34 protein-coding genes and 4 pseudogenes are annotated in these 42,221 nt (G+C 56.5%); 16 read left to right on the forward strand and 22 right to left on the reverse strand.

The genetic code is table 11. The features are described 5' to 3' along the window. The 4 genes and pseudogenes from XI06_RS14855 to XI06_RS14870 all read right to left on the reverse strand — a co-directional run. Nucleotides 1–360: pseudogene (locus tag XI06_RS14855) on the reverse strand (IS66 family transposase); the annotation flags it as partial. Nucleotides 361–385: 25 nt separating this feature from the next. Continuing rightward, nucleotides 386–916, reverse strand: coding sequence for a DUF4118 domain-containing protein (locus XI06_RS14860; RefSeq protein WP_271605707.1), 531 nt, complete (start codon nt 914–916; stop codon nt 386–388). Between the two features lie 89 nt (nt 917–1,005). Then, nucleotides 1,006–2,202: a glycosyltransferase family 2 protein gene (locus XI06_RS14865; RefSeq protein WP_271605708.1), complete on the reverse strand. Its 1,197-nt coding sequence runs from the start codon at nt 2,200–2,202 to the stop codon at nt 1,006–1,008. Between the two features lie 11 nt (nt 2,203–2,213). Further along, nucleotides 2,214–3,164 (reverse strand): polysaccharide deacetylase family protein, encoded by a 951-nt coding sequence (locus tag XI06_RS14870; protein WP_237874304.1) that lies wholly within the window; start codon nt 3,162–3,164, stop codon nt 2,214–2,216. A gap of 197 nt (nt 3,165–3,361) precedes the next feature. Between XI06_RS14870 and XI06_RS14875 the strand changes: the two genes are divergently transcribed. Further along, nucleotides 3,362–4,639: a glycosyltransferase gene (locus tag XI06_RS14875; protein WP_333909333.1), complete on the forward strand. Its 1,278-nt coding sequence runs from the start codon at nt 3,362–3,364 to the stop codon at nt 4,637–4,639. A 71-nt stretch (nt 4,640–4,710) separates the two neighbouring features. Here the strand turns inward: XI06_RS14875 and XI06_RS14880 are convergent, their stop codons facing one another. From XI06_RS14880 to XI06_RS14905, 6 genes are all read right to left on the reverse strand, one after another. Continuing rightward, entirely contained in the window at nt 4,711–5,016 is a 306-nt protein-coding gene (locus XI06_RS14880; protein WP_271605709.1) for an H-NS histone family protein, read from the reverse strand. 96 nt (nt 5,017–5,112) lie between these two features. Further along, entirely contained in the window at nt 5,113–5,862 is a 750-nt protein-coding gene (locus tag XI06_RS14885; protein ID WP_271605710.1) for a PEP-CTERM sorting domain-containing protein, read from the reverse strand. A 1,307-nt stretch (nt 5,863–7,169) separates the two neighbouring features. Then, complete coding sequence (locus XI06_RS14890) at nt 7,170–7,685, reverse strand: PEPxxWA-CTERM sorting domain-containing protein (protein ID WP_271605711.1); 516 nt, start codon at nt 7,683–7,685, stop codon at nt 7,170–7,172. Nucleotides 7,686–7,837: 152 nt separating this feature from the next. Further along, nucleotides 7,838–8,758: an exosortase V gene (gene xrtV, locus XI06_RS14895; RefSeq protein ID WP_271605712.1), complete on the reverse strand. Its 921-nt coding sequence runs from the start codon at nt 8,756–8,758 to the stop codon at nt 7,838–7,840. Nucleotides 8,759–8,820: 62 nt separating this feature from the next. Continuing rightward, a complete protein-coding gene (locus XI06_RS14900) occupies nt 8,821–9,042 on the reverse strand; it encodes an XrtV sorting system accessory protein (RefSeq protein ID WP_237874293.1) in 222 nt (73 codons plus the stop codon). Nucleotides 9,043–9,081: 39 nt separating this feature from the next. Beyond that, nucleotides 9,082–9,948 carry a SurA N-terminal domain-containing protein gene (locus tag XI06_RS14905; protein WP_271605713.1) on the reverse strand — a complete coding sequence of 289 codons (867 nt, stop codon included), beginning with the start codon at nt 9,946–9,948 and terminating at the stop codon, nt 9,082–9,084. A gap of 231 nt (nt 9,949–10,179) precedes the next feature. On the opposite strand from XI06_RS14905, the gene epsI reads away from it, so the two are divergent. The 4 genes and pseudogenes from epsI (at nt 10,180) to XI06_RS14925 (ending at nt 13,476) form a co-directional block, all read left to right on the forward strand. Continuing rightward, nucleotides 10,180–10,884, forward strand: coding sequence for an exosortase-associated protein EpsI, V-type (epsI, locus tag XI06_RS14910; protein WP_237874291.1), 705 nt, complete (start codon nt 10,180–10,182; stop codon nt 10,882–10,884). Nucleotides 10,885–10,952: 68 nt separating this feature from the next. Beyond that, nucleotides 10,953–11,663: a trypsin-like peptidase domain-containing protein gene (locus XI06_RS14915; RefSeq protein WP_271605714.1), complete on the forward strand. Its 711-nt coding sequence runs from the start codon at nt 10,953–10,955 to the stop codon at nt 11,661–11,663. Between the two features lie 1,425 nt (nt 11,664–13,088). Then, nucleotides 13,089–13,199 (forward strand): annotated as a pseudogene (locus XI06_RS43800) (PEPxxWA-CTERM sorting domain-containing protein); the annotation flags it as partial. Nucleotides 13,200–13,287: 88 nt separating this feature from the next. Next, the gene (locus XI06_RS14925) at nt 13,288–13,476 is read left to right on the forward strand and encodes a hypothetical protein (RefSeq protein WP_271605716.1); all 189 of its coding nucleotides are present in this window, start codon (nt 13,288–13,290) and stop codon (nt 13,474–13,476) included. 366 nt (nt 13,477–13,842) lie between these two features. On the opposite strand, the gene XI06_RS14930 is transcribed toward XI06_RS14925, so the two are convergent. The 3 genes from XI06_RS14930 to XI06_RS14940 all read right to left on the reverse strand — a co-directional run bounded on the left by XI06_RS14930 (nt 13,843) and on the right by XI06_RS14940 (nt 17,140). After that, complete coding sequence (locus XI06_RS14930) at nt 13,843–14,547, reverse strand: PEP-CTERM sorting domain-containing protein (protein ID WP_271605717.1); 705 nt, start codon at nt 14,545–14,547, stop codon at nt 13,843–13,845. Nucleotides 14,548–14,919: 372 nt separating this feature from the next. Beyond that, nucleotides 14,920–15,729, reverse strand: a complete 810-nt coding sequence (locus XI06_RS14935) for a CpsD/CapB family tyrosine-protein kinase (RefSeq protein WP_271605718.1) — start codon at nt 15,727–15,729, stop codon at nt 14,920–14,922. Nucleotides 15,730–15,739: 10 nt separating this feature from the next. Next, nucleotides 15,740–17,140, reverse strand: coding sequence for a GumC family protein (locus tag XI06_RS14940; RefSeq protein ID WP_271605719.1), 1,401 nt, complete (start codon nt 17,138–17,140; stop codon nt 15,740–15,742). A gap of 263 nt (nt 17,141–17,403) precedes the next feature. On the opposite strand from XI06_RS14940, the gene XI06_RS14945 reads away from it, so the two are divergent. From XI06_RS14945 to XI06_RS14955, 3 genes are all read left to right on the forward strand, one after another. After that, complete coding sequence (locus XI06_RS14945) at nt 17,404–18,240, forward strand: ExeA family protein (RefSeq protein WP_271605720.1); 837 nt, start codon at nt 17,404–17,406, stop codon at nt 18,238–18,240. 125 nt (nt 18,241–18,365) lie between these two features. After that, complete coding sequence (locus XI06_RS14950) at nt 18,366–18,953, forward strand: polysaccharide biosynthesis/export family protein (RefSeq protein ID WP_271605721.1); 588 nt, start codon at nt 18,366–18,368, stop codon at nt 18,951–18,953. Between the two features lie 38 nt (nt 18,954–18,991). Next, nucleotides 18,992–20,233 carry a hypothetical protein gene (locus XI06_RS14955; protein WP_271605722.1) on the forward strand — a complete coding sequence of 414 codons (1,242 nt, stop codon included), beginning with the start codon at nt 18,992–18,994 and terminating at the stop codon, nt 20,231–20,233. Here XI06_RS14955 and XI06_RS14960 read toward each other — a convergent pair. The 3 genes from XI06_RS14960 to XI06_RS14970 form a co-directional block, all read right to left on the reverse strand. Beyond that, nucleotides 20,230–22,629 carry a tetratricopeptide repeat protein gene (locus XI06_RS14960; RefSeq protein ID WP_271605723.1) on the reverse strand — a complete coding sequence of 800 codons (2,400 nt, stop codon included), beginning with the start codon at nt 22,627–22,629 and terminating at the stop codon, nt 20,230–20,232. The genes XI06_RS14955 and XI06_RS14960 overlap by 4 nt on opposite strands. A gap of 52 nt (nt 22,630–22,681) precedes the next feature. Beyond that, a complete protein-coding gene (locus XI06_RS14965; protein WP_271605724.1) occupies nt 22,682–23,848 on the reverse strand; it encodes a WecB/TagA/CpsF family glycosyltransferase in 1,167 nt (388 codons plus the stop codon). A 192-nt stretch (nt 23,849–24,040) separates the two neighbouring features. Beyond that, nucleotides 24,041–24,862: a class I SAM-dependent methyltransferase gene (locus XI06_RS14970; protein ID WP_271605725.1), complete on the reverse strand. Its 822-nt coding sequence runs from the start codon at nt 24,860–24,862 to the stop codon at nt 24,041–24,043. A 183-nt stretch (nt 24,863–25,045) separates the two neighbouring features. On the opposite strand from XI06_RS14970, the gene XI06_RS14975 reads away from it, so the two are divergent. The 6 genes from XI06_RS14975 to XI06_RS15000 all read left to right on the forward strand — a co-directional run bounded on the left by XI06_RS14975 (nt 25,046) and on the right by XI06_RS15000 (nt 33,345). Beyond that, the gene (locus tag XI06_RS14975; RefSeq protein WP_271605726.1) at nt 25,046–26,017 is read left to right on the forward strand and encodes a glycosyltransferase family 2 protein; all 972 of its coding nucleotides are present in this window, start codon (nt 25,046–25,048) and stop codon (nt 26,015–26,017) included. 12 nt (nt 26,018–26,029) lie between these two features. Next, nucleotides 26,030–27,055, forward strand: coding sequence for a glycosyltransferase (locus tag XI06_RS14980; protein WP_271605727.1), 1,026 nt, complete (start codon nt 26,030–26,032; stop codon nt 27,053–27,055). Beyond that, complete coding sequence (locus XI06_RS14985; RefSeq protein WP_271605728.1) at nt 27,056–29,314, forward strand: NAD-dependent epimerase/dehydratase family protein; 2,259 nt, start codon at nt 27,056–27,058, stop codon at nt 29,312–29,314. Beyond that, nucleotides 29,311–30,549: a glycosyltransferase gene (locus XI06_RS14990; RefSeq protein WP_271605729.1), complete on the forward strand. Its 1,239-nt coding sequence runs from the start codon at nt 29,311–29,313 to the stop codon at nt 30,547–30,549. Before XI06_RS14985 ends, XI06_RS14990 begins: the two co-directional genes overlap by 4 nt. A gap of 145 nt (nt 30,550–30,694) precedes the next feature. Beyond that, nucleotides 30,695–31,474 carry a class I SAM-dependent methyltransferase gene (locus tag XI06_RS14995; protein ID WP_271605730.1) on the forward strand — a complete coding sequence of 260 codons (780 nt, stop codon included), beginning with the start codon at nt 30,695–30,697 and terminating at the stop codon, nt 31,472–31,474. Then, entirely contained in the window at nt 31,471–33,345 is a 1,875-nt protein-coding gene (locus XI06_RS15000) for an acyltransferase family protein (RefSeq protein WP_271605731.1), read from the forward strand. The genes XI06_RS14995 and XI06_RS15000 overlap by 4 nt, the downstream gene beginning before the upstream one ends. Nucleotides 33,346–33,396: 51 nt before the next feature. Here the strand turns inward: XI06_RS15000 and XI06_RS15005 are convergent, their stop codons facing one another. Beyond that, nucleotides 33,397–34,212 (reverse strand): class I SAM-dependent methyltransferase, encoded by an 816-nt coding sequence (locus tag XI06_RS15005; RefSeq protein WP_271605732.1) that lies wholly within the window; start codon nt 34,210–34,212, stop codon nt 33,397–33,399. A 200-nt stretch (nt 34,213–34,412) separates the two neighbouring features. Then, complete coding sequence (locus tag XI06_RS15010) at nt 34,413–35,570, reverse strand: glycosyltransferase family 4 protein (RefSeq protein ID WP_333909334.1); 1,158 nt, start codon at nt 35,568–35,570, stop codon at nt 34,413–34,415. Nucleotides 35,571–35,677: 107 nt separating this feature from the next. Between XI06_RS15010 and XI06_RS15015 the strand changes: the two genes are divergently transcribed. Next, on the forward strand, nt 35,678–36,463 hold the full coding sequence (locus XI06_RS15015) for an FkbM family methyltransferase (protein WP_271605733.1): 786 nt from the start codon (nt 35,678–35,680) through the stop codon (nt 36,461–36,463). 20 nt (nt 36,464–36,483) lie between these two features. On the opposite strand, the gene XI06_RS15020 is transcribed toward XI06_RS15015, so the two are convergent. Next, nucleotides 36,484–37,854 carry an oligosaccharide flippase family protein gene (locus XI06_RS15020; protein WP_333909335.1) on the reverse strand — a complete coding sequence of 457 codons (1,371 nt, stop codon included), beginning with the start codon at nt 37,852–37,854 and terminating at the stop codon, nt 36,484–36,486. A 16-nt stretch (nt 37,855–37,870) separates the two neighbouring features. After that, nucleotides 37,871–39,310 carry a hypothetical protein gene (locus XI06_RS15025; protein WP_271605735.1) on the reverse strand — a complete coding sequence of 480 codons (1,440 nt, stop codon included), beginning with the start codon at nt 39,308–39,310 and terminating at the stop codon, nt 37,871–37,873. A 500-nt stretch (nt 39,311–39,810) separates the two neighbouring features. Here XI06_RS15025 and XI06_RS15030 point away from each other — a divergent pair, with 500 nt between their 5' ends. Further along, the gene (locus XI06_RS15030) at nt 39,811–40,248 is read left to right on the forward strand and encodes a hypothetical protein (RefSeq protein WP_271605736.1); all 438 of its coding nucleotides are present in this window, start codon (nt 39,811–39,813) and stop codon (nt 40,246–40,248) included. A 48-nt stretch (nt 40,249–40,296) separates the two neighbouring features. Here XI06_RS15030 and tnpC read toward each other — a convergent pair. Beyond that, nucleotides 40,297–41,802: pseudogene (tnpC, locus tag XI06_RS43805) on the reverse strand (IS66 family transposase); the annotation flags it as partial. Nucleotides 41,803–41,823: 21 nt separating this feature from the next. Continuing rightward, nucleotides 41,824–42,087 (reverse strand): annotated as a pseudogene (gene tnpB / locus XI06_RS43810) (IS66 family insertion sequence element accessory protein TnpB); the annotation flags it as partial. Nucleotides 42,088–42,221: the final 134 nt, after the last annotated feature.

Genomic DNA, 42,221 nt, shown 5'->3' on the forward strand with positions numbered 1-42,221 from the left:
GAATCCCTGGCCGGCTTCAATCGGTACAGGCGGCCGGCTTCGCTCGGAATCCACGGCCGACTTCGTCGGAATGCGCACCAGCAGACGCTTTTCGGCGCCTTGGCCGTTGAGGCCGCGCTCAACATCGAACAACGCATCGATGCGCTTGACCGCCTCCAGGGCAATCGGCGAGATCGTCGCGGCGTTCTTGTCGCGCCGTGTTGGCAGCAATGTCCGCCAGCTAGATGAACTGACGCCGGGCGTGGGCCCGACGAGTGCGGACGTGATTGGTCCCTGCGCGCGGGAGGCGTCATACAGCTCGTTGTAGCCGCCCTGGGCGTCGGCCTGCAGGATACCGGAGAAGCTTTGAAGATGCCGTGTGTTGTCTCGCTCAGGCCGACCACGGTCAGCGACGTTCGTCTAATCCATCGCCAAGAATCGAACTGATACGAAGAAGGTAAGCGCTGGCCAGCGACAGTATGCCGAGGTACATGAACACAAAAATATCTGCAAACCCTGCTATTGTTTCCAACTTGAACGAGAACTCTGGCGGTATTTCGGCGAAGTAGACCGTGACTGTCGCCAGAAGCCACATCAACAGTGAGCTGCGCAGCCCAAAAACTAGAGCGTGAGTGAAAACCGCAGCCATGTAAATATTGAATATTCGGCCAAGCTTGAAACCTCCCGCATAGCTGTCGAGCACTTCAATAGCCACGAATGCCGCGGCTGCGGCCGTCATTTGATAGCGCAGCGGCCACGAATAGAGCCGTCCGAGAACCGCCAACATCCGATTTCGCGCCGACGAGGTAGGGGCGTTCGACGGCAACATATAGGTTGCCAAGCAAGCGGTCACGAACACTCCCGCATAGGAGGTCCAAGCCGCTCCTCCGAGCCGCGTATTCGAGAATGCAACAATCAGGAGGAGAACATAGGCCAACACACGGCAGCCCCACCCGTTCGGCCGCGTCGCCAAAGTGGATACAAGCTTGTCTGACGTGTAACTCATGCTCCCCGGCGACCCGCACCTTATTGATCGACCTTCGTCCGATCGGTACGGATCCAGGAGGCTACTTTTCGCCCGAAGTAGACCCGACCGTAATACGGCACCTTGCTCAGCAAGGACCCCCCAAGCCGCATCATCTCGTCCAACGAGATAATTTGCTGACCATACCTCATCCACGCGAGAAGCACAGCAAAACCTACTGCAGCGCAATTGACCAGAGAAAGAATGAGCGGAGTGGCCATCCCTACGATCAAAAACCACGCCAGAGTTGCAAACAGCATCAATGCAATCAGCGGGACCAGCATCGAGAACGGCGGAATCATCATATCCAGGACCAGCACGAGCAGCCCCAGATTGCGGGTCACCAAAGCACGGAGCAAATATCGCGGCAATTGCTGCAGAATCATCCGGAGATGTCCCTGGATCCAACGCTGACGCTGCGTCTCGGTCCCGCGCTGAGTTATGGGAAACTCACTCGTCCCCACGACAGACGGGTAAAAGCAGGGAGGGAAGCCGATTGCGGCCGAATCCAAACCGAGCTTCAAATCCTCAACCAAATTTCCGTCCATTCGCAAATCTCGGATCAACCGCCAGGGAAACATCATCCCGGTTCCCATTAATTGCACGGGAAATCCGAGACCGGCGAGACCGAGCGGCCGAACCCAATTTCGCACGATCCAGAAGAATTCAGCGAGCCTGTGATCGACGGGCGAGTGCTCCGGGGCCGTCATCAAGAAGCAGGCCTGCACAGGCCGCGAGGCGTAAGCGCAGGCGTCCTTCAGACGCGGAAGCATGTCACCTTGCACGCGACAATCCGCGTCGACGAACAACACCATATCCGGGGGGTCTTGTTTGAGGTGGGCCATCGCGTGGGCAAGCGCGTATCCTTTGCCGATATGAGCCAAATCATTGCGCTCGATCACTTCGGCGCCGGCTGCTGCCGCTATCGCAGCCGTGTCGTCCGAACAATTGTCTGCCACTACGATCAGACGATCCTGAGGCGCTAGTTGTGGCTTCAGGTCTTGCACAGTCGGCACGACCCCCGAGCTCTCGTTGTGAGCAGGAACCACGACCGCAGCGCTCGCCGAACTTCCAACACCCTGATGTTCGGCCAGCTGATCGTGGAAAACCGCCAACGAGGCCAGAACCTCGATAAGCAGCACCATGACCGGAAACGCCATAAGGCCGGCGAGAACAGCAAGCAGATTACCTAGCAGCATGACGCTCCAGCCTAGCCTACCGACAGCAAGCTTTTCAGCTTGCGATATGGTATTCCTGCTCCCCCCGCTCGCAGACAAAATTCTGCATGCGACATCGCTCGATCTGGCATTGATATCCGCGGAAGTTTGAAACGGTCGGTCCCGGCTGAGATGAGATCTGAGTGGGTCAAGAAGGCGAGTTCGAAACCGGCCTCACGGATCACCCGATAGGTATTGACGTTATGTGTCCCATCCATCCCGTAAGGATAGGCAAATGATTGGCAGCGTCCGATTGCATCGGTCAATATCTTCTGCGTCGCGCCGACTTCGTAATCGAGCCGCTGCAAGCTCGCAGTCGCGAGCTTGATGTGCGTGACGGAATGACCGCCGATTGCAACCCTCTCCGAGGCCATATCGGACAGTTCGTCGATCGAGCAGCACACGCGAGGCCCTTTCCCTTGCCGCTTCCAGTCCAGCTCCTGCGGGACGTCGAGCTTAGTCCAATCGGCACAGTTCAGGATCAAATCGATCGCTCGAGCTCGCTGATCCCCATCACCGCCAATCCTCAAGAGCTGCCCCTCGATATCCAACGCGAGAGGCGGCCCCTGGTACCATTGGATATTCGTCACCAGCGTCGCAAGGGCGATCTCCGGGCTGACCGGACCGGAGCTCTCTCGGGCGGACCACCCCACACAGGCAAATATACTGATTGGTACGTCGAAGCTCTGAAAAATATCCAGCACGTTCAAGATCTCGATCTTGGCGTCGTCGATCGTAACCAGCAATCCGTTCGGCGGCAGAGTGCCTGTTGCGAGACCTCGCTGGACCTCGCCGAGCGTGACGAGATTGAAATTTCGGCACAACCAATCGCACTGGCGCTTCAGTCTCTCGCGCGCATCGGCCGAGTTATCTCCACCAAAAAAGAAGTGATGGAAAAGGATCGCCCTGAGCCCCGCGTTGAGAATGGTCGAATGACCGATCATCTATCAATCCATTCCGGCTTTGCTTTGATGGTTCACGGCGTCCTTCGGCTCCAGACGGGAGGGCGACAAGGGTCTCAATAAAATTCGCACGGCGTGGACCAGTCGTTCGATTAACCGTGCCCGCAAATAAGCAATTGAACTCTGCGGTCTTTCGTCGCTAAGTCGGCCATCTACAATACTTTAGAGCACTATTTGAAGTGCAAGGCGATGACAAGGTGAATGGGCCCCCCGTCAACGGCGAACGATTTTCACGCATGCGGATCGCATATTTAGTTAATCAATACCCGGCCGTGAGCCATAGTTTCATCCGTCGGGAAATCCTGGCTCTCGAGCGGCAGGGGCTTGAGGTGATGCGCATCGCGATCAGGGGATGGCGCGACCAGGCGCTCGGGGAGGAAGACCAGTTCGAGCAGAAGCGAACACGTTACGTCCTCAAGGGCAGAACGTTCGGGCTCGTTGCGGCACTCATGCAAATATTGGCGACGAGCCCGGCCCGCCTAGCCGCCGCCGCCGCGCTGGTCTGGAAGACTCGCCGTCCGGCCGACCGGCCTCTTGCGGTCCAAATCATCTACTTGCTCGAAGCCTGTCGCGTGCTTCTCTGGCTGCGCGCGGAAAAAATCGAACATCTTCACGCGCACTTCGGAACGAACTCCGCGCAGGTCGCCATGCTCGTCCGTGAACTTGGCGGACCGACCTGGAGCTTTACGGTTCACGGTCCCGAGGAATTCGACAAACCGGCAATGATCGCTCTGCCTGAAAAGATCGCACGCGCCGATTTCGTGGTGGCGATCAGCTCGTTCGGCCGAAGTCAGCTTTATAGGCAGGTCCCCCACAAGCAATGGAGCAAGATCGAAATCGTCCATTGTGGGCTTGAGCCCGGCTTTCACCAGAATGTGCCGGCAGGCGCCGGCGCTGATAGCCGGCGCCTGGTCTGCGTCGGACGCCTCTGCGAGCAAAAAGGTCAGCTTTTGCTGCTCGATGCCGCCCGTCGGCTGGTGGAGCGCGGCGTCGAGTTCGAGCTCGTGCTTGCCGGCGACGGCGAGATGCGTCCCGAGATCGAGGGGCTGATCGCTCTATACAAGCTCGAAGGGATCGTTCGGATCACTGGCTGGATTTCCAGCGATCAAGTCCGGCAGGAGATCCTCGCTTCGCGTGCGCTGGTGCTGCCGAGCTTCGCCGAGGGACTACCGGTCGTTCTCATGGAGGCTATGGCGCTTCGACGACCGGTGATCAGCACCTTTGTCGCAGGAATTCCCGAGTTGGTCGTACCCGGTCAGCATGGCTGGCTCGTGGCCGCCGGCGACGTCGAGGCTCTCACCTCAGCCATGCTGGAGTGCCTTGCGGCACGCTCCGAGGTCATCGACGAAATGGGGGCGAACGCCCGGGTCCAGGTTCTCGAGCGCCACGATATCGATCGAGAAGCGACAAAACTCATCAGCCTGTTCGCGCGGACGGCGACCAGGTTGAGCCGCTGATACGCGAGGATCTCGACCTGGCGTTTCCTGCACGGTCGTAGGGGACGCTGCTGCAGATCTTGAAGCCGTGATCAACCCGATTGGGCCTGCTGAGTTCGCAATTCGTCGAGTCCCACCCCGGTCTTGAGCAGGTCGGTAACCCAGCGAGGCCGTTTGCCCCGGCCACTCCAGGTCTGAGATGGATCGCCCGGATTTCTGAATCTAGGAGCCCGGTTCGCCTCGTCGGGGGCGGCCTGAAACCTGCCGCGCAGTGCGACAAGACGCTCATCCAGCTGACGCATCTCTCCTTCGAGGCGGCGCTGGAGAATAGCGACGATCGCCTCGTACAGCGTCCAAAGCTCATCCGTCGAGCATCCATCGAGCTCTGTAGGCGTCATGGCCGCCTCCATCCAGCTTCCGATCAGCCAACCCAACAGACGCGAAAAGCCGCCCCCGGGGGGCGGCTTTTGCTCTCTCGTTTGAGTCCGATTGCGTCAGACGAGACGAAGCGCCGCCCCATGGCTTTTCCGCCGATAAGCGAGGAAACCAACGCCGGCGAAACCTAGCACCAGCATTGACCAGGTCGACGGCTCCGGAACGGTTGCAACGAGTGTTGAACCGACGAGGCCGGTTCCCGCTGTACAAGCAGAGTCGCACGTTCCGGAGACCGAAAGATCGGCCACAAACGCGATGTTATCTGACGCAAACAGACCATGTCCCAACGGCGCTCCAAGATCGAAGGGATGAGCTGCTGTCGCTCCGCTCGCTGTAAAGTGAAACGGACCGCCGCAGATCTTGCCCGAAGTATTGTTGGTACAGGTCGCTTCGTAATTATAGGTTCCCGGAAAATTTCCCGGGTTCGGATCAAAAGAACCGGCAACCAATGGGTTGTAGCTGTAGGTCCCACTGCCAATGGTCCCGCTGTCACCGATGTTGGAGAATGCAATCGAAGGGCCGCCCGGATCGGTCAGTTGAAAGTAGAAGAACGCTCCCGTTCCGCTGTTTCCGCTATGATTTGCGTGAAAAGATACCCCGTGGGCCAAGTCAACAGTGAACGTCAGGCTGGAGGTCGTATTCCCGGTCAAATGGACCGTTCCGCAGATGCCCCCCGGACACGTGCCGCTGGTCATACCATTCAAATCGAGATCGAAAGTTTCGTTTACGACGGCTGCGCCCGCAACGTTGGCGCTGGCTATGCTAAAGCCGAGGACGGCGATCGCCTTAAGAACATTAAATCGGCTCATGTGATGCAACTCCTAAAAAACCGCGACGCTCGAATGCACGAAGATATTATTTAATAATGTTATCTCCTTTCGAGGCAGGCGTCAAAATAATCGGGAAATCTTGGCAAACTGCACCATCAACGGCTTGAATAGCGCAATAAAAACAACATTTTAGGCCTTGTAAGGCAGCAAGGATGAATACTGCCGCCTAAGTGGCAGTATTCCAGGCCTACAATCAAGTTACCGCGTTAATTCCCGCACTACGTGCATTTTACCGCCATGGTACAAGCGGCAATACGCCGACAGAGTCGTCAAATTACGCGCATTCGTCGCTTGCAAAGAGGTGAGCTGTCCGAAGGCCAATCGAGTTGACGTCAGCGTCGTCCACAATTCTGTTCGCGACAGACGAAAAAGTCGTCGTCGCACCTCTGAATGCACGCGCCCGCTCCGTTGCACTTGAGGACGCATGTGGTTCGCGTGTCTGCGCACATCCCGCAGTATGATTGCGCGACGACGAATTTTCCGTGCTCCACCCGCAATCGGGTTGCTTGAGCTTCAGCGGGTCCGACGTGCAAGAGCGCGGCCGAGACGAGGAGAGCGAATGCAATTTTCATGGCGAAGCTCGATTGAAACGGTCATGGGACGCAGCGGCTTGACGGATGATACCGGAAGTACTTCCCTAATTGACAGCCGGGTGTTCACGAGGCCTTGATCGCAGCTCAGGACAGAAGCGCAAGGAATTGCGAACGCGCAGCTTGGGGATGCACTGTTGGCGGCGCAGCTGCGCGCGAGCTCGCAGGCGCGAACTCCGTAGGATATGCCCACAGGCTTAGGTTATGGTCAGATCCGCGGCGCACCAAGCCTCCACTTGCACGCACCTTGCCCGTCACTGGAGCGAGCTCTGCCCCAGGCTCAGGCCATTTTGAAGGGCGTCTCGTTTGGGAGAGAAGGCAAAAGAGCTGGTTCTATTAACAAAGGTTGCCATGGCAGCTCTGATGAAAAAACAAAGCAAGTTCTCTTCAAAACTGCCCAAAAAAATATCGCAATCAAGATCGAACAAAGACTTTCAGAACTGGACGAAATGCTGCGGTACTTGACCGCAGAGGAAAGGGGCGAACGAAGACATCGTTGAACCGCCGATGCAGATAGTCGCCCCTATCGAAAGAGGGTTGAGCCCGGAAACCGCAGCGGTCAGTCCTGAGCTACGTCTAGCGCCTCCGACGGAATTTACTTTGCCTTTGGCTTGACGTTCGCCTCGCAAAGACGCGGGGCGCCCAACAGCGATGCAAGAAGACCGCCAGCGGCGGTCTTCTGTCACCAACTCACCGCTACAGCGCGATCCTTTGTGATTGGCGACGGCGCATGGCCAAGTAGCCAACGCAAATAAAACCCGAAATCATCATGGCCCAGGTTGAAGGCTCCGGAACGGCTGTGACGTTAAATGTAACCTCAGTACCGCAGCAGCCTCCCGAAGGATTCGAGTTGAAATCCACAATTCCGTAGTTCGAGCCGGTCCACCCAATTCCAAACTGGTTTGATGCGGTCGTGAAAGCGATACCCGAGAAATCGACAAATGGAGCAGGAATGAACAACAGGTTGTTCGCGCTCGCGTAGCTCGACAGCCCAAGGATCGTTTCAGTCAAACCGAGATATGTCTCTGTGCCGGATATTCCCGTGATGGTGAAGGGAGAGGCGACGTCGCTCGTCGTGAATGTCCCGTGACCAAAGATATCATTTGCGGAATCACCATACGTAAAGTCGAACACACTGGCATTGGCTGAAACGGCAGAAAGCAAGCTGCTGACGGATAACACCACAGCGAGAGTTAGCTTCTTAAGGAGCATTTTTGTCATTTCCCCATTTTGCGCCCAGCGGCAAAACCGCATTGATTCGCCCATTAAACGCAACCCGGAGATTAGAAGTCCGATTCACCAAGTCAATCGAATCTCGCAAGCCGACCGAGATGCGCTCTGAAGGAAACCGCTGCCGCTGACGCTCAGGCCGTATGGGGGTGAGTTTCCGGGACACTTCGCTTTCGAAGACGGCTGACCAGACCGAACGCCAAACCCAACACCGCGTCGAACATGAACATGAGAACGACGGCGACGATGAACAAGCCAATGCCGGTCATATCGTGCACGATGCCCTCAAGAAGGTCCGGCCCGCCATAATAGGCGATGAGAACAAGCGTGAAGACTCGCACGAAGTTGGCGAGAATCGTGATCGGAATAATCGCCAGCAAGAGCAGCACGCTCCGCAGCTTCTCCTCCCAGCGGAATGCATATGCGTAAAAAACTCCGATTGCCGAGAGAGCAAAGATTGAGTTCATTCCGGAGCAGGCATCTTTCACGAGGAGTTGGTATGAGCCGATCATGATCATCACACCGTTCTGCGCCACGGGAAAACCCGCTGCGTACAGCACCTTCGTGACCATGTTCGAGATGAAGACTTTAAGCGGCACGGTAGCGGCGTCGACCAGCCAGTCCGGCATCGGCACGGCAAAGATGAGGAAACCGATCGGAAAAGCCAGGATGCGCAGCGTCGGCCAGCCTGCCGTGAGCAGGATGCATCCGACGATCACCGGCAGCAGCGACGCCATTTCGATCGTCACCAGGCCCTGCTCAATTCTGGCAAGATACATCAGCATCAGGCCGCACAGCAGAATTGCCCAGCCGGCAATCGGTGCAGGAGATACTTCAACCGCCTTCAGACGAGCGCGAGACTGCCAGACCCACCACAACGACGCTGCCATGATGAGAGGACCATGCCCCTCCTGCTCGGTCTGCCAAGGACCATCAATCAACGTCAGGAGTGTGGGAAAATAGGCGGCCAGCACCGAGACGACGAGGAGCGCCGGCCAAACATATTTGGACAACGGCCGGGCTTCTGCTGATTGCACCACCTGGGAATATGTCATGCATTTATCCACTGTGCTGAATGCTCAATAGGCTAGCATCGGAAGAATCCAGCAACAATCATTTATCTGCGGGCCCCCAGCGCGGCATACCCAATGCCCGCCAAGACAAGGACGGCTGCCAGATAGAAGTGGCCTCCATTTCCGACCTGGTTGGCGACGGCGAAAACGACTCCAGCCAGAAGAAAATGCAAAAGCGTCGCGCGCTCTCGATCCGTAAACTGGAAGAAGGCGATCACTAATCCAATAAAGCATGTCACAGTGAGAATATCGAAAACGGTCGTCATGAAATACTGCGATCCTCGAGCCGAGCCTAGCCGCAGGACCTACTGGCTCTTCCCCTGCCCCTGCATGATTTGCTGATAGTCGCCCTCAAACTTGGCCTCCATGTTAGCCGAATAAGTTGCGATACCAATCTCTCCCTTGAGTGCGTCATTTCGCATCAATTGCCGCGCGACGTTTGCTGCAGCCGCTCCCTCCAGGGGGCGCGGCTCCTCACCTAGCACCTTGAAGAAAATTCCGTTTTGACCGGAACGAATGAAGAAGACATCGTCCGCTTTTTTGGCTTCGATCTTGTCAAACAGCTCCGGACCGACATCGCCGCTCGAGAGCACACCACCCTGGCGACCGTGCGGTACGGAGGCCGCCGTCAGTTGCTGGTCGATTTCATCAAGCGACTTTGCGTCGCGGCTGGATTCGACGACCGATTGAGATGCCGGACCAAACTGGAAGGCGATTTGATCGACCTGCAGCAGCTTGCGATTTGAGAACTTCGCGGGGTTATCAGCAATATAACGGTCGATATCGGCCTTGGTGGGCGGCTTGGACATGACCGTACGCACCAGATAGGCGTTTTCGAGCACCTGCTCGCGCGCCCGCAACAGGTCCAGAAGGACACCCGGCTCGCGATCGAGCTTGGCATTGAGAGCCTGCTCTAAAAGGTACTTGCGCGTGACCAGCTGCCCCAGCACCTGCTTGACGATTTCAGGGTCCTTTTGCTTGTCGGGCGGGATATTGGCCAGACGAAACTCGTTTTCGAGCTCCTGATTGGTAATCACCTCGTTGCCGACATGGGCAACTACCTGGCCGCGCTGGGCTGTGGCCTGCTCTTTCTTGCCGCACCCGGCCAGCAAAGCAGCGGAACAAACGACGACGGCAACGGAGCGATAAGGCCAGTTCGGCCAGTTCCTCATAAAACGAACTCCGAGCGATTTGAGCACAAAATCTGGGCGAGTAAGCGCCAAGAGCACTACTTCAAAAAAGACTACCGATCACTACCGGCTTGGCGGGCTCGCGTCGAGCCGAACGTCAGGTTTGGCGCCGGGTTTGGTTGGTTTATGTTAACATCGTAAAATCTCTCACTCGCATTAAATTGTTCCTGAGGCGACTTTTCTTCGGCAATCGAGACCGGTATATTTCGAAACATGCGATTGTCCCGTATTCATTTTGTGCTCGCTTCGGTCGCCATTGTGGGCGCCGCCGTCATGGCCAACGTCCTCGCCCCGCGCGAGCTTATGGCGCGAACCTCGGCTGCACCAAGCCTGGAGACCGTGATCCCGCGTCAGTTTGGAACCTGGAAAATCGTACCTGAAATTAGCCCGGTACAGCCGGTCGACCCCGAGGCCTATGTTCAGCCGGATCCGCAGTCTGCAAAGGTCTATAGCCAGGAAGTCGGCCGCGGCTATTCGGACGGTCAGGGCCACATCGTAATGTTGATGGTGGCCTACGGGCCGGTTCAAAACTACAGGCTCAAGGCCCATCGGCCCGAGATCTGCTACACCGCCAACGGCTTTAGGGTCTCGGACAAGGTTGACGCCCCCGTGAGCTTCCGCAACGGAGCCTCGCCGATCCTGGCGACTCGTCTCATCGCTGAGCGAGAGTCGCGATACGAGCCGGTGACCTACTGGATCCGGATCGGCAACGATGTGTCAAATGGCGTGGTCAGTTACCAGCTAAGCCGCCTCAAGTACGGGCTGCGCGGGCTGATCCCGGATGGGGCGCTCATCAGGGTCTCTACTATCGGCTTGCCACGAGAAGCATCGTTCCAGCTGCAAGACCAGTTTATCCACGACCTCTTGGCGGCCGTCCCCCCCCAGGAACTAAAATTCTTCACTGGGGCGTCCTCCTGACGCTCGGATATGTTAGCTGCGAGATTGGCTCGTTTTCGAATTTCGGAGCGATGCTGTAATGGTGGCACATGTCGGGACGCATTCGCGGGATTTACTTTAGCGGGGGGTTGTTTCTAGCTGCGCTTGGCCTGGGTTTTGCCCCGCCGCCCCCAGCCGTCCAGTTTGCCCAAGATAGTCTGCAGTTCGCGGAGGACACTCTGCTCCCCTATGCAGTCAATATTCACCGTACCCCGACACAGACGTGGACAGGCTATGGCATTTATCTCGGGAAAGGCACGTTCATTACAGCCGCCCATGTGGTAGGTCGGGGATGGTTGACCTGGCCAAAAGTGGTGATTGCGGGGGTCGAATACCCGACCCAAATCGTCAAGGAAGGAAGCTTCGAATCAACTGACCTCACCCTCTTGTCTGTAGACGACAAGCTGCTTCCGATGCGGCTGCGTCTTCGTCAAATGGAAGTGTGCCGCCACCAACCTGTCACGGGTGAGCCCGTCGTGACCGTTGTGCCCGAAGGCGTGGTCCCATCTCGTGTGATATCGCCCGAGCGCATCCCGATAGGCTTGCGGCGATTCAGCACGGCGATCGAGGATGTCGCGCGGACGGGAAATTCCGGGTCAGGCGTGTTCGATATGCAGCAGCGTTGCCTGCTGGGAATCATGAGCCGGAAGATCATGCAACCGCGATCGCCTCTCTCAATGGGCAAGAATTATAATCGCGACGTCGCCAAATACTTCGTGCCTGCGCGCGAGATCGCGGCCTTTCTGCCTTCCGGCCTTTGAAGTCAGGGCTTGGCACGAGACAAATAGCGCATCGCGCGACGAAGCTGGTCAATGCCCGAGTTGGACCAGCTTCCGGTGCCAGGCGATGCTGTGATGCTAACAGATTGTCGGAGTTCTGGCCGAAACAGGACCCGAAGGCAGTTTCGCGTGGTCGCTACGAGGCTGCGACCTTGCGGCAGCGAGTGTGATCTGGTCCGTGCGACGATACCCCAACAATCGGGGCTTGAAGCTTGAAGAAGCCCAGGATCATCATCGCACAGCCGATGGCTCACGAACTCGGTATCTGCGCTTGGGCGCCCTCGCATGCGTCCGGTGTTTCTGAAAAGCCCGGCCGCCTACGACGAGGAATGGGTATTTCTGAATCGGCCGAAGTCAGGGGGCTGCTTGCCATGGAATCAGCCATTCAAGGTGAGGTGGCGGCCCGTACGCGCCATTACTCGGTGTTGAACGACAAAGTCCGGAAAAGCCCTAAAGCCTCAGGAAGGTCGAGGATTGTGCTCAACAAGTCGCCAAGCGGGAGTGAGACCGCGATAGTCGCCAAACGGGCTAGAGAAGTGTGTGACCCTCATGTGATAGTGCCCGAACAAGGGCTGCGGCTTCCGCCACCCAAGAGGGTAATTCCGCCGGAATGGGCTGGAAAACCAAGACCTTAAGACAGCAATATTGCAGGTCGCCCACAGCGGGCGCCAAGAAACACTATTTAATATCCATTAAATTTCACTCGGAAAGGCGGGGCAATTTGGTCAGAAGCGGCGTCTTCCTCCTATCATAGCGGGCCTCCAAGTCCCGCACTTGTAGGCAATAAATCGCCAGTCTGATGCTTGGATTTTAGGCTTTTGGCTCCTCTAATAAAAAAATCGAGAGCCCTTGAATCCCCCACGGTTGAATGGTAGTAAATAATTGGTAAAACCCGCGCAGAGGAGTTTAGATCAAATGAATATACGTCAAACATTAATTGCGGTCGGCACAGCGGCAGTCATGTCGATTGGCCTCGGTACTTCCGCGAAGGCGGTTGAGCTGCTCCAAAATGGCGGCTTTGAAAGCGGCGCTCTCGCCCCCGGCTGGACCTTGACGGGGAATGGCGGTTTCACCGGTGTGGGCAGCAGCCCTGTCCATAGCGGTAGTTTCTCTTACTTCAGCGGCCCGATCGGCAGCGATGGCGTCCTGACGCAGACCTTCAATGATATCGTTGGTGCGCTGTACACCTTCTCGGGTTGGGCTTTCAGCAACGGCGGCACCCCGGCCGACATAGGGATCAACGTGGGCGGCACCGCCAGCTTGACCTTGGGTCCGCCGTCAGTTCCCTCCTTCGGCTGGACACCGTTCAGCGGCTTTTTCATCGGTCACGGCACTGATTCATTCGTGATCGCCAGCCGAAACGACCCGGCTTTCAACTTCTTCGATGACCTGTCGGTGCAGGGCCCCGCTCCCGCGGTTCCTGAAGCATCCACGTGGGCGATGATGCTGCTTGGTTTCATGGGCGTCGGCTTCGCTGCATATCGCAGGAGAAGCGGGACCAGCTTCCGCTTTGCCTGATCTCTTGCAGGACGATTTAGAAAGGCCGCCGCGAGGCGGCCTTTTTGTTTCACCGAAATCGAGCCTCCTGCAAAGGAGGCGATTTCGGTTGAGCATCTCGACAAATCTCAACGAAGATCATGACCGGCGTGGCCTTGATCGCGCCAATGTTGCGCCTCGGCGGCCAGAACGTGATTTCGAAGCGCAGAACATCATGTCGACCGTAGAAACCAGCTTTGGCGCGTTGACCTGGTTTCCTGCCAACCACACTCCAAACAGGCAATCAACATTACCTTGAGCACATCAGCGTCAGATTGAGCGGCGACGTCCACGCTGAGGTTCGGCTGCCCAGCAGCTGAGTACGGGAGCCGCCTAGATGCCATTCTGACCTCAAAGCTCATTCCCAATTGGGAAAAAGCTATTCAGACAGAGTTGGAGGTCTAATTGGTCCAGATCACTTCGGTAATCGATCCGACCAGTGAACTTGCCCCGCCCCAAAAGCGTTTATTCATTTCCAGAATTTAAATTGTTAAATTGATTTGATTAAGGTCTAAGCGTAGTCCGTGCAATTGTCACAGCGCCCACCAAACGCATGTCCGGAAGTGCTGGCGCAAACAAAGAGACCGCCCGAAGGCGGTCTCGCTGTCTCGAAACCCTGATGTGACTAGACGGCGCCGAGCGTGAGCTGGTCCTTGCGACGATACGCTAGGAAACCGAGCCCGAAGAAGCCGAGGATCATCATCGCCCATGTGGAGGGTTCGGGCACCGCGCCCACCGAAGAGAAGTTGAAATGTCCCTGGGCTTGGGCAACCTCGAAATTGTCTCCGGTATCCCTGCCAAAGGGATCGCCACCTTGTAAGACGTAGTTGTCGAGCGAGACCCCGAACGGATTCGTCGCAAATACGCCAGAGTGGATGTTTGAATCGGCGACGCTCAACAAAGCTGATTGTCCATTGAACAGTCCGTTGAGGGTAATAATGACGCCGGTTTGCGGCACGGTATTAAAAGGGCCGTTAAATCCGCCAACGTTGCTCGATTCGTTGCCAATTGCGAAACTTACAGCCTGACCTGCAGCCAATGTGAGTCCGAGGAAAGTGCTGGATAAATCTCCCCCGAAATTGGAAACGGCGGTGGTACTGATGGTACCAACGAACGTCGTGGAACCATTATTTCTGACCTCTACGAAGCCGGTATCGGGGCTCGGGGTCCCACCACCCACGAATGTCGATCCGCCGAATGGGTTAGAGAATCCGTAGCCGGTGAAGACGTCAACGTTATAAGATGCCGCTTGCGCCCCGCAGCTGTAGCATATCAAGCCAATCGCAACGGGGAGCGGGAGGGCCCTCTTAAACAGTAGATTGAATTGCATTGCTTCCTCCACTGTTAATAGTTTATTTAAAATAAAAACACACATAGTAAAAAGGGACTTGCCAAAAAGTCAAGGGGATTAACAGTTGTTTCTGCAAGTTTTGCAGACCGCCGGCAGCGTTACAATCATCGTCGGTGCCGCAACAAGCATGCCGAGGCCGTCCCAGTTCAGAAAATCCCGATTTGAACAGGGCTGATCTACCTTTTCAGGCGCAACGTTCACCGCAAGTGGTGACAGCTCCCGATCCAAGTAGGTTGGGTTCAACCTGGCGGTGCGCGCTGCCCGCCGCAATCGGCTAGGCGTTTGAGCAGGGTCTGACTGCTCGGATGGACTTCCATCGAGTGTCCGCGCGCCTCGACAGACGATATGTTTCTAATAATATCCGTAGCCGTAATAACCCTCGGCCGCCACGGCGGTTTTGTTGACTACCACGCGGACGACGGGCGTTCGCTGCAGGTGCTTTTGGCACTCCTTGATGTCCGTAACCGAGGTGCTTCCGACAGCCGCAATCAAGAGAACCGCATCCATACGGGGCAGGATGGAAATGACATCATCGCCGAGCAGCATCGGTGGCAAGTCGAAGATCACCGTCCGGGATCTGAAATCTCGTTTGATCCGCTCGAGCAGCGTCGCCATAGTCTGCGAGGCCATCCATTCCGATGAGTTGTGAGATGTTGTCGATCCCGGCAAAACGAGCATCTTGGTTGGGCCAATCGCGGTTTCCACGACAGCCGACGACAGAGCCCCCGGCCCCTCAAGCACATCGGTGACGCCATGCTCGGGCTTGAAACCTAAATATGTCGCAAGCGTAGGCTTACGCAGGTCAAGGTCGACAAGAAACACCGAGCGCTCAGGAAGTCTCGCGATGCTCAAGGCGAGATTACAAGCCGTCACCGTCTTGCCGCATCCTGGCGTCGGAGATGTGACTGCGAGGAACTGCCATCCCTTCTTGTCCATCTCCTGCAGAACTTGCGTTCTGAGCATATCGTAGTAGCGGCCAGGTTGTCCCGAAATGCCTCCGTGCGCAACAATACGATTTTTCTCGAGATGAGCGGGATTAAGTCGGATCTCCCGGAGCGCATTGGGAGCGTTGCCATGCGGCACAACGGAGTGGCCATCGACAACTCGAGCGCCATGTTCAGCTGACCGGGCCAACTCGACTGCGTGCTTGATCGAATCCACTTGCGAACTCCTAAAGGCGGAACAGGCCAACACGGGCCTTGGCAAACATGAGATCGAGGGGCGGCAAGACGGAATATGCGATCGCTGCCAGGCCGACCACCGCTGCAATGACCATGACGGAGGCAACTATAATGCGCCGCCGGTGGCGGCGTGTCTCTGTGACCGTTGTAATGTACGGGATCGAAATGATGAGCGGAAACTCGACAACAGACAACATATCCGAGCTGCGACGAATCGCCTTGTCGGAAAACTCCATCAGAAATGTCAAGCCGGCACCCGCCGCGAACGCGAGAGCGAGAGCAAGGGCGGCAACCTTCGGACGATTGGGCTTGACGGGCTCCTGCGGCACCGTTGGCTGTTCAATCACCTCGAGCTTTTCGGACTGCTGATCCTTTTCAAGATTCTCGCCAAGGCGCGCTGCCATAAGTTTGGCGGTTGCCGTCTCTAGATTCTTTTGCAGGCCGTCCTGCTGGGCAGTAAGGGCCTCCAGGCTTGCCGCGACAGCCGTAGGATCATTGCCGCTACTCGCGGCAGTGGTGCTGCCGCCCGCCACTGGGGCCGCAGGCGTTGTTGCCGCCTTTTCCATCGCCTCGATCTGGCGCTTCAGCGACTGAATGGCAGGATGGCGCTCCGAGTAGAGTGCACCTTTCTGGATTAGCTCAGCCTTGAGCTGCCCAAGCGTCCCCGCGGGGGCGTCGGGACCGGAAGCCAACGAAGACGGCCTTGCTTGCTGCACGAGTTTTAGCTGCGCGATTTTGGCGTCGAGGGCGACGTTTTCGGTCTGAAGACGCTGGACTTCGCGCTCCAGGAATTTCGTGGTGTCAGTTGCGCGACTTGTACGGTCGCGCAAATCCTCGTTGAGGATGCGCGTCATCAGTTCATTGGCCACACGCGTGGCCACAGCAGGATCGTTGTATAAAAACCCAACCGAAAACACGATGGTTGGGTTTTCTAGCGCGGCGCGGGTTCGCTGCTTGAAATCCAGGTGAAGATCGACTGGCTCGATCTTCGTACTCTTCCTCATAAGCTCGACGAGCTCGGTCGGAGACATCAATGTTCGCTTTTCGGGGAAAAGCTGGAATCTGTCCGCGATGGCGATCAGATTGTCGCGCGTCATGGTTCGCTGCTCGATGACCTGAATGCGCTCTTGAGCGGCATTGGTAACCGTCGGCCTGACGAGATCAGATGGAATCTGTTGAGTCTGAACCAGCACCTTCCCTTCCGACAGATAAGTCGCGGGCCAGAGCAGCGCTCCCGCAACGCCCGCCGACGCAATCGCCACGAACGGAAGAACAAAATAGGGCCAGCGTCTCTTGAATACGCTCCAGTAGAAGCCGGGTCGCAGGAGATGGCCTCGATCCTCCTGTTCGGTCGCCTGAAAATCATCCTCGAAATTGAGCTTTTGCAACATGGAGCGAAGCCTTCAATGAAGCGATGCGGCAGCAACACGCTGGAAATGCGATAAAGGCCTGCCACCGATTAATTCTAGCATCAAATTCGGACGGAACTTATGAATTGTTGCTCTGCGGAAAGGAAATTTAAATTTTCCTTAACGGGTTCCCACCTTTGAACCTTTACAAGAGCGCGTTTACATAGCTCTCAAAATCTAGCCTGTGACCGGAGTACTCTTGGCTGATTGTGGTTATATTGACCGCAAGCGGTCAAGGGACATCGATGTACGAGGCATTCTATCACCTTCGGGAGAAGCCATTCTCAATTCTTCCCGATCCGGATCTCATCTACTGGGGCAAAATGCACTCCATGGCGTTCACGATGCTGGAATTCGGCGTCATGAACAATGCGGGGTTCACCGTGATTACTGGTGAAATCGGCTCGGGAAAGACTACCCTGGTGCGGCACCTTCTGAAGAAGGTGAACGCGGGAATCACCATCGGACTGATCTCAAATTCACCGCAGGGGCGCCAAGAGCTCCTGCAATGGATTCTGATGTCTCTAAATCAACCGTTCGATGGGGATTATGCCAATCTTTTCAAGCGCTTCCAGGACTATCTATACGGCCAGTATGCTGGCGGGCGAAGAACGATCCTCATTATCGATGAGGCTCAAAATCTAGAACCGGAAGCATTGGAGCATCTCCGGATGCTGTCGAACATCAATGCGGATAAATTTCAAATCCTTCAGCTTATCCTCGTGGGACAGCCCCAGTTGCGTGATCTCTTGCTGATGCCGCAATTGCACCAATTCGCGCAGCGGATCTCTTCAGACTTCCACCTTAGACCACTCGATCGCTCGGAAGTTGCAAACTACATCAATTTTCGGCTTCAGGCCGTGGGTGCCCACCGGCAGCTCTTTAACGAGCAAGCTTGCTCGCTCATCGCGTCGGCGAGTGGAGGAATACCTCGTATTATCAATGTCTTATGCGATACATCGCTGGTCTATGGATTCGCCAATGATCAGGATCAGATTTCCGAACAACTGGTGCGGGACGTTATTGCAGACAAGCAACAGTACAGCATTTTTCCCGTCAGACAGTCGCCTGCCGTTCCCTAAGTAGCTGAAGAGCATTACTTTCCCTTCCAGACTCGGGGTTTGCCGCGACTCGATGAGATCGACCCATCCAGTGGGTAGATGGCATCGCGACAGCTGGCTTTGTTTAACGGTTTTGGGGGATGGACATGCGGATCCTGCTCGTGTTGCTTTGTTTCGGTTGGCTAATTTCCGCTGCCGACGCCCAGACCCTCAAATCAGGAGATACGCTCTCGATCACCGTCCTGCAGGACCCGAAGCTTGACCGCACCGTGGTGGTGGATCCGCTTGGTGAGATCGCGTTTCCGCTCGCCGGCCACATCCGCGCGCGAGGTCTCACTCCCGTTGCGCTGGAAAATATCCTCAAGGCCAAGCTCAAGCCGAACTACAAGGATGACACACTGGACGTAACCGTTGCGATCGCGAACGCTCCAAAAGAAGAGGTGCCCGAAGAGGATCTAAAGCCAAAGGTCTTCGTCACCGGAGAGGTCTTGAGGCCTGGTTCTTACGTCGTGCGCCAGCCGACCACGCTCATGCAGGCCATTGCTTTGGCCGGCGGGTTTGGACCCTACGCATCGAAAAAGCGCATCCAGGTCCGCAGGCGCGCGCCGGGAGGTGACGAGACGATCTTTGTGTTCAACTACCGCGCATACGAAGCCGGCGCAGACCTGGAAGGCAATATCACGCTTCGGCGCGGCGATGTCATCGTGGTTCCCGAAAGAGGATTGTTCGACTGAGCACACGCTAACAACACTAGTCAGAGGCAGTACCCGCCGTGAAGAGAATTGCCGCCGCGGTTTCGGTATGCCTTGGCATAGTGCCGTCGTCGGCATTCGCGTTCGACTGGTCGATCAGGACGTCGGAAAGCGAAACGGTCGAAGTTAACAGCAATCAATTTCTCAAATCATATCAAGCAGGATCGCTAGGCTCCTATTCAACTCTGACGGCTAATGCCGAAGCCAGAACGGCCACCTCGAAATTCGACTTTGACGGAGATGGGACCTACAAGAAATACTGGGGACCCGGAGTCGCAGGATTGGCTTCCGAGTACCTTAGTTATGGCTTTAAGGCTCGATACGAGCAAAGCGAAAAGACGAAGTTCGATCGCGAATTTATCGAATCCTCTTGGCGTCAGCAAAGCACCGCGCTTGCGGTTTTGAATGACCTCGGTGTTGCTACCAATGTTCATGGATTTCTCGATCGCTTGACTGCGACCGGCGGGATCGATCGCGCGCCCACGAACCTCGACTTCGTAAGCCTCTTTGCCACATCGACGCGCACCAGCTACGAGCCATCTAGTGGTGGCCTGCCCTTCACCGACACCTTGGCACGAGGCTCCTGGCGCCACTCCTTTAGCCCCATTGTGGCAGTGAACCTCTCGTCAGAGGCCGAGCTACTCGACTACGACAATGCTTTCAACTCGCGCGTCCAGATCTACCGCGAACAGGTCGGCGTGGACGCAACACTTTCGCCGCTTCTGTCTTTTCGGGCGAATGTCGGTCCGGCCTACCTCGTGACCGAGAATGGCGTGTCTACCTCGCCCTTCGGGGGCGCCGGAGCAACCGGCGCGGTTTCTAGTTCGGTTCTGGATTGGATTGGTGACGCGGTTCTTACCTACAAGATGATGAAAGACACGACACTGACATTCCTCGCGAGTCAGTCGGTCGGACCAAGCATAGTGGGATCGCTCTTCAAACGAGATTCGCTGAGCGCGAACCTCATCTACACGATCAACAGCCACTCGAGCCTGTCGCTTTCGGCTAGCGGTAACAGGCAGATATCTACGACAACCACAGACTACGCATCTGCGTCAGCCACTTACAGCTACAACTTTACGCGCGAATGGCTTGGCCAATTCACGTATCGCTACCAACACCGCTTTGCCAGCACGGGACCGACGACGATCGAACCGCTGACAGGCATTCCGACCGTTTCAGGAACAGGCCCAGCGGATTCGCACAGCCTGCTCTTTGTTTTCACGCACAACTACGTGCTGCTACCGTCCGGGAGCTACTAACCGCTAGACTTCATCGCCGAACGAATACGTTCCTTTAGTGGTGTGCCGTCCGGTTCTAGATCAAATGCCTTCTTAAGCGCGATCCCCGCCTTGTCCGGTTCTCCTGCAGCTGCGTAGCTCATTCCGAGATGATATTGAACGGCAGCCAGATTCGGGCTCTTGGCGGCTGCGGTCTCCAGGGCAGAGATTGCACCCTTCAGATCGCCCTGTTTGTAACGAGCCCACCCCCAAGTGTCCTGGATTTGTGGCAGGCTGGAATTCTTGAGTATCTCAGATAGCGAGAACGCACGATCGAGGCTTTCCTTGTCAGAACGATTGTCGAGAATCAAGCTGACGAGGTTATTGGCCGCGACCTGCGACGAGGGTTGCTCCTTGAGTATCGCTTCATACTCAGCCATTGCGCCTTCGGTATTGCCTTTCAAAATCTGGAGACTGCCGAGCGAAAGGCGCAGGTTCAGCTCTTTAGGCATTTCTTTCAGTCCCGACTGCAGCACCTTCTCGGCAGCGGCGTAGTTCTTGCTCCGCATATAGTATTCATTCAGCGCTGTGTAGCCAGCCACATCCTTCGGTTGCTTTGTCATGGCCTCGTTGAAGGCAGCGATGGCCTCATCATCCTTCTTCTGGGCTAGCTTCGCCTGCCCGAGCAGCACCAGGAGCATGGCATTGTCCGGAAACCGCTGATGCATATCCTGCAACAAGGCGGTTGCCTGGTCGGCACGCCCCTTGCGAATGTAGGCAGAAGCGAGCGCGACTACCGGTTGGGCGGCCTCGGGCGCGAGCTTGTGCGCCTCTTCCAGCGCGGCAATGCTCCCATCATCTTTGTTTTGTCCCTCGAGAGCAGCGGCCTTGATCTCAGCTGCCAGCACTTGTCCTTCCTTGCTGCGCGGCAAGGAATCGGCAACAGAAAGCGCCCCGGCCCAGTTCTGACGGCTCAGTCGCACTTGAGCCAGCGACGACAAGACCTGAAGGTTATTCGGATTGCGGTTGCTCACCTGAACGAGGACGTCCTCTGCCCGCGCAGCATCGCTTCTTTTCTGCAGGTAAGCGACATATCGCAGAGCTACGTTTGGATTAAGATTCGAGGCTTTCAGCGCGTCGGCATACTGCCGATCAGCTAGCTCATTCTTTCCGCCTCGCTCGTAGGCAAGGCCCAGGAGCATCAGAAGCTCCGGAGACTTCGGTTGATCATTCAGTGCTTCGCGAAGATCTGCAATCGCAGCGTCGATCTGGCCCTTGTCTACGTTCATGGCGGCACGCAGGCGTAGTGCGCCACCGTTGCGCTTGTCTTTCGAGAGAATATCGGCGACGAGTGCCTGGGTCCCCTGCTGATCTCCTTGCGCGGCAGTCATTTCTGCGAGCTTCAGCTCTGCAGCGATTTTCCTAGCCGAACTGTCAGCATTGTCCGCGAGATTTCTCAAACTCCTCGTCGCGTCGCTGAAGCGCTTTTGGGCAAAATCAAGCTCGGCCAGAGCTATGCGGTAGTCGAAATTGTCGCTGGTCCCTTTAATGCGCGCATCGAGTTCCGCGCGGCCGGCGTCCGGCCCCCTGTATGCGGTCAGAAAGCGGACCAGGTCGAGCCCGACCTTGCTATCATTCGGAAGCGCCTGGGTCTTGGCCCGCAGCTCTTTCTCCGCATCGTCGAATTTGCGCTCGGCGATCAACAGCTGAATGAGCTGAGAACGATATACCTCCTCCTGAGGATGGTCGGCATAAATCTTTCGAATGATGACTTCTGCCTTCGGCAGGTCGCCTCGTCGAGCGAGAATGTCCGCCCTCAACAGCGAAATACGGAGTGCGTCGCCCGAGGGGGATTCAGGTATGGAGTCCAGGAGTTTCAACGCGCCGTCAGCGTCGCCATCGGACATCTTCTTGGAAGCGAGCAGCAAAAGAGCGTCGGCATTCTTCGGATCAATTTCGAACGCCCTTTGCGCCTCCTTTACAGCGCTCGAGTTTTCCTTTGCTCTAAGAAGGATCAGCCCTCTCAAAGCGTGAAGTTCCGCGTTTGGCTTCTCACCCTCATTGGCGGCGTCGACCACCCGCTGCGCACCTTCGATTGCTCCTCCAGCGAGCATAATCCGAGCAAGCTTCAGCCGCGCATCAAGGTCATTCGGATCGAGTTCGACGATCCTACGCAAATCCAGAAACAATGAGCTGGCCTTAGTCCGTTCATCGATCCCGGCCAGAGCACGCCAAACCTCAACCTTGTCGCTCTTGTACTTGACTGCTTTGAGCAGTTCCAAACGGGCGCCGAGGTCGTCTTTCTTTTCGATGAGCGCCATGCCCCGCTCGTAGTAGTTCTGGGCCTGCTGTTCGGGCGCCCCACAGCCGCTGAGGAACACGGTGAGGAACGCGCAGACTGCGGCGCTAGAGAGAAAGCGGTGGCGGAGCTTGATCATGATGAAACTCGGGATATTTGAACGTGCGGTCAGTGCCGCAGACGCACGGCTATCATATATCAGCCGGCAAGAGATATTCGAAGCGGCTTAACCTAAATAGGCGTCGAACCCTTGGTGGCACGCCCGTGAACTGCAGCGAACGGTGCCGTCGCATCATCGCCTTGCGCAGCATTAGGAACAACCCGAAGAATCGGGCATCGATGATCTTTGCCCCGGTCAAATCGACCCTAAGATCCTTCTCGGTGCTCAGCATAGCGCGGAAATGTTCAACGGCGCTCCCCACGTTTGCTTCGATGGCGGCTCCGGCAAGCTTGAGGGTAACAGAAGATGGCCCCTCGTCTACACTCACCGAAAACGGAGCATCTAGCGCTACTTGGCGCAATTGAACCATCGTGGGCAAAACAGACGTTACCAGCAATCCAAGAAGCGTGGCTCCATCCCTCACATAGCGGCGCCAAAGGTATGGCTCCTCCTTGATCCGCCAAAGCCACTCGAACCCGGTGCTCCTCAGCAGCGGCGGAGCCCGCCTGACGGTTCCAGCCTCGAAATTAATAGTGGCGCCGAACTGGGCGCGAATGGGTGGTCGCAAGCTCTGGTGGTTGTGCATCAGCCAAGCCTGAGCCTTCTCCGCGCCAAGGAAGACGGCCAACAGGTCAGCTCCACTGGCGTTGATCGTTTCAATAATCTCAGGCGAGCTCATCTCCTCGATGGTCCCGAACCCCGGATTAAGGGCGCCAACGCATTCCATGCCACTGTTGGTAAAATTGAGTTTTTCGCCGACTTTGACGACGAGATCCTCACTGCCGCCGAAAAGGAAAACCCGAAGTCGCGGCCCCGTCCTCGCTTTCAGCCGCCCGAATAAGTCGCTGCCAGCCACCCTCTCTCTGATCGGGATGCCTAAGGCCTTGGCGATCCAGATTAGCGGCATGCCGTCGACCAAACAAAGGTCGCTTGCCAGAATGCTCTCGCGAAATGCTGCGTTGCACTGACTCTTGATGAGAAAATTCACATTGGGAGTCGAGATCAGGGAAGGCCTGCTGCACTCGGCAGCGTCGGTTATCCTCTTAAGCAGATCAGGGAAATCAATCGCGTCCACCGGAACCCCGAGGAAACCGTAGACATCTCGCGCAAGATCGTCAGGCTCAGCGATGGGAGTGGGTGCCAACTCCTCTTCGCCGGCCGAATACTCCAGGCGGAGTGTTCGCAAGCTATTCAACACAAAAGCCTCGCGAATTTAAATTGTGCCCACGCCTACAACGCGAGCAATAAGAGTATTTTGAACGACGATACCACGTATCATGCCAGACTTAATCGGTAAAATCTAATTAATTCACGTGATTAACGGATGGGACAGGGCTGTTGCTGGGTTCCTTCCGTACATTGGTGACTGCACGAAGCCAAGTTTGGATCTTCAATCTTTTCTGAAAAACAAAATATTGCCCATTGCGAGGGCCGGCCATGGCATGTGTTGAAAATAAAACTCGTTCAACCTGAATAGCGGTTTCTTGAGCAAGCGGACCGGCACATTCGTGTACGCCTCGGAAAACTGCCCCGCAATGCGGGCCTCCAGACGAAGGCCTTTCTCCTGCAGGAAGCGCGTCAGAAATTCCATATTCGTTTTTCTGACCATAAGTCCTCCGCCGTCTTCAGTGAACCACGCCTCGCTGCCTCGGGGGGTCATTTCAATGTGGGGCATCTTCCGGCCGACCAATTTCTTGATCCAGCCAACGACCCGTTCCCTGATTTGAACGTCCAAAGAATAGAGGTTGTTCTCGCAGAGCACTAGAACTCCTCCTGGCTTGAGCACGCGGGCGAGCTCGGCGAGTGCCTTTTCCATCTCCGGGATATGCATGATAACACCCCAGCTCACCACAAAATCAAAGAAGTCATTCTCAAAGACGAGGCGGGTCAGATCGGCTTGCTGAAGCTTGACCTGATGATCGAGCCCCGCCCGACTAATGGTCTTGCTGGCGATCGCCAACGCCGCCTCCGAGAAGTCGACCGACGTAATGGCGCAGCCGCCGCGCGCGAGCCGCTCGGTGTGATAACAATATCCGCAACCGGCATCGAGAAGCTTGTCCTGAGGTTGAGGCTTCAATCGGCGCAAAATCTCCGCAAAAGCGAGATCATAGAACCGGTCCATATCAGCATTCAAATAATCGTTCTGCCACTGTGTGTGGATCTCGGAACGAGCGAGATAAGACTTGGACTGGGAGGCGAATTCGTTGGACATGGGCACCCTGCAGCGGGAGGGATCAAGAAATAACCGATAACCGGGCCAACTAAAACATAAAACCGGAATTCGCTCGATAAGGTAAATGTCTATTCCAGCGCGATGCGGCTTGGTTCGTCGTTGCAATTGAGAACGGAACGTAAGAAAAAGAGCGATAATTTTCGTATTTGAGGCGTCGCTCCTTTGGAACTTCTTTCCACCCCTCTTCCGGACGTCAGTGTCTTGGTGGTGAACTACAACACCGAGCACCTGATTGACCGCATGATGGCCAGCCTCGTGGCCGGAGCCGATCAACTTCGCCTGCAGATCATCGTAGTCGACAACAACTCGAAGGACGGCTCCGTCGACCTGATATCGACTCGCTATCCAGAAGTCGAACTTGTTCGAAGCGAGGTCAACCTCGGCTTCGCCAGAGCCAACAATCTTGCGCTCAGCCGTGCGCGGGGACGCCATGTCCTACTGCTGAATACCGATGCTTTCGTAGAAGCGGATACGCTGGCTCAAACGGTGCGTTTCATGGATGCACATCCAAAGTGCGGCGTGCTGGGGGTCAAGCTGGTCACTGAAGATGGATCCCTACAGCCCTGTTGCCGGTACTTCCCGACCCCCTGGAACCTTTTCCTTCGACGCACCGGTTTGGAACGTCTGTTTCCTCACACGCGAATGATTGATGACATGGGCTGGGACCATGCAACGGTTCGCGCCTGCGACTGGGTCCCTGGATGTTACTACCTGATCAGGCGCGAGGTCATCGACCAGGTCGGGTTGTTCGACCCACGTTTCTTCTTGTATTCCGAAGAAGTGGATCACTGTCGGCGCGTGCACCAGGCAGGTTGGGATGTGATTTTCTTCCCGTACACCACCGTGGTTCACCTGGGTGGAGAGAGCGCAAAGGCTGACGGGAAACCTATCGACGCCTATCGACAAATTTCCTCGCTCCAGATCGAAAGTGAATTGCTCTACTTCCGCAAGCACTATGGATTGCCGGGCGTCCTCGCCTCGACGCTTCTCACTTTTCTTGCTGACGGTGCAACGGCAATCCGACGGATCCTCAAGTGGAAGGATTTGCAGCAGGCAGGGTTGGCGCTTGCGCATGCCGCGAGCACAATTCGCATATTGGTGGCCACCGATTGGGCCTCCAGGCCGACCCGCTGAGCGGTGCTGCCAATGCAACAGATAGACAGCTCAATGGTTGAAAGCTCGACTGATCGGATGGTTGTAATCGGCGCGGTCGTGATCGGACGAAATGAGGGCGAACGCCTACGCGCTTGCCTTTCTTCTCTGGCGGGCGCTTCGACGGTGGTGTACGTCGATTCCGGCTCCACAGACGGTTCGGTTCAGCTAGCGCGCGCTCGCGGTATTGAGGTCGTCGAACTGGATCTCTCCATTCCCTTTACTGCGGCACGGGCACGAAACGCCGGCTTCAGGCGGCTCAGACAAATCCGTCCCGACGTCGCGGTCGTCCAGTTCGTCGATGGCGATTGCGAGCTTGATCCATCGTGGTGCGCGATGGCCGCCGAATTTCTGTCGAACAGGCCCGATGTTGCCGCTGTGTGCGGCCATCTCCGTGAGCGATACCCCGATCAGTCAGTCTACAACTGGATGTGCCAACGCGAATGGGATCGGCCGACCGGCGAAATCCGAGCCTGCGCCGGGAACGTGATGATGCGCGTCGCGGCTCTGGCTGAAGTCGGAGGATACCGCGAAGACGTCATTGCCGCGGAGGAAGATGAGCTTTGTGTTCGTCTACGCGCCGCGAAGTGGCGAATTTGGCGTCTCGCTGACGAAATGGCGGTGCACGATGCGGCCATGCTGCACTTCCGCCAATGGTGGACCCGAAGCGTGAGGGCCGGATATGCCTTCGCGCAGGGTGCCTGGCTGCACGGCCGGCCTCCCGAACGGCACTTCTCCTGGGAACGTCGACGAACCTTGATTTGGGGAATAGCCATCCCTCTCGCGTGGCTCATCGGCGTTGCGCTCATCGGGTCGTTTGGAAACATCGTGCTGCTGATCTATCCGGCCCAGTTCCTTCGATTGACCCTGCTTGGAACTGGCCCCCTCAGTGAGAACCTCATACTTGCATTTTTTCAATTACTGTCGCGCTTTCCCGAGGCCGTCGGACAGTTGCGTTTCTTGCGCGATCTTGTGTGGAGACGGGCGCCGACGATCATCGAGCATAAAGTGAGTGTCTGAATGGCCAAGACTACCTCTTCCCACACCTCCGCGGAACTGCAGTCGATCCCGCGGACGCAAGCATCTGGAACGGAAACGAATATCGTGAGCGCCGGCTCTGTAGCTACGAAACAAACGCAGCAGGCGGCGAGGCCTCTGCGCGTTGGGATCGTCGGCGCTGGCTACATCGCTGAGTTTCACGCGCACGCGATCAACTCGACCGACGGGGTGGCGCTTGCGGCAATCTGCGATTCAAATCGCGAAAACGCAAAATCCCTGGCCGCTGCGTGGAACGTCCCGTTGATCTTCGAGTCTATCGAACAGATGATTGCAGGTGCCGAGCTCGATTGCGTTCACCTGCTGGTACCGCCAGACCTACATTACTCGCTCGCGAAGAAGGCCCTTGAAGCCCGGCTCCACGTTTTCGTGGAAAAGCCGATGTGCACCAGCGCGGCAGAAGCGGACGACCTGATCGCGCTCGCTGCGCGGTGTGATCGCCAGCTCGCGGTCAGTCACAACTTCATGTTCTTGTCTTCCTACACAAGATTTCGGGAGGCTGTACGCTCCGGAGCGCTTGGTCCGATCGACCAGATCACCTTTCATTATCTTTTCGAGTTGCCTCAGATCCGCTTTGGGCCTTTCGATACGTGGATGCTGCGCAAACCAGCCAACTTGATGATCGAGACAGGACCGCATCTGCTCTCGATATTGCTGGATCTCGTGGGCGGGCCGGACGATCTCGCTGTCAAGGCGGACCGCATGGCGATTCTGCCAAAGGGAGCGCAGATTTACCGTCGCTGGCGCGTGCTCGGAACGGCGCAGAAGACTGCGATCGCCATGAACGTCAATTTCGGGCCGGGATTTCCCCAGCGGACCATCTTCGTCAGGGGATTGTTCGGGACTGCGACGCTCGATCTCGACGCCAACACCTGCGTGATCGATCAACGCACCCCGCTTGACCCGGATATCGATCGTTTTACGAGAACCAACCGTATAGCGCGGCAACTGAGTTCACAGGCGCGACGAACGCTCGGCGACTACATCTTCGGCAAGCTCAAGCTGCGCAAGCGCGGAAGTCCCTATCAAAACTCGATCGTTGACAGCACACACAGCTTTTACCATTCGGTTCGAGCAGGTCTCCCGCTGGATCCCCGGATTTCGGCTGCGTCCGGGCGCGCTGTGATGGCCTGCTGCGATGATGTCGTCAGAGCTGCCGCCCTGCCCGACCCGGCTCCTCCCGCAACGAGTATGCCTCCGGTTTTGGCGGCGCGACCGACCGTGCTGGTGCTCGGAGCCGCCGGCTTCATTGGCCGGGAGCTGGTGCAGCACCTGCTGGCGCGCGGATACGCGGTACGAGCGATGGTTCGTGGATCGACAGCATCGCTCGAGGAGCTCGCCTCCGATCGTCTGGAGATCGTGCGCGGCGACGTGCGTCGAGGCGAGGATCTCGCCGGCGCTATGTCGGGAATAGATTTCGTATATCATCTTGCGCATGCGGCGGGGCGGACCTGGGATGACTACGTCAGCAAGGATATCGAGCCCGCACGGCTTGTCGGAGAGGCGTCTCTCGCGGCCGGAGTCAAGCGCCTGGTCTACACCGGCACCATTTCGTCGTTCTACACGGGCAGCGGCGCCGGCGCGATCACCGAGTCCACTTCCCTCGATCCGAATATTGAATCGCGCGACTACTATTCGCGGGCAAAGGCCGCATCAGAAAAGCTCCTGATGGACATGCACCGCGAGCGCAAATTACCGCTGGTTATTGCGCGACCGGCAATCGTGATTGGAAAGGGCGGCACGCCCTTCCATTGGGGCGTGGGCCGCTTTTCCGACCACATCTGCGAAGTCTGGGGAGAAGGTCGACATCCGCTTCCCTTCGTGCTCGTCCAGGACGTCGCCTCGGCGCTGGTCAGGATGATCGAAGTTCCTGGGATCGATGGACGATGTTACAATCTCAGCGATACGCCTCTACTCAGTGCGCGCGAGTATCTTGCCGCCCTGGAGAGCGCGTCAGGGCTAAAGCTCGAGATACGCTATCAGCCGACCTGGAAACTCTACCTCGCCGACCTTGCGAAATGGCTGGTCAAGTCCGCGGTCGGCCACCCCGACCGGATTCGTGTACCAAGCTACCGCGACTGGGACTCTCGACGGCAAGCTGCGGTGTTCGATGCAACGGGTGCCATGCGCGATCTCGACTGGAAGCCGGTGGGCTCACGTGACAGTCTGGTTAAATCAGGAGTTGACGAGGCGCTCATCTCGTGGCGGGAGGCGCTGGAATGAGCCGAACGTTCCGCCTGTTTGTTACACTTGGTCCGGGCGACGTCGTGTCTGCGCGGCGGCGGGCGGCGGCAGGTGAGGCAGTTAATTCGACCAGCATTGCATACTCCGAACAGCTTGTTGCCTATTGTAAGGAACGCAACTTTCCCACTCTGGCCATTTCAGCAAATCCGCGATCGGATGTTCTGGTGGACGGAGTTTTGACTCTGGAGAACCGGCCAAAACCGCTGCGCGAGTCCGCGGGTGTCGCTTTCCACGTCTCCCAATTATTGTATGCCGTCTATCTCTGCTGGCGCGCGGTGCGCTTTCGTGCCGACGTCGCCGTGATCGATTCAGGGACGACACACTATTTCTGCCTTTGGCTATTTCGTCTGTTCGGTATCCAGGTCGTTCCAAATTTGCACAACACGCTGTGGCCGCGGGGATATCGCCCGACTGGGACAGCGAGCCGCCTGCTCCTCGGGCTCGACGCGCTGTTCTTTGCCTATGGCGCCTCGGCCGCGATTGGCGTTTCGCCAGAATGCGAGCGCCAGGTTGCCACGCAGGCGCGCGGCCGAATTCCCTTTTTTCAGTATCGCTGTCAGTTCCGGGACAATGGCTTCACTCACGCGCAGCCCTATCGCGGCGGCCCTTTCAGGCTCTGCTTCGTGGGCCGGGCAGAACGCAACAAAGGGCTTCTGGATCTCGTGACGATTGGCGGATCGCTCACTCGGCAAAGTCCGGTGCCGGTCACCATCGAGGTTTGCGGCGATGGACCTTCCCTGAATGAGTTCAACAAGCTCGTTTCGGAACAAGGGCTCGCGAGCAGCATCCGGGTGCACGGTCGGCTAAACCGGACGGAGCTGCTCTCGGTTTATGCGCAATCGCATGCGATGGTGGTCCCTACCCGAAGCGACTTCTGCGAAGGAGTGCCCGCGGTGTGCGCCGAAGCGATGATGGCTAGACTGCCTGCAGTTGCAAGCGATGCGACGAATTCCCTGGACGTCATTGGTCCGGCGTCGCTTCAGGTGCCGACGAACGATGTTGGTGCATTCGTTGAGGCGATCTTGCGTCTCATCAACTCACCCGAGACCCACGATGCTCTCCAGGCGGCATGCGCAGGAGCGGCAGATCAATTCATAGATCGCAGCTTCAGCATGCCGGCGGCGATTGACCGGGCGCTGAATGCGCTGACGGGCCAGAGCACGCTTGCGAGTTATTCAACGCTGTTCCATGAGCGTCAGGCAGCCCGACCTTAGTTCAGGAGAATTGATGCGCCAGCTTACCGAATGTCCCGTCTGTCGGAGCCCAGAAATTCAGCCGGCCTACTCCGCGCCCACGACGCGCGGTAGCGACAGCAGAACCTGGGCAGTGTCGTACTGCCTCGCCTGCGGTCATGGGTTCATGAACCCGCAACCGTCGTGGGAGGAATTGCAGCCCTACTACAACACAAACTACGCACCGTACAAAAGAACCAATGAGCTGGAAGACGACGAGAGCGCGTTGCGCGAGGCGCGCAAGACAGGACAGCTTCGTCACATCCCTCTTCCGACCGCGAAACGTCTTCTCGATCTCGGCTGCGGCGCGGGATCGTTTCTGCGCCTTGCAAAGAAGCTCGGCTCGATCGAACAGGGGGTAGAGCCCAGCAAATACGCCGCTTCAGTGGCTCAGAAGCAGGGCTTGAACGTATTCTGCGGTACGCTGGAGCAATTCGCAGCGGCGAACCCAGGAGCGAAGTACGACATCATCACGGCGAACCACGTGGTCGAACACTTGCCCGACCCGGTCGCCACACTGCGGACGATGAAGGCGCTGCTCGCCGATGAAGGAACGATCTGGATATCCGTTCCGAACGCAGCATACCCGATTTGCCGCGCGTTGAACGGCCTGTGGCACAGCACCGATCTTCCGTACCATCTCATGCAGTTCTCGCCCGCCAGCATGGCTCGAGCCGGCACGCTTGCAGGCCTGACCGTCAGCAAGCAGAAGACGGAATCCATTCCTCACATTGTTGAGGCATCCATCGGTCAATATCTGCGATATCGCTGGATGATACCGCGCAGAGTGAGCGGGCGGCTTGGCTTCCTCCGCCCGCTAGCAGCAGCCTATGCACGGAAGATGGACAACCAAAACAGGGGCGAAGCCATCATTACGGAATTTCAGTGCGGTGGGGCGTCCGATTGAGATACCGTTCCGAAATTGATGGACTGCGCACGCTCGCCGTCGTGCCAGTAATCGCGTTCCACTTCGGCGCCGCCCGGATCAGCGGTGGATACGTGGGGGTGGATGTATTCTTCGTCATCTCCGGCTATCTGATCGGGACGATGATACTTGCCGAATTGCGCGCTGGCGAATTCACTTTTTCCAACTTCTACCGGCGCCGGTTCAAGCGTATTCTTCCCGCGCTGTTCGCAATGGTCTTTGCAGTCAGCATTGCCTGTTGCTTCGTTTTGCTACCCACGATGCTGTATCACTACGGCCACAGCTTGATTTCCGTGCTCGCGTCCGCGTCGAACATCTATTTTTGGCTGACGTCGAACTACTTCGCACCCGTTTCTGAATCCAAGCCATTGCTGCACACTTGGTCTCTAGCGGTCGAGGAGCAGTTCTATCTTGTTCTCCCGCTCCTCCTGACGGTGCTGTACCGAATGACCGCGCGTAGGATCGAAACTTGGATCTGGATTCTCGCTGCCGGCTCCTTTGCCGCTAATGTCCTCCTTGTAAAAGATCATGCGACATTTGCCTTCTACATGCTGCCGACGCGCTTTTGGGAGCTCGGATTGGGAGTGCTCATCGGCACACGAAATTGGCCCTGGTCAACCAAGCGCGTTTTAAGCGAAGTTTGTGCCGGCGCCGGAGCGATCCTGATCGTCGGGTCAGTGTTCTTGTTCGACAGAACGACCGTTTTCCCGGGTTTTGCCGCCGTCATACCCTGCCTGGGGACGGCGCTAATCATTTCCTCGGGCGACCAAATCAAAACGAAAATCTGCGACGTTCTGTCTCTGCCACCCGTCGTTTTCGTCGGAAAGCTGTCGTATTCGTTGTATCTCTGGCATTGGCCCCTGCTGGTTTTGGCACGCCAAGTGCGGTTGACAGAGGAACTTGCGTGGTACGATGTCGGCGCGCTTATCTTCTTGACGTTTCTGCTAGCTGCTCTTTCCTATCTATTCGTCGAACAACCGCTGCGCGCTACGAAGTGGTCATTCGCGCATGTTCTTTCCGCGACTGTCGCAGCCACGGCAGTTCTCGGCTTGATTGGCGGAGCGTTCACCTTGACTCGCGGCATGCCGGGCCGCTTTAACTCCGAGATTTCCAACATAGCTTCCTTCCTCGATTACAATCCGAGGGCGCAGTTCCGCGAGGGCAAGTGCTTCATAAGCATGTCGACTCTTTCGCTTCCCTTGGAGAAAGAATGCTTTTCGCCTGCCCGGGATGGACGGAAGAACGTCTTACTGATCGGTGACAGTTTTGCGGCCCACCTGTGGTACGGCCTCGCGGAATCGCTTCCGGAAGATAAGGTCTTGCAGGTGACTGCATCGAACTGCCGACCAACGATTCAAGCGTCACCCATCGCATCGACGGTTTGCAGACAAATGATAGAGCAGATTTTCGGGGAGATTGTTCCGAATACCCGGATCGAAAGGGTGATCCTCTCCGCTCGCTGGAGCGACGCAGACCTGCCTGATCTGGCGGCAACGCTTAAATGGACAAGCGAACGGGGCATCCGCACCACCGTCGTGGGACCTCCACCCGAATATCAAATCCCGCTTCCGCAATTGCTGGCGATGTCCCGGCTGCATTCGAATCCGGGCCTGATTGACAGTCGACAGAGGCAGGATCGATTTGTGCTCGACGGACTCATGAGGACGCTTGTTCGCGAGGCAGGCGGCGAGTACTTCTCTCCCATCGATATACTATGTTCGAAGCAGCACGAGTGTCAGACATCGACCACAGAGGAAGATCCTGTTCAGTATGATTATGGTCATTTTACCGAGAGGGGTTCGAAGCTAATAGGCCAAAGTCTCGCCGATGCCCTAAGAGATCACAGCCAATAATGGCCAACAGCAAAATCGCTCCGGCCGCGCCAGGGGTAGTACGATGCTCGCTTACTTACGCACCAACCAGAGAGATGTCACTTCGGTTTTGGTCTCCGGGATAATGATCTGAGACTGTTCGATCACCTTTTTCTTTATGGCGTGAAGAGGAATTTGGATTTCGAAGTGTGGATTCATGGATAAAAACGCCTGAAGCAAATACTGTTCTGTCCAAAAAAACCTGTGTTGTTTAAGCCACTTTTCTGGGTAGTCATAAGGGAAGAAAATATCGTGTACATGCACCAAAACTCCCGGTTGAAGTCGAGGGAGTATCTCCAATATTTCATAAACAACGTCACTATCAAAGCGAACGACGTGGGTCGAATCGATGAACAGGATGTCTCCGGCTTCCAGAGCCAAAAAAATATCGAGAGGGACCTCTTGCAGCGGCTTTTCAATCACTCGGTTGACGACGTTGCGTCTCGTTTGAAGATAGTCGGGCAGATATGGCTCTATGCAAGTAAGATCAACTTCGAGTCGCGCATCCTCGATCGCGGCTAACATTGCTAGCGTGCTCATTCCGGAGCCAATCTCTACGATACGTTTTGGTTTCGCTTCGCAAATGATACTATAAAGGACCGCAGCATCCAGAGGCGCAAAGCTGTCGTTGTCCGCGCGATACCCTCGCGAGCCGGAGCAAAGAGAGACGATACCGTCCCGTCGGCGCTGGATCAGCCCTACAGCACACGAGATACCCGTTTCGAGATTGAGCGGCACGCCTGTCATGCTACTTTGCCGCCGCCTTTTGAGATCCGCCGCGGTTGGAATCGGGGTGTAGTAATGAACCGGAAGGATATGAAGTCCCTTCGTCTCAGCAAGATCAAACAAATCCGATCTCCAAACATCCCAGTATCCAGAATATACTCCGGACGTTCGAAGAAAATAGAGTCCCACTATTGCCAAAAGGCGTTTGGCTCGACTGATGAGACTAGAAGTTGGGACCATTAGAAAACTTACTCAGTTAGAGGGCTGACCAGAGCCTTACCCTGACGAGTTCGCCTGCTTGCATACACGCAGGATTCGTCCAATTACTCGACCCTATCTGATGACTTCATAGCTTGGAGATCGGTCGAATCAATGAGGCCTGCGATCTCTCCACGATAAGCCCTCTCAGTAGCGTGTTCTAAACTCTCTTCGAAAAGCTTTGCGCTGGCCTGCCAAGAGGTCTCGGCTACGGTCGCGAATGCGTTGCGGGACAACCGACGCCATTCGTCTTTTCCAGTTCCGAGGATCCAAGCAATCCCATTCGATAGTTCAGCAACATCATCAATTTCCGTAAGCCACCCATTCCAACCCGATACGATGGCCTCAGCCGGCCAGCCAGTCCGAGTCGAAACGACTGGAGTGCGACACGCCATTGCCTCCATTGCGGGGAGGTTGAACCCCTCGCTCTTGCTGGCCGTTATCCAAACATCACAGCGGCTGTATATGTCACGAATCCGATCTTGCGGAGGTGAGAAAAAATACTCCGCTCCTTGACTCAGCGGAAGCTTTCGAGTCGGGCGATGCGCTCCGAATGACAGTATACGAAGATTGGGAATCTTTGCTTTGGCAGATTCGATTGCGGCCAGGGCCGTGGCAACGCCCTTAAAATCGACTGGTGAGTAGAGAAGCCCGATCGTCGGTACATCCTGTTTGGACCGGACCTCAGCGAAGAATTGGGATTTATCCACGCTATTGGGAACCAAATCTACGTCGACGTCGTCATACTCGGTATTCATGACTTCCTTAAGCCAGCCCGCAACGACGATCTTATGAAAAGGGAGGAGGTAGGTCGCACGGCAACGCGCCTGCGGAAGGTGATCGAATATCTCATGGTGCTGAATGAAATACACTTTCGCGCCTTTCCTTGCGCTGAGCGCATTCACCCATTCCGCCGTCTCCCACCATGTAGCAACAACTACATCTGCGTCGGGAACATCATCATCAACGACAGGCCGCCATTGCTCTAGGACTTGCCAGTCGACGCCACTCGCGACCAAGTGAGACCGCTGGCGGTCAGCCTCTGCGACCCAGCCGTATCCCTTTGCCCATCGTTTTAGCTTCTGCTGCAACGGAATTGGCTGAGGTGGCGGACACACCACGCGCACCGAGTGCCCCATTCGTGTTAGCTCACGCGCGTAGATCGCGACGACCCGAGTCCCGCCACTCAAATTCGCCACAGGCAAAACAAACGTTATGCGCACCCGCTCGTTTCCCAATCCTTGTCACTAAACTATATCATCAGATACTAGTTTTCATTCACTGGAGCCACATTTAAGATACCGGGTCTGTTCTGTATTTGGATAATAAGATGAACAAAGTTAAGTGGGCCATCGCCGCTGCTCTTGACACACTTTTGCCGGAGCAACTGAAAAAATCTCTTCTGCATCTCTCTTTTCACTTAGCAAGATCCGAATTTGACCGGTTCGCTTATGAATATTCCTTTGCGCCAAACATGGAGTTTGCTCTGACCTCAGCCGCCAAACGGGGACTGCAGCCGGCGACAATAATTGACGTAGGAGCATTTGAAGGAAACTGGAGTCTGCTGGCCAGCTCTATCTGGCCCAGCAGCCGCTTTGCCATGATCGAACCAAATCGTTCAAAACGTGAGATGCTGACGAGGGTCGCCGACCGGATCGGAGCAACAGTATTTTCCGAGCTACTGGGGGCGCAGGACGATGCTGTCGTATCTTTCAATGTCATGGAAACAGGATCGTCGGTATACGGCGAGCGCAGCCCCCTTCCAAGATCAACTGAAACTCGGCGGCTCAGACGGCTGGATACGATGCTAACAGACTTCCAGGGCCCGGGCTTTCTTAAAATCGATACGCAAGGGTACGAGCTCGAGGTGCTTAGAGGGGCAACCAAACTGCTGGACAAGATCGATGCTATATTGTTGGAAGTTGCGCTCATCGAGATCAATCAAGGCGCCCCGCTGTTGCACGATGTTCTTCCTTTCATGCACAACATTGGATTCGTCACGTACGACGTCATGGAAATTCATCGTAGACCACTCGACCGAGCGATGAACCAGATTGACATCCTTTTCCTCCGACCTACCTCCTCGCTGTTGTCCGATAAACGTCATTTCGCGTGATTGTTTTCGGCTCCCACCGTTCAATGGAGGATGCGAGTTGCAGCAAACCTCACCATCCCTCCTGCGAGCAGTCCGACAAGCATTACCGGAATTGGCCTAAGTTCGCTCCTCAGTCTAAATAATCCCACTGATCGCGCATAAATGAGCACCAGTGGAATGCTCGAGAAGTATGAAGCTACTACTCCCCAAACTGCACCTGCAAAGCCCCCTACAGCAAATCCAACGGGCAGCGCGACGAACAAAGTTACCACCCGCACTGATTGCAGATAGAAATAGCTCTTACCGAGGTTGAAAGCCAAGAATGCTTGCGTGGCAATTCGATAGGGCACGGTGAGAAGCCCAAGAGCCAAAACTTGCAGGATCCAGCCAGCCTGCTGATATCGCTGATCGTACAATACTGAAATTATTGCTCCTCCTGAGATCGCCAATACTCCGGCGCAAAAATACGCAACAGATGCTATGGCAAAGTGAAACCTGTAGTAGGCTTCTTGCACCTGATGGCGCCGGCTTCTAACAATTTCGGTGAGGGCGGGGAACGAGACGTCAACAATTATCTTGGTCAAAACCTGATCGATCGAGCTGTAGATCAAGAATGCAATTGCGTAAGCACCAAGAGTGCGAGAATCGACCAAGGCGCCCAGAACAACTCGGTCGCCACTTGTAGCAATGAAATAGAGCACTGACGAGAGAAACAACCATTTTCCAAACCGGACAATTTCGACGAATGCTGATCGGTCCCACTGAACCCGGTTAGCGAGGCCAGGAAGCCAAACATGCGAAAGAGTCATTCTAGACAGCGATGTAGCAAGAGCACCCGCGACAAGTGCCCATATTGAATGATCAACACTAGCCCATCCTATCATGAGGACGAATCCGAAGATCTGAGAAGCGAGGTCAAGACGGGTAATGCGCGCGAGCTGAAGGTTACGACTAGCCTCAAGCAACCTAGTTGATTCAAAGCCGGCGATCGCCGTTGTAAGTGAAAGGACTGCGATTACGTACGGTAGACTGGGATCAGCGTAAACGCTTCCGTGCGGAGCCAAATCAAGCGCACGGGAGATGCCAATGATAAGGCTAATGAACACGGCTAACGCGCAGAGCAACAGACCACGCACAATCTGAACTAGCCAAGCGGTGTTGAGAAAAACGCCCTCATGGCCCCGTCGATTCTGCACAACACTTGGTTTGAGCCCCAGATCGGACAACATTGCCAGACCGACAAGTACCAAGTTGGCAATGGCAATGACCCCGAATGCGTCTGGGATCAACAGTCGACTCAATAGTAGATTGCTGGCCAGGCGAAGGATGTAACTTAAGGTGTAACCGGCGAGCGTCCATACTCCGGCCCTTATCGCGCGATTCCGAAGGCTATCGAGTTTCTCAGACACCACTCAACCGAACGCCCGATCAATTAGAGCGGATGGAAATGCCGGATTGGCTGCCGATTCGACCTTGCGGTGGCGACGGCGATGGAATGGAGCTAGGCACTGCCGCTCTGATACCCACGCATCGCCCGAGAAGGGCGCCTGCCAGCAGCCAATTCCATGCGCTTATAGATGCGTTCGGTATCTGCTCGAGTGCGGAAACAGCTACGATCAAACTGAGACAACAAAGAAACAACAATTCACGATGACTCCGCACGCCTTTTGCAGTTCGAGCCGCTTGAAAAACTGGAAGCGTCAGCAATCCGAATTGAGCCAGGAATCCAACAAATCCGAACTGTCCAAGCGTCAGAATCCATTGCCCATCGGTTATGCTCGTATCGTTACCCATTTCGTCGTAGACACGATTCCGCCCGTACCTACCCCATCCGAACCAGAAACGTTCCGACGCGTGCGCGAGCAGTCGTTCTTCTTGGTCAAAACGAAAGTTCAAAGACTTGGCCCTTTCGGCGTTAAACCAGGTCGCCACATTAACGATTTCCTGTACCGGCATGAAATTGGCCATGCGCAGCATAGGGTACATGATAGAAATGCCTGCAAGCAACACCGCAGTTCGGAGCTGAGCCTTTGGACTGAACCACCGTAGCAAACTGCCAACTACGATTGCGTAGACCAAAGCTCCTGCGGACTTACAAAGGACAACGAGTATTCCAAGGTATGCGCTCGTACCGGCCGTCGGTATCTTGAAAATTTTGGTATTCGTGCGCCAAAGCGTCGCTGCAGCAAGGAACGCCGTCGAGGCAAAGAAAGCGGCGGCCAGTCCGTTGATCATAAATACGACCGGCCGAAATCCCCCATACCTCATTTCAACTGCGAATTTTGAGGAAAACGCACCATAGATCCAGCTCGAAAGCTGTGGGCTAATCCGGACTTCGATCAACATCGGTACGGAGTAAATTAGTGCAGCAGCGACCAGCGTGCGGAGTAAAATTTCCGCATCTTCCGCGAGCCTAAAAAACCGAAACCCGACGAGGAAAGGTAAACAAGAGATGCACTGAAGAAGTAGCGCAGAAACTCCGTCGTAGTAACCTACCCCTGGAATAACCATGAATCTTCTTACGATTGCATCGTCATTCAGTAGGGACGTAACTATCGGAGAAACAATGAAAAGAGCAGCCAAGGCTCCCATCAGACCGAGAATGCCGGCTGGAACTCTCTTCATTCTCATTCGCGGTCCGAAGAAAAACGTTCCGAGAAGCACCGAAACGCTCGCGACCGAGTTTTTGTCGATGGCGGGTACCATTGAAAACTTTACCGCAAGTTGTGCCGGTAAGAAGAGAAGAGCCCCTAGAATCGTCCATGCTGTGGCCTCTTTGAACGACCACAATTGATACAACATGAAAGCCACGAGCGGCCATGCGAGAATCATCGCATAGGCGAGCCAATTACCTCCGGACTCTTCCATTAGCCCCGCCCCTTGCTGTCGGCCGCCCATTTATTGCGCAACTCACGATCCACAATATTGGATCTCAGGGCGAGGTGCCAGGCATTTGGGGGCGTGAAGTGCTCCTCGAGATAAGGCCAGCCGATGCCGAATTTTCAGGGCAAGGTGATCTGTCACTGAAGTTTCATCCAGCGGCAGGTCACGGCAGTTAGAGTCTGGGTCTTTTTACGCCGGAGTGGCGTGGGTGGAGCAACGGACGATCAGCGCGCTGGTTGGGGTCGCCTGGCGTTGCAGGACCAGATCAAGGCCGGTGGCCTTGCGGCGAGCTCGCCGCTTGCGGACCTTGTCCCTGCTCGCGTTAAGGCCGGTAGACCCGATTTATCCGTGAGCGTCACGAGGGTATCACCGGTGCCCGGGCTTGACTTGCGCGGAATGCTCTGGATAGCGCGGTCGGGATGATTGACGCCGCCGGCGCGCGGTGATGGGTTGATGCCGGTTCGGAGCGGGCAACGGGGATCAGAATGACCAGCGAGTCGCAGCTGCGCGAGAAGCTTCGGAAGATCGAGGCGTTGTTCGTGGGTGCCGGAACTGCTGGTGAGCGGCTTGCAGCGGAAGCCGCGCTGCAGCGGGTGCGGGCCCGGGTCGAGGAACTCGCTCGGCACGATCCACCGATCGAACAGCAATTCTCACTTCCCGACCAGTGGTCTCGGCACCTTTTTCTGGCGCTTTGCCGACGATATGGGCTGCGGCCGTTTCGTTATCGCCGGCAGCGACGCAACACGGTGATGGTCCGTGCGTCACGTGGCTTCGTCGATCGAGTCCTGCTGCCCGAGTTCACCGAACTGGAGGGTGCGCTGCAAGTGTATCTGCACGATGTAACGCTGCGCGTGATCCGCGAAGAGATCTACGACGACGCCAGCGATGCGCAGGAAGTTCCCGACGCGTTGCCGTCGATCTGATCGAGCGGCGAGCTTTGCCTCCGAACCATCGCGCTCGGCTTTCCAATTCCACGGCAACAGCGTGTTCAGCTGATTGGTCTTGGTGCGCCCGGAGCCGATGCGCTCGAGAACATCAGTGAGATAGTGCCGCGGGTCGATATCGTGAGCTTTGCCGAGTTGATGAGCGATGCGAGAGTGGCCCAGGTTTCGGCGCCGTCCTCACTGCCTGCGAACAGATAGTTTTTCTTTCCCAATCCGACCGGCTTGATGCTGCGTTCGACCGTATTGTTGTCGATCTCGATGCGCCCATCATCGATGAATCGCGTCAGGCCCTCTCAATGGTTGAGGGTGTAGCGGACCGCCTTGCCAAGGCCGGATTTCTTCGAGACTTCCAGCAGTCGCGCCTCGAGCCAGGGCTTGAAGTCCTCGATCAGCGGTCTGGTGTCGGATTGTCGCGCCGCAGCTCGCTGCGTCGCTGGCAAACCGCGAATGCGATCCTCAATGGCGTAGAACATCGCGATCCGCTGCAGCGCTTCCGCGGCAATCGGCGATTTCGTCGCGACGTGGACGTCCCAGAACTTCCGCCGCGCATGCGCGAAGCAGAACGCCAGTTGTACCAGACGGCCCCCGTTCTTGATTAACCCCTTGCGGCATAGCCATCGACCTGCAGGATGCCGTCTAGTCTCCAAACAGCTGCCTGGCGCGGATTGCCTTGCGATCCTCGGCGAACACGTAGACTACTGCCGGCGGCGCCGGGCCGCCCCACGGGCGGTCGTCGGTGGCGATCGCCCAGAACTGGCAGACTTTGGTTCTGCCACGGCCGGGATCGAGAACTGGCAGCGGCGTCTCATCGGCAGACAACCACGGGTAGGACATCACTGCGCGGCGCAACAGCGCGTGAAGCTGCTTCAGCCACCAGGCGACGCGGCCCATCCACGAGGCCAGCGTTTGCCGGTCGAGCGTGATGCCTTGGGCGGCAAACATCTGTTCTTGGCGATACATCGGCAGCTGGTAGGCGTATTTCACCACCGCGACGTGGGCCAGCAAGACGTCCGTCACCATTCCACCGTCGATCGCCTGGGCCGGCGCGGGTGCCTGCAGTACACCCTGGCGGCATCCCCGGCAGCCGTACCGTGGACGCATGATGCGCTTGACCCGATACTGCATCGGAATGACGTCGAAGGCTTCCTTGACGGTCTCCCCGATCTTGTGCAGCTGCTCGCCGCAGCAGAGACAGACGTGGCTCTCGATATCGATCACGACATCGATGCGCGGCAAATGCTCCGGAAGCTTCCCGCGGTTGCGTCGCGCTGGTCGCTTTCCACGGCCCTCCGCTCCGTCAGGCAGCCTACCTCCTCCGGTCACGTCGTCGTTTGCGGCGGCACGCGCCACCTGTTCCCTGATGGTGAAGAGAGACAGCTGTCCGATATCCAGTGTCTCGGAGCGCGGACCGAAGATCGTGCGCTTGTACTGGGACAGGATCATCAGGAGCTTGTCGTTCTCTTGGATCGCAGCATTACGTTGGGCGATCGCGGCATCACGCTCGGTCGCCAGCGTGCTGCATTCCTCCGACAACACCGCGAGATCGAACAGCACCGAGAGCTGAGCATGAGATAGCGACATGACGCCTTCCTTGATCGGCGGCCAGGTGAACTGCCCATCGACTCTTTTGTAGTAAAGAACAAGACCGCTTCCATCCCAGGTTAGGATCTTCACGCGATCTCGGCGTTTGGAGCGGAAGACATAAAGTCCGCCGTCGAACGGATCGGCTCCAAAGGCCTCGCTCACCAGCATCGCCAGCGAGTCCATTGCCGCGGCGGAAATCGACCGGTTGCGTCGCAATCCAGATCGACAACCCATCTCGAAGCCCGATCATCGACCAACCGTCCCGACCGCTGCCAGCACCTCGCACAGTGCCTGCCGGTCGACTGTCCCCCTGACACGGATGCGAACCGCGCCGACCTCGATCTCGATTGCCGCCTGCTCCTCACTCG

Source organism: Bradyrhizobium sp. CCBAU 11434 (assembly GCF_028128895.1).
Taxonomy (GTDB): Bacteria; Pseudomonadota; Alphaproteobacteria; order Rhizobiales; family Xanthobacteraceae; genus Bradyrhizobium; species Bradyrhizobium zhengyangense.

Excerpts from the sequence above, each read along its gene's own strand:
- XI06_RS14865 (WP_271605708.1), bottom strand. The coding sequence starts at position 2,202 with ATGCTGCTAGGTAATCTGCTTGCTGTTCTCGCCGGCCTTATGGCGTTT.
- XI06_RS14870 (WP_237874304.1), bottom strand. The coding sequence starts at position 3,164 with ATGATCGGTCATTCGACCATTCTCAACGCGGGGCTCAGGGCGATCCTT.
- XI06_RS14880 (WP_271605709.1), bottom strand. The coding sequence starts at position 5,016 with ATGACGCCTACAGAGCTCGATGGATGCTCGACGGATGAGCTTTGGACG.
- XI06_RS14885 (WP_271605710.1), bottom strand. The coding sequence starts at position 5,862 with ATGAGCCGATTTAATGTTCTTAAGGCGATCGCCGTCCTCGGCTTTAGC.
- XI06_RS14890 (WP_271605711.1), bottom strand. The coding sequence starts at position 7,685 with ATGCTCCTTAAGAAGCTAACTCTCGCTGTGGTGTTATCCGTCAGCAGC.
- xrtV (WP_271605712.1), bottom strand. The coding sequence starts at position 8,758 with ATGACATATTCCCAGGTGGTGCAATCAGCAGAAGCCCGGCCGTTGTCC.
- XI06_RS14900 (WP_237874293.1), bottom strand. The coding sequence starts at position 9,042 with ATGACGACCGTTTTCGATATTCTCACTGTGACATGCTTTATTGGATTA.
- XI06_RS14905 (WP_271605713.1), bottom strand. The coding sequence starts at position 9,948 with ATGAGGAACTGGCCGAACTGGCCTTATCGCTCCGTTGCCGTCGTCGTT.
- epsI (WP_237874291.1), top strand. The coding sequence starts at position 10,180 with ATGCGATTGTCCCGTATTCATTTTGTGCTCGCTTCGGTCGCCATTGTG.
- XI06_RS14915 (WP_271605714.1), top strand. The coding sequence starts at position 10,953 with ATGTCGGGACGCATTCGCGGGATTTACTTTAGCGGGGGGTTGTTTCTA.
- XI06_RS14930 (WP_271605717.1), bottom strand. The coding sequence starts at position 14,547 with ATGCAATTCAATCTACTGTTTAAGAGGGCCCTCCCGCTCCCCGTTGCG.
- XI06_RS14940 (WP_271605719.1), bottom strand. The coding sequence starts at position 17,140 with ATGTTGCAAAAGCTCAATTTCGAGGATGATTTTCAGGCGACCGAACAG.
- XI06_RS14945 (WP_271605720.1), top strand. The coding sequence starts at position 17,404 with ATGTACGAGGCATTCTATCACCTTCGGGAGAAGCCATTCTCAATTCTT.
- XI06_RS14950 (WP_271605721.1), top strand. The coding sequence starts at position 18,366 with ATGCGGATCCTGCTCGTGTTGCTTTGTTTCGGTTGGCTAATTTCCGCT.
- XI06_RS14960 (WP_271605723.1), bottom strand. The coding sequence starts at position 22,629 with ATGATCAAGCTCCGCCACCGCTTTCTCTCTAGCGCCGCAGTCTGCGCG.
- XI06_RS14970 (WP_271605725.1), bottom strand. The coding sequence starts at position 24,862 with ATGTCCAACGAATTCGCCTCCCAGTCCAAGTCTTATCTCGCTCGTTCC.
- XI06_RS14980 (WP_271605727.1), top strand. The coding sequence starts at position 26,030 with ATGCAACAGATAGACAGCTCAATGGTTGAAAGCTCGACTGATCGGATG.
- XI06_RS14985 (WP_271605728.1), top strand. The coding sequence starts at position 27,056 with ATGGCCAAGACTACCTCTTCCCACACCTCCGCGGAACTGCAGTCGATC.
- XI06_RS14990 (WP_271605729.1), top strand. The coding sequence starts at position 29,311 with ATGAGCCGAACGTTCCGCCTGTTTGTTACACTTGGTCCGGGCGACGTC.
- XI06_RS14995 (WP_271605730.1), top strand. The coding sequence starts at position 30,695 with ATGAACCCGCAACCGTCGTGGGAGGAATTGCAGCCCTACTACAACACA.
- XI06_RS15015 (WP_271605733.1), top strand. The coding sequence starts at position 35,678 with ATGAACAAAGTTAAGTGGGCCATCGCCGCTGCTCTTGACACACTTTTG.
- XI06_RS15025 (WP_271605735.1), bottom strand. The coding sequence starts at position 39,310 with ATGGAAGAGTCCGGAGGTAATTGGCTCGCCTATGCGATGATTCTCGCA.
- XI06_RS15030 (WP_271605736.1), top strand. The coding sequence starts at position 39,811 with ATGACCAGCGAGTCGCAGCTGCGCGAGAAGCTTCGGAAGATCGAGGCG.